Annotated in this window: 49 protein-coding genes and 2 tRNA genes (1 of these 51 running past the window's edge); 29 read left to right on the top strand and 22 right to left on the bottom strand. The window is 44.2% G+C overall.

Going from position 1 to position 57,671, the window contains the following annotated elements; all coding sequences use genetic code 11:
• Positions 1–158: 158 nt before the first annotated feature.
• Positions 159–791, bottom strand: coding sequence for a hydrolase (locus DF182_RS05180; protein WP_113614598.1), 633 nt, complete (start codon positions 789–791; stop codon positions 159–161).
• A gap of 47 nt (positions 792–838) precedes the next feature.
• Entirely contained in the window at positions 839–1,585 is a 747-nt protein-coding gene (locus DF182_RS05175) for a M17 family peptidase N-terminal domain-containing protein (protein WP_113616779.1), read from the bottom strand.
• A gap of 390 nt (positions 1,586–1,975) precedes the next feature.
• Here DF182_RS05175 and DF182_RS05170 point away from each other — a divergent pair, with 390 nt between their 5' ends.
• The 3 genes from DF182_RS05170 (at position 1,976) to DF182_RS05160 (ending at position 4,381) form a co-directional block, all read left to right on the top strand.
• Complete coding sequence (locus DF182_RS05170) at positions 1,976–2,185, top strand: hypothetical protein (RefSeq protein ID WP_113614597.1); 210 nt, start codon at positions 1,976–1,978, stop codon at positions 2,183–2,185.
• Between the two features lie 398 nt (positions 2,186–2,583).
• Positions 2,584–3,879: a hypothetical protein gene (locus tag DF182_RS05165; RefSeq protein WP_113614596.1), complete on the top strand. Its 1,296-nt coding sequence runs from the start codon at positions 2,584–2,586 to the stop codon at positions 3,877–3,879.
• Positions 3,880–3,916: 37 nt separating this feature from the next.
• Entirely contained in the window at positions 3,917–4,381 is a 465-nt protein-coding gene (locus DF182_RS05160) for a hypothetical protein (protein WP_113614595.1), read from the top strand.
• Positions 4,382–4,643: 262 nt separating this feature from the next.
• On the opposite strand, the gene DF182_RS05155 is transcribed toward DF182_RS05160, so the two are convergent.
• The 3 genes from DF182_RS05155 to DF182_RS05150 form a co-directional block, all read right to left on the bottom strand.
• Positions 4,644–5,378: a hypothetical protein gene (locus tag DF182_RS05155; protein ID WP_113614594.1), complete on the bottom strand. Its 735-nt coding sequence runs from the start codon at positions 5,376–5,378 to the stop codon at positions 4,644–4,646.
• Between the two features lie 70 nt (positions 5,379–5,448).
• A complete protein-coding gene (locus DF182_RS32100) occupies positions 5,449–5,766 on the bottom strand; it encodes a hypothetical protein (protein ID WP_147243349.1) in 318 nt (105 codons plus the stop codon).
• A gap of 105 nt (positions 5,767–5,871) precedes the next feature.
• The gene (locus tag DF182_RS05150) at positions 5,872–6,120 is read right to left on the bottom strand and encodes a winged helix-turn-helix transcriptional regulator (RefSeq protein ID WP_161964063.1); all 249 of its coding nucleotides are present in this window, start codon (positions 6,118–6,120) and stop codon (positions 5,872–5,874) included.
• A gap of 241 nt (positions 6,121–6,361) precedes the next feature.
• Here DF182_RS05150 and DF182_RS05145 point away from each other — a divergent pair, with 241 nt between their 5' ends.
• From DF182_RS05145 to DF182_RS05130, 4 genes are all read left to right on the top strand, one after another.
• A complete protein-coding gene (locus DF182_RS05145; RefSeq protein WP_113614592.1) occupies positions 6,362–6,664 on the top strand; it encodes a YybH family protein in 303 nt (100 codons plus the stop codon).
• Between the two features lie 715 nt (positions 6,665–7,379).
• Complete coding sequence (locus DF182_RS05140; protein WP_113614591.1) at positions 7,380–11,318, top strand: hypothetical protein; 3,939 nt, start codon at positions 7,380–7,382, stop codon at positions 11,316–11,318.
• Positions 11,319–11,349: 31 nt separating this feature from the next.
• Positions 11,350–15,942 (top strand): DUF6443 domain-containing protein, encoded by a 4,593-nt coding sequence (locus tag DF182_RS05135; RefSeq protein ID WP_161964062.1) that lies wholly within the window; start codon positions 11,350–11,352, stop codon positions 15,940–15,942.
• 11 nt (positions 15,943–15,953) lie between these two features.
• On the top strand, positions 15,954–16,367 hold the full coding sequence (locus DF182_RS05130; protein WP_113614589.1) for a hypothetical protein: 414 nt from the start codon (positions 15,954–15,956) through the stop codon (positions 16,365–16,367).
• A gap of 569 nt (positions 16,368–16,936) precedes the next feature.
• On the opposite strand, the gene DF182_RS05125 is transcribed toward DF182_RS05130, so the two are convergent.
• The 4 genes from DF182_RS05125 to DF182_RS05110 all read right to left on the bottom strand — a co-directional run bounded on the left by DF182_RS05125 (position 16,937) and on the right by DF182_RS05110 (position 20,484).
• Complete coding sequence (locus tag DF182_RS05125) at positions 16,937–17,206, bottom strand: hypothetical protein (protein WP_113614588.1); 270 nt, start codon at positions 17,204–17,206, stop codon at positions 16,937–16,939.
• 319 nt (positions 17,207–17,525) lie between these two features.
• A tRNA-Leu gene (locus DF182_RS05120) sits at positions 17,526–17,609 on the bottom strand.
• A 56-nt stretch (positions 17,610–17,665) separates the two neighbouring features.
• A complete protein-coding gene (locus tag DF182_RS05115) occupies positions 17,666–19,636 on the bottom strand; it encodes a M1 family aminopeptidase (RefSeq protein WP_113614587.1) in 1,971 nt (656 codons plus the stop codon).
• Between the two features lie 50 nt (positions 19,637–19,686).
• Positions 19,687–20,484, bottom strand: a complete 798-nt coding sequence (locus DF182_RS05110; protein ID WP_113614586.1) for a helix-turn-helix transcriptional regulator — start codon at positions 20,482–20,484, stop codon at positions 19,687–19,689.
• Between the two features lie 312 nt (positions 20,485–20,796).
• Between DF182_RS05110 and DF182_RS05105 the strand changes: the two genes are divergently transcribed.
• From DF182_RS05105 to DF182_RS05090, 4 genes are all read left to right on the top strand, one after another.
• Positions 20,797–22,038, top strand: coding sequence for a M57 family metalloprotease (locus DF182_RS05105; RefSeq protein WP_113614585.1), 1,242 nt, complete (start codon positions 20,797–20,799; stop codon positions 22,036–22,038).
• A 130-nt stretch (positions 22,039–22,168) separates the two neighbouring features.
• On the top strand, positions 22,169–23,185 hold the full coding sequence (locus tag DF182_RS05100; protein WP_161964061.1) for a phosphotransferase enzyme family protein: 1,017 nt from the start codon (positions 22,169–22,171) through the stop codon (positions 23,183–23,185).
• A 118-nt stretch (positions 23,186–23,303) separates the two neighbouring features.
• Complete coding sequence (locus DF182_RS05095) at positions 23,304–24,380, top strand: heparin lyase I family protein (protein WP_113614583.1); 1,077 nt, start codon at positions 23,304–23,306, stop codon at positions 24,378–24,380.
• Positions 24,381–24,818: 438 nt separating this feature from the next.
• Positions 24,819–25,877, top strand: coding sequence for an MFS transporter (locus DF182_RS05090; protein WP_113614582.1), 1,059 nt, complete (start codon positions 24,819–24,821; stop codon positions 25,875–25,877).
• Here the strand turns inward: DF182_RS05090 and DF182_RS05085 are convergent.
• Together DF182_RS05085 and DF182_RS05080 are read right to left on the bottom strand one after the other, a co-directional pair.
• Positions 25,874–26,278, bottom strand: a complete 405-nt coding sequence (locus DF182_RS05085) for a 5-fold beta-flower protein (RefSeq protein ID WP_113616778.1) — start codon at positions 26,276–26,278, stop codon at positions 25,874–25,876. The genes DF182_RS05090 and DF182_RS05085 overlap by 4 nt on opposite strands.
• A 128-nt stretch (positions 26,279–26,406) precedes the next feature.
• Positions 26,407–26,853: a GNAT family N-acetyltransferase gene (locus DF182_RS05080; RefSeq protein ID WP_113614581.1), complete on the bottom strand. Its 447-nt coding sequence runs from the start codon at positions 26,851–26,853 to the stop codon at positions 26,407–26,409.
• 91 nt (positions 26,854–26,944) lie between these two features.
• Here DF182_RS05080 and pdxR point away from each other — a divergent pair, with 91 nt between their 5' ends.
• Positions 26,945–28,393: a MocR-like pyridoxine biosynthesis transcription factor PdxR gene (pdxR, locus tag DF182_RS05075; RefSeq protein WP_113614580.1), complete on the top strand. Its 1,449-nt coding sequence runs from the start codon at positions 26,945–26,947 to the stop codon at positions 28,391–28,393.
• Positions 28,394–28,444: 51 nt separating this feature from the next.
• Here pdxR and DF182_RS05070 read toward each other — a convergent pair whose 3' ends face one another.
• Complete coding sequence (locus tag DF182_RS05070) at positions 28,445–29,221, bottom strand: sensor histidine kinase (RefSeq protein ID WP_161964060.1); 777 nt, start codon at positions 29,219–29,221, stop codon at positions 28,445–28,447.
• 619 nt (positions 29,222–29,840) lie between these two features.
• Here DF182_RS05070 and DF182_RS05065 point away from each other — a divergent pair.
• The 5 genes from DF182_RS05065 (at position 29,841) to DF182_RS05045 (ending at position 35,431) form a co-directional block, all read left to right on the top strand.
• Complete coding sequence (locus DF182_RS05065; RefSeq protein ID WP_147243348.1) at positions 29,841–30,050, top strand: hypothetical protein; 210 nt, start codon at positions 29,841–29,843, stop codon at positions 30,048–30,050.
• Positions 30,051–30,304: 254 nt separating this feature from the next.
• Positions 30,305–30,841 carry an RNA polymerase sigma-70 factor gene (locus tag DF182_RS05060; RefSeq protein ID WP_161964059.1) on the top strand — a complete coding sequence of 179 codons (537 nt, stop codon included), beginning with the start codon at positions 30,305–30,307 and terminating at the stop codon, positions 30,839–30,841.
• A gap of 55 nt (positions 30,842–30,896) precedes the next feature.
• Positions 30,897–31,892, top strand: a complete 996-nt coding sequence (locus DF182_RS05055) for a FecR family protein (RefSeq protein ID WP_113614576.1) — start codon at positions 30,897–30,899, stop codon at positions 31,890–31,892.
• Positions 31,893–31,936: 44 nt separating this feature from the next.
• Complete coding sequence (locus DF182_RS05050) at positions 31,937–34,507, top strand: TonB-dependent receptor (RefSeq protein WP_113614575.1); 2,571 nt, start codon at positions 31,937–31,939, stop codon at positions 34,505–34,507.
• A 171-nt stretch (positions 34,508–34,678) separates the two neighbouring features.
• A complete protein-coding gene (locus tag DF182_RS05045) occupies positions 34,679–35,431 on the top strand; it encodes a DUF4397 domain-containing protein (RefSeq protein WP_113614574.1) in 753 nt (250 codons plus the stop codon).
• Positions 35,432–35,531: 100 nt separating this feature from the next.
• On the opposite strand, the gene DF182_RS05040 is transcribed toward DF182_RS05045, so the two are convergent.
• A complete protein-coding gene (locus DF182_RS05040) occupies positions 35,532–36,650 on the bottom strand; it encodes a serine hydrolase domain-containing protein (RefSeq protein WP_113614573.1) in 1,119 nt (372 codons plus the stop codon).
• Between the two features lie 718 nt (positions 36,651–37,368).
• Between DF182_RS05040 and DF182_RS05035 the strand changes: the two genes are divergently transcribed.
• Complete coding sequence (locus DF182_RS05035; RefSeq protein ID WP_161964058.1) at positions 37,369–38,982, top strand: right-handed parallel beta-helix repeat-containing protein; 1,614 nt, start codon at positions 37,369–37,371, stop codon at positions 38,980–38,982.
• A 136-nt stretch (positions 38,983–39,118) separates the two neighbouring features.
• Here DF182_RS05035 and DF182_RS05030 read toward each other — a convergent pair whose 3' ends face one another.
• On the bottom strand, positions 39,119–39,484 hold the full coding sequence (locus tag DF182_RS05030) for a VOC family protein (protein ID WP_113614571.1): 366 nt from the start codon (positions 39,482–39,484) through the stop codon (positions 39,119–39,121).
• A 265-nt stretch (positions 39,485–39,749) separates the two neighbouring features.
• Between DF182_RS05030 and DF182_RS05025 the strand changes: the two genes are divergently transcribed.
• Complete coding sequence (locus DF182_RS05025) at positions 39,750–40,928, top strand: hypothetical protein (RefSeq protein WP_113614570.1); 1,179 nt, start codon at positions 39,750–39,752, stop codon at positions 40,926–40,928.
• A gap of 472 nt (positions 40,929–41,400) precedes the next feature.
• On the opposite strand, the gene DF182_RS05020 is transcribed toward DF182_RS05025, so the two are convergent.
• Positions 41,401–41,484 (bottom strand) — tRNA-Leu (locus DF182_RS05020).
• Between the two features lie 163 nt (positions 41,485–41,647).
• Between DF182_RS05020 and DF182_RS05015 the strand changes: the two genes are divergently transcribed.
• Genes DF182_RS05015 through DF182_RS05005 form a run of 3 tightly spaced genes read left to right on the top strand, consistent with a single transcriptional unit; the run spans position 41,648 to position 45,120 of the window.
• The gene (locus tag DF182_RS05015; RefSeq protein WP_113614569.1) at positions 41,648–42,202 is read left to right on the top strand and encodes a TetR/AcrR family transcriptional regulator; all 555 of its coding nucleotides are present in this window, start codon (positions 41,648–41,650) and stop codon (positions 42,200–42,202) included.
• Between the two features lie 12 nt (positions 42,203–42,214).
• A complete protein-coding gene (gene fabF, locus DF182_RS05010) occupies positions 42,215–43,456 on the top strand; it encodes a beta-ketoacyl-ACP synthase II (RefSeq protein ID WP_113614568.1) in 1,242 nt (413 codons plus the stop codon).
• 59 nt (positions 43,457–43,515) lie between these two features.
• Positions 43,516–45,120: a beta-N-acetylhexosaminidase gene (locus DF182_RS05005; protein WP_113614567.1), complete on the top strand. Its 1,605-nt coding sequence runs from the start codon at positions 43,516–43,518 to the stop codon at positions 45,118–45,120.
• A 1-nt stretch (position 45,121) separates the two neighbouring features.
• On the opposite strand, the gene DF182_RS05000 is transcribed toward DF182_RS05005, so the two are convergent.
• The 3 genes from DF182_RS05000 to DF182_RS04990 form a co-directional block, all read right to left on the bottom strand.
• Positions 45,122–45,754: a LysE family translocator gene (locus tag DF182_RS05000; RefSeq protein ID WP_245957375.1), complete on the bottom strand. Its 633-nt coding sequence runs from the start codon at positions 45,752–45,754 to the stop codon at positions 45,122–45,124.
• Positions 45,755–45,885: 131 nt separating this feature from the next.
• Entirely contained in the window at positions 45,886–46,341 is a 456-nt protein-coding gene (locus tag DF182_RS04995) for an SgcJ/EcaC family oxidoreductase (protein ID WP_113614565.1), read from the bottom strand.
• 121 nt (positions 46,342–46,462) lie between these two features.
• Positions 46,463–47,281: a DUF3108 domain-containing protein gene (locus tag DF182_RS04990; protein ID WP_113614564.1), complete on the bottom strand. Its 819-nt coding sequence runs from the start codon at positions 47,279–47,281 to the stop codon at positions 46,463–46,465.
• A gap of 259 nt (positions 47,282–47,540) precedes the next feature.
• On the opposite strand from DF182_RS04990, the gene DF182_RS04980 reads away from it, so the two are divergent.
• Both DF182_RS04980 and DF182_RS04975 read left to right on the top strand, forming a co-directional pair.
• Complete coding sequence (locus DF182_RS04980) at positions 47,541–48,548, top strand: sensor histidine kinase (protein ID WP_211327054.1); 1,008 nt, start codon at positions 47,541–47,543, stop codon at positions 48,546–48,548.
• Positions 48,545–49,255, top strand: coding sequence for a LytR/AlgR family response regulator transcription factor (locus DF182_RS04975; RefSeq protein WP_113614561.1), 711 nt, complete (start codon positions 48,545–48,547; stop codon positions 49,253–49,255). The genes DF182_RS04980 and DF182_RS04975 overlap by 4 nt, the downstream gene beginning before the upstream one ends.
• Here DF182_RS04975 and DF182_RS04970 read toward each other — a convergent pair.
• The 3 genes from DF182_RS04970 to DF182_RS04960 all read right to left on the bottom strand — a co-directional run bounded on the left by DF182_RS04970 (position 49,250) and on the right by DF182_RS04960 (position 52,822).
• Positions 49,250–50,200: a bifunctional helix-turn-helix transcriptional regulator/GNAT family N-acetyltransferase gene (locus tag DF182_RS04970; protein WP_113614560.1), complete on the bottom strand. Its 951-nt coding sequence runs from the start codon at positions 50,198–50,200 to the stop codon at positions 49,250–49,252. The genes DF182_RS04975 and DF182_RS04970 overlap by 6 nt on opposite strands.
• A 347-nt stretch (positions 50,201–50,547) precedes the next feature.
• Positions 50,548–50,967 (bottom strand): SRPBCC domain-containing protein, encoded by a 420-nt coding sequence (locus DF182_RS04965; protein WP_113614559.1) that lies wholly within the window; start codon positions 50,965–50,967, stop codon positions 50,548–50,550.
• 310 nt (positions 50,968–51,277) lie between these two features.
• Positions 51,278–52,822, bottom strand: a complete 1,545-nt coding sequence (locus tag DF182_RS04960) for an MFS transporter (RefSeq protein ID WP_113614558.1) — start codon at positions 52,820–52,822, stop codon at positions 51,278–51,280.
• Between the two features lie 147 nt (positions 52,823–52,969).
• Here DF182_RS04960 and DF182_RS32510 point away from each other — a divergent pair, with 147 nt between their 5' ends.
• The 5 genes from DF182_RS32510 to DF182_RS04935 all read left to right on the top strand — a co-directional run bounded on the left by DF182_RS32510 (position 52,970) and on the right by DF182_RS04935 (position 57,177).
• Positions 52,970–53,437 carry a hypothetical protein gene (locus DF182_RS32510; protein ID WP_113614557.1) on the top strand — a complete coding sequence of 156 codons (468 nt, stop codon included), beginning with the start codon at positions 52,970–52,972 and terminating at the stop codon, positions 53,435–53,437.
• A gap of 25 nt (positions 53,438–53,462) precedes the next feature.
• A complete protein-coding gene (locus DF182_RS04950; RefSeq protein WP_113614556.1) occupies positions 53,463–54,059 on the top strand; it encodes a penicillin-binding protein activator LpoB in 597 nt (198 codons plus the stop codon).
• 136 nt (positions 54,060–54,195) lie between these two features.
• Positions 54,196–55,557 carry a COG3014 family protein gene (locus DF182_RS04945; protein ID WP_113614555.1) on the top strand — a complete coding sequence of 454 codons (1,362 nt, stop codon included), beginning with the start codon at positions 54,196–54,198 and terminating at the stop codon, positions 55,555–55,557.
• 42 nt (positions 55,558–55,599) lie between these two features.
• Positions 55,600–56,586 (top strand): SUMF1/EgtB/PvdO family nonheme iron enzyme, encoded by a 987-nt coding sequence (locus DF182_RS04940; RefSeq protein ID WP_113614554.1) that lies wholly within the window; start codon positions 55,600–55,602, stop codon positions 56,584–56,586.
• A 15-nt stretch (positions 56,587–56,601) separates the two neighbouring features.
• The gene (locus tag DF182_RS04935) at positions 56,602–57,177 is read left to right on the top strand and encodes a hypothetical protein (RefSeq protein WP_113614553.1); all 576 of its coding nucleotides are present in this window, start codon (positions 56,602–56,604) and stop codon (positions 57,175–57,177) included.
• Here the strand turns inward: DF182_RS04935 and DF182_RS04930 are convergent.
• Positions 57,170–57,671, bottom strand: partial view of a hypothetical protein gene (locus tag DF182_RS04930; RefSeq protein WP_113614552.1) — the 3' portion only. It continues 200 nt past the right edge of the window; only the last 502 of its 702 coding nucleotides appear in the window; its start codon lies beyond the right edge, outside the window; it ends in the stop codon at positions 57,170–57,172. The two genes, DF182_RS04935 and DF182_RS04930, sit on opposite strands and share 8 nt — an antisense overlap.

Below are 57,671 nucleotides of genomic sequence, written 5' to 3'. Positions count from 1 at the left end.
GGGTTTATATAAAAATAAAAGGGACAATAATTTAGACAATCGGTTATTTTTCGGCCCCGGCTCTCAAAAAAAGAAATGAGCCGTCACTGCCTCCAGGTGAATATGATACATCCGTTTCCCCTTTATCGACCTGCAATTTATGAAATTCCAGTATCGAGCTACCACCGCAGCGTCTCTACAAAAAACGATCCGTTTTCCATTAGCGCCTCAAAGAATACGGGTTTGGTATTCAGTCTGTTCCAATCTCTTTGCAGTTCGCATATATACTGTGTAACGGAAGATAACTGTACACCGGCTTGTTCCATTCTTCTCAGTGCTGTTTCATGTGCGATCTTCGAGGTACCGCCAACCGCATCTACAATTGTATATACCTCGTATCCCTCCTTTAGAAGATCCAGTGAAGGGAAACTTAAACAAACTTCCGTCCACAACGCGCAAATGACAAGCTTCTTTTTTCCAAGCGCTTTTACAGCATCCTGAAAATCTTTGTCTTCCCATGAGTTTATAGTCGTTCTATCGATTTCTTGTACATCCGGTAAAACCGTTTTAATATGCTTGATAGTGGGTTTATTGATTCCACTTTCTACATTAACAGTGGAAAGAATGGTGGGAACATTGAATCCTTTGGCGACTTTAACAACAGTTACAATATTCCTGACCAGTTCCTCATGATCCATAGATTTTATGGAATTTACCTGTAATGGCTGATAGTCAATAAGGATAAGCGCTGAATTCTCCGGGGAAATCAGATGGTCTGTTTTAGGATCTCTAATGGGGGTGATGCTGCTCATTTTTGATTAATTTTAATAAATTAATTACATGATGCTTTTTATCGTAATCAATGACTAAAAGAGGCTATTGCTTCCTTTATCCCTTCGCCGGCAACTTCAAAAAATGCCGGGCCTGCCAGCAGATAAACTTCTTTTAAAGGCTTGAATTTTGTAAGACCGCGTGATTTTAAAAGGTTTTGCAGCTTGTATTCGTTCACAATTCCTTTCACAACATTTCCTGCAACCAATGCTGTTCCGGAGGCTATCCCTGCATCTTTCAGGTCGCTGGCAAAGGCGAAGTTTCCCACGCCCAATTTCAATGCTTCGCGGGTGGCAATCCTGCCAACAGCCGTCATAATGTCTTCATTAAAATTATCTCTGTTTCCTAAACCAATCAATAGTAATTTTTTTCCAGGAATTGTCCCTTTCGGAAGGTCCAGGTAAAAAGTTTCCAGAAAATGTCCGTCAAACTCCCGGTTCTTTCTGAGTTCGGTTAACCGCCCCTTCAAAGCTTCATCTAAATGTACTAACCCGTTCGATGCAGCGGGTAACGCCGGAGGAGATTTAAAAATATCATCTTCTGTATATTCAAACACACAGGCGACCTGCAAATCAGCAACGGCGGAAGATGGCCCATATACCAAACCGGTGAATTTTACGCCGTCAACCGTTCCCCATGTTTTTGAGGTTCCTATTGCGATTGTATGCTCATTAGCTGTCGTTGTGGTTTGCTGTGCAAGCCCATTGCTTGCTGAAAGTGTGAGTGATAAAGCAAGTATTCCCTTTGTGAAGAACTGGAGTTGTTTAATTGTCATCGTTATAAAATTAGAGACTAAATTAAAATACCCAACATCAGCTGCTAAAAAATCCACTGCGTTTATAGTACAGTGTATACCTAAAATTAAAAAATTGGAGCCATAAAACCTCTATTTTTATTTATACAGTTTTTGAGTCATCCCCAAAACAAAACTGGCCAAACAGTGTTTAAACCGATTGGCCAGTGAAGTGCCCCTGGTGGAAGGGTGTCGAACCAATTTTTATTGATATTTACACAGCATCAAACCTCCGACTCAGGAGGAACGACAATTTAGAAATATAAACAATGATGGAAAACAGAACCTTCTTGCCTGGCATCATATAGTTTGGGGTGCCTGCTCTCAAAAGTATGGGAAACGTTTTTTCAATAGCCTTTTAAAACCAAATCTTTGAAAAAGATTAAAATCGTTTTTGCGGCGCTTTTCGCTGTTGTTGGTATTGGTGGTATTTATGCAACTATTCATGAGAGATCTGCTAACAGAATGGGTACCCTATTTAACTGGTATACCTGCAACGGTTATCGTACACTGCCGATTTTTACTTTCATGGCAACTAGTGATGCTCAAAAGTATAGCGGCTGTCTGCATGAAGGAAATTAAGTTATAGGCTATTCATCTCCCTTTTTCTACTCTCTTTATTAACAGGACAATTTAATTCTTTTCAAGGCACCTTGTTTTTAAAAAAAACAAGGTCTTTGTTATCAAACATCCAAAGATTCAAATATGCTGACTGACAAGATAAAGATTGTCGACCAAAGTCATGATTTCCATATAAAATATTCGGACATGCTGTGTGTTTTCAGGAATCGGGAATATGATCGATTGTTGGGTATTATACGCGACAGCGTGAAAATATAACTTTCAGATCATTGTCCATTGATTGTTTCTTTATATCTTCATCTTCCCACCACTTAATACAATTTCAATACAATTAACTCTGTATTTTATTTAGCAGCTTACGAACTATTTATTTCTATTCCTCACCCAAAAGCAAAACTATGTCTCGTAAATTGTCGGCCTGGCCGCTGGTTGTCGTAATTATTATTACGTTCTTCTCATGCCAGAAAGGAGCTCAAGTACCATCAGAGCCTGAAAACCCAATAGAGGTCGCTAAAAGCTATTTTGAAAGTAATGTAGTAAACCTAAAAAGAGATCAGCTCAACCAAAGCAATAAATTTGGCTTTGATGTAAACCCAATCTGGGAACGAGCAAAAGTAAAAAAGATTCAATCCTATGAAACAGTAATAGTTCCACTGGTTTATACTTCCAGGATTTCAACCTCAAGTAATGGTGGACAAACTAAGCGCATTTTCAGATCTTATCCCTTTTTGTCAATCTTCAGGAATAAATCGGGTAAAATGACAGCTGAAGTTGTCTACGAAATTCTGTCTGATAACAACCCTAAAGAGGTATTTGACGGAAATATTGTTGTCACGGACTGGGAAGGCAATATTAAACGAAGCTTTCTCTATAATAACGGTAAAGTCAGCAGAACACAGGTTTCTAAGTCTGACAGGTCTGTTATAAATGAAACAGTTACATGTACTGTTACAGATTACTATCAGGATGTCTATATCGGTGGGGTATATCAGGGCACTACCTATTTATACACCAAAACAATGTGCATTGATGATGGTGGTGGTGCTCCTGGTGGAGGTGGCCCCGTTGGTGGTGGTGATCCTGATTATGGAGGAGGAAGCTCTCCTGATGATTCCAATATAGCGCCCGTCGTAGATGCTCCTCCTGGTGATAAAATTGTAAATATTAAAGACTATATCAAATGCTTTAATTCAAGCAGTGGCGCTAAAGTCACCATATATGTGGAACAACCTAAGCCAGGTACGAGAGCAACCCATAATTGGATGAATCCCGGGCATACATTTGTCTCTATAGAACAAACTGTAAATGGACAAGTCATCAGGCGCAGCCTGGGATTTTATCCCGGACAGTCTGTAGATCCATTTGCCAATCCATCTACGGCAAGCGCTTTAGTGGATAATTCAACACATGAATACAATGTGAATATTAGTGTAAATGCAACTCCGACACAATTACAAAATGTATTGTCTATCATCAGTAATTTCAGAGCGGTGTATAATCTCAATACTTATAATTGTACAAATTTTGGTATCGACATTGCGAATGCTATTGGGCTGAATGTACCTTCCACAAAAGGATCATGGCCTAATGGTGGTGGCTGTAATCCCGGGGATTTTGGTGAAGACATAAGAAAATTACCGGGAGCATCAGGAATAAGTGCTAACGCCCCGCTTAATACGGGATCATGCAATTAGATACTTATAAAATCATATAATTGAAAAACTTTCATCTATGAAAATTATTCTCAGGGCTCTCATGATTTTGGGTATAGTGCCTACACTTACGTCGGCCAATAGTCAATCTCTTCCACCATCTGAAGTCATAAAAGGCTTTCTTGCAAATCTTCAGTCCAATAATTGGACAGTTGATACTATCATTGCAAAATATGTCATTTTTAAACCTGTAAATAATAAGAATATTTCAACAGACGAAAGAAAGAGAATCTTAAAGGATGCATTGGAGTATGTAAGTGCCGAGTTGAAAAATAAAGAAATTAATGTAAATGATTTAGTAATTGAAAGATATAATGATGCCGATCCGTCATTGAAGAGAATGATAATACCACCGGATGAGGCCTTGCAAACCTACATTGCAATTGACAAGAAAAAGGGCTATGTCAGGTATTTTCTTATTGAAGGGAAGGAAATTAAGTCGTTTACAACTTTCAAAGAAGGCAAGGTATTTATAGTGCTTTAGTATGAATGAATGTGAGCGTCTTTTTTGAGTATCAGAAGAAATGCCATTTTTGACACTCACAGAAAATAAAATAGGGTTGTAGATTATATCTACAACCCTATTACGTATCCCTTAGTGGAAGATTATCGAACCAAATAGTATTGATACTAAAGAAGTCGTCTGATTTTGGACATTTATTAACAGTATTGTACGACTAAAATAATCAGTAAAGCCTAAAAAAGGAACTTCGCCTGGCTACAGGTCCGGATTTTATCTACATATTTTATCGGAGATAGGTAAAATTCAGTGAATCCATCAATGAATTAGTCCCCTCGAAAACGGAGTACACTTCGGCACTTACCGGATAATTACGTTCATTGTACTTATATCTGGAAATTTGATGTGGGGAATATCCTCCATTAGGATCTTCTGATTTTTCATCTATTATATTATTGCCAGACAGATATTTCGCTGGATCTTCCCATTTCTTGGTTCCTACGGGTATATCGCGTAGTGGGTTAATTTTATCATCATACTGGTAGTTCTTGACATAAAACAACTTACCATCTTTATTATAGCAGTCTATTCTGATCAGATTCATGCCATCCCAGGTTAGTTTATCGACTCCGGAATACACCTTATCGCTACCCAGGTATATGCGTGATTCAATCATCCTGTGCTGGTCATCATATACATTCTTAGTGTCAACAAAACTGAGATTTCCTGCAGAATCGTAGCTGGCATCGAACTTTACACCCCCAAATGTTAAGGATGCAAGTTTTGCATTATCATATGCGTACAGCGCATCCCAATTTAAGTATGGTCCGATAATAGTAAAGTTGGCAGTTCGTTTAATGGTCATATCAGCATTATATTCCATGATGGTACTATCATAATTACCTTTTAATAAAGCCAGATACATCTTATTCTGAGAAGGCTTTGGGGGGGTATCGGAAGATTTAGAGCAGGATACAGCCACAGCTGAAACAATGGCCACGGCCAATAATATTCCTTTCATAGGTCAAATTATTTGTTGCGGCGCAAAGCTAATAGCATTTCGATCAATTATATCTTATTGAGTATAAATCTTATACAGAAAATAGGACATGAATACTTTGATGCAGAAAGGTGATATTTGCGTATATCTGAGCAAATGCAAAAGATGTGGTAAACCCATTACAGGCATAGTTGCCATTATTTTCTTTTATCAGGACTCCGTGGCCGGCTTTGAGAAAGCCATCGGTTATTTTCAGTCCACCATTCACTTGTAATGCTGTTGTGCGATCGTCAACAGCATTGTTGATTAAAAAGCGGGTACAGTTACAAAGTGTTTGTCCTTTAGCGTGATAACAAGACAAGATTGTAGTGAGTAAAACAGGGATCGTTTTCAGGGATACTTTTTTCATATTATAGGTATTAAGTTTTAAAAGTTTATATAGGATTCACCATTATGCTTCTTGTCCCAATCTTCCATTTCAAGGATTATTTTTTAAGCGTCCTTCCGTAAGGCCTTATGAAATATTCAATATAACAGGTGTCCCATCATACACTGTACGGTTTACCAGTTGGTTCATTTCAAGCCGGCGTAGTTCCTTGGTAAGCATTTTAGGAGTAACCCTGTGGATATGATTTTGTAAATCTTTAAATCTTCTTTTTTCAAACATCAGTAGCATGATAATTTGCAGCTTCAATTTGCCACTTAAAATATCCAGCACATCCCTGATAGGAAGGATTGAAAGGGCACATTCTTCTATTGACACCTTCTTCATTTATTTAAGCTTTAGTTGTAAAAGTCACTATACTTTGGGGACTACTATCTTTTGTAAAGTAAGTGTAGATAGTTTTGAAGTGTTGATGAATCAGAGATTTATTTTCAACAAGAACACAAATCTATTCACAAATAGCAAAAATAAAAATGACAGAGGAAGCGCCAAAAGTAACAACTTCGCATAAAACAACGGAGGTATTCATCTATTACTTCAACCAGGGTAATTTGACAACTTGATAGATGCATATTATGAGAAAAATGCTGTTATTGCTGAGAGTCCGGGTAAGACTGCTCAGGGAGCAACATTAAAGAGTGCGTTGGAACCGTATTTTGCTTTGAATGGAAAAATATCAGGAGCAACAAGGCACACATTGATAAATGAAGATATAGCATTGTTTATTCTTGACTGGGCAGTTGACTATACAGATGAGAAGGGAAATCCTGCGAAATATTCCGGAACATCAACAGATGTGGTTCGTAAAGGTGCAGATGGAATATGGTGTTGTATGATTGACAACCCACACAATATAAAATAGACAACAAATGCTCCCGGCTCAGGAAATGGACTATTCTGGGATTTGCACTGTGACCCTGATAAATCCATAGCCTCAAATGAAGAAACCATTTTAAACGTCATCATCCGGGAGGAATTTGCCCAAAGCCGGATTGATATGTAGTATATATAACAGACCTGGTATCATACTGGGCCTGTTCCTGAAAGTTGCCCACCAGTTTCGGTTTGCCAACCAAATAGCTGAGTGAAAAAGCAGATATCAACAGATCAAGCATTATTTTTCATTTTGTCTCGCCAGTTTTTTTTTATTTCTTCGCATGGAATAGTGGATGTTGAACCCACCCTATACAACTAGCCATGCGTCTGAATTATTTGAACGGAAATACCCTTGCCTCAGCCAAAGGCAGCAAATTACCCATAGCAGAAGTGAAAAGAACAGTACTTCGATACCTATTGAACAAACAAACAATAGTTAGCCTGTTTAATGTGCCCAGCATATTGAAGACCCTTTTACTATGGCCACATGGTTATGTTTCTTTTAGTTATTTACAGGGCATCATTTCCTTTTCTGAATAGATTCCGGACTAAGGAGTTTAGTCGCAGAATTTTTTACCTGGTTAATGAATACAGGTAAAGAGACTGTTTTAGCGGTAGAACAAAAGAACATGCACTATCTTCTTTTACGGGAAAGAGGATAGTGTTGATAAGAATTTTGTCCCGAATTACAACCGTAACTTATGAGAGCATTTACAAGGCTGTTTCTTGCCTGTCTTATTTTCTATGTGCCACTTATAGCTACCGCCCAGGATGCCACGCCGTCTGGGACGGCGGACGGAGGGGGAACCCTGGCGCAGAAAAGGGGAGTTAGTATTCCCGTTGATCTTTTTACAGGGATACCAAAAATCAGTGTGCCGATTTTTACGTATAAAAAAGGCTCCCTGAATGTGGATGTCGGTCTGAATTATTTTTCTGGAGGCGTCCAGGTACAGGAAAGCGCCAATGAGGCTGGCTTAAGCTGGAACCTGGTGGCAGGTGGCGCTGTTACGAGATCTGTAAGAGGTGTGCCGGATGATTATCCGCAATTTGGTTATATAGATATGCCAGCTATCCCGGCTACCATGGCAGATAGTATCCGGCTAAAGTATTTTAACCGGGAGCAGGATGGCCAGGCAGACGCATATACTTATAGCTGTAATGGTATTGCCGGAAAATTCATGATAGGAAAGGACCGGAAGGTTAGGATGGCGGAGCAGAAGAACATACAGATTATTCCTGAATTTACACAAGGTAATCCTGCATACACATTGACTGGATTTACCATTATCACTGCAGACGGGACCTCTTACGAATTCAGGGATATGAGTATGGATAAAATACTTGTAGTCCACGGAACGGAGGTATTTAATAACCAGTATTATCCGACTGCCTGGAATCTTACAAGAATAATAACACCGTTTAATGAAGATACGGTTACTTTTAAATATAAATGGTATGATTCCGATAAGAATGATGCCTACTCAGAAACCCTGACGCTGGAGCCTACGTTGCTTACTTATACACATTCTGGCGGTAGAAACCAGAGTTATACACGTCATTATGCAAAATTGCAGGAAATCGCTATGCCGGATGGTCAGGTGCTTTCTATAGAACGTGGCCAGCGGCCGGATGATGGGGAAGAAGCACTGAAATTTATTAAGGTTTATAACAATGGACGCCTTGCCGACAGTTACCGGTTTGATTATGTCACTTATGACGTCCGGCAGAAGACCTGGATCAATTTCTATAACTTTGATCCAAGTTCCGGTACCTATATTTCCTTTTTAAGGCGTATTGTAAAATTGTCACCCCTGGGCCAGTTACCACAGTACACATTCTCTTATAACACCGACTATCTTCTACCTGGCAACGTAGGGATGCTTTTCAATAATTTTTATCTGTTGACACCTGAGATAGGTAGAAATTCAAGGGACCATTGGGGGTTTTATAATGGAAAGGCCAACAGAACGGCTATTCCGGCGCTAACAGGAGTCGATGGGGGAGACAGAGAACCCTCTGCCACTTATGTACTGGCCGGGAGTTTGAAAAAGATGATTTATCCCAGTGGAATGGTCCGTGAGTTTGATTTTGAATCACATGACAGAGCCAGCGTAATTCCGTCAGCAGAAGCGGTATATGTTAGTGCAAATGCGCCCGGAACTTATACCCTTGGTCTGAACCAATATTATACTAGTAAACACAGCTTAAATATTCGTTTCGACCCCGGCGCCGACTTGTCTGAAGCTCCCCCGCTAAACTGTAGCTGGTCATTTGCATTGAAGAACAGTAGTGGTCAGCTGATAGAAAGCAGGACTTATAGCTATCAAGCGTTGTATAATGGAGGGAGCGCGGTATGGGAATTGAATGTTCCGTCTGGTGATTATAGGCTGACGGTGCAGAAATCCGGCGCATGCACTTTGCCGATGGAGTCATCAGTGGTGGTAAGCTGGAATAACAACGTGACAAACGGCCAGAAGCTAATAGGCGGAGGCATTAGAATAAAAAAGGTAACAGATTTTCCTGCCAATAGCAGCGCGCCTCCTGTAGTGACGAATTACAGATATGTTGCCGCAGATGGCGTTACTTCGTCCGGATATATGGCGGAATATCCCAACTATGAATACCATCGCCCGATCGTTTACTCTGATGGGAAGATGCGTGACGTAAGGATCGTTTCATCAGATCCGGTGAACAATCTCAGTTATGCCTCCGGTAATCCTATCGGATATAACAGGGTGGAGGTCTTTCAGGGAAAATCACCATCCGACAACGGAAAAACCGTGTACGAATTCAGTGATTTTCGTGACATCAACTTTAACCCGGTAAAGAATTCTTACCCTTATCTGCCGATAGATAAGGCAGATTGGGGATTAGGATTGCTGAAAAAAGTAAGTGTTTACGATTACATGGGTTCCTTAAAGAAAGAGACGGTTAATACTTTTAATATTATTCAAAGCCAGCTTAAAGAGGCTAATACTACATCTGCGCTGATTTCTCATACAAGCAGCGGGTATATTACCTATGAAACCAAAAATCTCCAGACGGGCCTTTATTACCCGGTTACTGGCAGAACAGAACTGACTAAAACAACCGAAACCAGTTATCCTACGGGATATACGGTTAAGGGGGTGACGAACAGCATTTCCTATACCTATAGCCCCGTGCATTTTGGTATCACCAAAATGGTACAGGACCTGGATAATGAAAAAGGTCTGAGTATCGAAAAAAGACTATATTATAATACAGATTACACGATTTCAACAGGTACGTTCCCTGTCTTCAAAACAAAAGGGATTACTCAACTGATATCCACGGAAGAATGGATCGTTGGTGACAATAATCCGCGTATGACGGGTGGCAATATCACGGAATTCCAGTCTTTCCATAATATTCTGCGCCCTTACCGGAACTACGAGTTTGCCGCCAATGCCCCTGTGCCATTATCCGTAGCTGGAGTCTTTGATCCTGCTACGCTGGTAAGAGGTACCAATCTCTATAGCCTAAACAGCATATTATCTCAATACGATGAAAAAGGCTTTTTACAGACCATGCAAAAGGATGGTGTGGTCACCTCAATGATGTTAAGCACGGATAAACAAATGCCGGTAGTGAAAGCGGAGAATGCCGCTTATAACGGTATTGCCTATACTGGTTTCGAAAGTGCGGAGAAAGGAAGTTTCTCTTATGCCGGCGTTCCGGAGAAGGATATTACCGCTGTAACCGGAGATTACATATACAATCTGGCCACTGGTGCCATTACCAGGAGCAATATTTCTCAGGCTGTGCCCTACATCATGAGTTTCTGGTATAAAGGACCTGAACCAGTTGTGTCTGGCGCCACTAAAACCGTTTCCTCAGCAAATAGTCAGACAGGATGGGTTTTTAATGAATATAAAATCACACAGTCAGCCATCAATATTTCAGGTGTTGCAAAACTGGACGAAGTAAGATTGTTACCTGCAAATGCCAGCATGGAAACAAGAACTTATGACCCGCTGGTTGGGATTACATCTGAATGCGCCCCGGACAACAAAGTGAGATATTATACTTATGATTCCCTGAAGAGGCTCATCCTGGTGAGGAATGAGAACCGTGAAATTATTCAGAAAAAAGAGTATACCATGAACGGGCTGCTTAATACGAATCCTGTTTGGGATACTACAGGGGAATTCCGTTGTCAGACCGATGCTGATGGTATCACCGGATATCAGGAAGTACAGCTCACGGATATCAATACAAACAGTGCCTCCTGGGGCGCCCTTAAATGGGTGGTAACGGGAAAAATAGGCTGTACGCCACAGCCCAGATATGAGTACACCGGCCGCAAACGCTGTGTCACCAGTTTTGGTGTTAATATAGGCACTTTTGAAAAGGAGAGAAAGGATGTTAACCCCCATTCCGCTACTTATGGCATGTACAGCTGGGAATACGGAGGCGCCGATGAAACCTTATGTCCTGTTCCTGTGGTTTGTGAGGGAGAAGGTAAGAAAATGATTAACGGGAAATGTGAAACCGGAAGGAGGGTAATCATTGAATCAGAACCCGAAAAGACCGGCTGGCGCTGCGTTTATCGATATGAGTTTTCGGATGGCAGCGTTTCAGATTTATATGATATGTATTCTCCATCACCCTGTATGTAAACCTGTACGTTCATTAAGCGGATCTTCTTCTATGAAATCAATATTTATTCCTGTTGCGATTACCCTTTTGTCAACAACCACATTCGTTCGTGGGCAGAATAAACCAAATGGTGTAACGACACCTGCTGCTGCGACACCTGATACATTGCCGCGGAGTTTTGACAACACCACTGCAGTGAGCCTTGAACGTATCTATACGCCTGTAAAGCCCATTACCAGCCCCGTGGCGATTACGATGCAAAGCAGTGTCAATGATGTGAGGATTGCAACGACCTATACAGACGGTATGGGACGGCCACTGCAGACAATATTAAATAAGCTCTCCCCGGGTCAGAAAGATCTGGTGTATATGAATACGTACGACGCTATGGGAAGGGAATCACAAAAATTTCTGCCGTATGCCGCCTCCGGTGATGACGGGCTGTTTAAACAAAACGTTTACCAGGAAGCCAAACAGGCCAATGAGACGTTGTTCCCCGGTGAACAGGTGCACTACGGTAAAAGTTACTACGACCGGTCTCCCCTGGAGATGGTTATGAAAGCTACTGCTCCTGGCAATTCCTGGGAAGGTAGTCAACGCGGTACTTTCATCACACAACGGACCAACACGGTAGCTGACTCTGTTCGCCGATGGGCCATTACTTCGCCCGATATCAGCGCCATACCCATATCTTCCGGAATTTATGGGGCCGACCAGTTGCTGGTACAAACAGAAACAAACGAACAGAATCAGGTAACCGTCAAATACATAGATCAGAAAGGCCGCGTGATCCTTTTTCGCAGAAAAGTAACTGCTACGGCAGGCCCGGGCCATATTGGCTGGCAGTCGACTTACATGATATACGATGAAGTGAACAACCTGCGCTTTACCATCAGTCCCAAAGCGGTAGTACAGATCATGGGGAATTGGCTGCTGGATAGTGATACCTTGCGCAACGAGCTGTGTTTTCAGTATCAGCTGGACGATAAAAAGAGAATAGTAGCGATGGTCACCCCTGGTGCCGGGCTGACAGAAATGGTATATGATAGCAGAGGCCGTATTGTTTATAGCCGTAAAGCTAATTTAAAAGATAAGGGTTGGCAGGTAAACTATTATGATGGACTCGACAGACAAATAAAAACCGGGTTTTATAACCAGGCCAAAACCCGTGCCCAGCTGCAACAGGCAATGGATGATCTGGGCGGCTCCGCATTGCAGGAAAATAAGGTGTTGTCACAGACGGATGACATGACGGTGTCCAGTCGGGACATCAGCATTAATACCTATAAAGCGGGCAAGTCAATTACCTTTGTAGATGGTTTTGAGACATCTCCAGGTGATAATATGGATGCATTTATTGATCCTGAAAGTACCAATGGGACCTACTCGGATATTGTGGTGAAAAACCCTGCTCCTCCTGAAGATAATGTGGAATGGTTGTCTTATGCTTTTTATGATGATTACAGCTGGTCAGGCGCTTCCTCGTTTCAGGGAAGTTATACATCCCGGCTGACAGATGGTGGAAATCCCAATGCAGATATGGATTTTAATGCTGCTGCCGTTCGCGGAAAAATGACTGGAACAAAAACACGGGTGTTGGGTACGGACCAATGGCTGACAACTACGGTATATTATAATGCCAGAGGAAGGGCTATACAAACAATTGCTGACAACGTGACCGGCGGTAAGGATATTTCCACCAATCTGTATGATTTCAATGGAAAAATGCTCAGCAATTACCTGGCGCACAGTAATCCGCGCAGTGTGCTCACTCCAACTACTTCCATGTTGTCTGTTGTTAAATATGACCATGCAGGAAGGATAATGGAGATCAGAAAAAGACCCAACGACAATGCCGCCATGGAACGGGTGATCGTACAGCAGGAATATAACAGTATGGGGATGCTGAGGAAGAAGACACTGGGGATTCAATCGGATGGCAGCACATTGGACAGTCTGGTGTATGACTATAATATCCGTGGCTGGCTGACAGGGATCAACAAAAATTACGTGAATACCGATAATAGCGGGATGAACAAATTTGGGGAGATATTGAGTTATGATATCGGGTTCGATGTTCCTCAATACGGTGGCAACATTGCAGGTATCCGGTGGAAAGGATGGAATGATAAGGTCGCGAGGGCATATGGATATACCTATGACAACCTTAATCAACTGGTAAACGCTGATTTTAATCAACAGAATACCCCCGGTGCTGCCTGGACAAAAGATAAAGCGGATTTTACGGTGAGCGGCCTGGAATATGATCCCAATGGTAATATTACCGCGATGTCCCAACTGGGCTTAAAAGGTAATACGATTGCTCCTGTAGATAAACTGACTTATTCCTATACGGCAACGTCCAATAAGTTACAGGGGGTAATAGATGCTGCAAATGATGTTAATTCAGCATTGGGGGATTTTAAAGATGCCAATGGCACAAACCCGATTGATTACGATTACGACGCCAGCGGTAACATGACGAAAGACCTCAATAAGAACATTACCAGCATTACCTATAATATTCTTAACAGGCCCGAATTGATTACGGTGGCAGGGAAAGGTACCGTACGGTATTTTTACGATGCTTCCGGTCAGAAGGTAAGGAAAACGGTAACGGATAATAGTAAATCAGTACCGGTAATTACGACAACAGATTATGCCGGGGGGATCATTTACAAGAACGATAGTTTGCAATTTATCGGTAATGAAGAAGGCCGGATCAGAGCGATCTATAAATCAGGCACTCCTGTTTCCCTTGTCTATGATTATTTTGAGCGGGACCATCAGGGGAATGTACGGATTGTCATGACCGAACAAACCGATGTTCAGTTGTATGCTGCTACGATGGAAACCTCTGCAGCACCTGTTGAAAATGCGCTGTTCAGCAATATCGACGCAAGCCGCGTAGCAAAACCCGCTGGTTATCCGGAAGATAATACAACGGCCAAAAATGCTTTTGTAGCAAGATTAAATGGCCGCTCCGGAGGGCAAAAGGTAGGGCCGTCGCTTGTATTGAAGGTAACAGCCGGCGATACTGTCCAGATTATGACCAAGGCGTTTTATAAGTCAGGCGGGCCCCAGCAACAGAAAGCCGGTGCCATGCCGGAAGAAATGTTAACGGCTTTGGTGAATAACTTCAATGGACCGGGCGGAACGCCGGATATACATACCGGAACGGAAAGCAGCAACTCGCCATTCGGTTCAAAATTCACATCTAAAGATTATGAACGGCTGGTAAACGAAGCCCCTGGCAAAGATCCTGATGCAGCAAACAGACCCCGGGCATACTTGAATTACGTGCTTTTCGATGACCAGTTTAATATGGTAGATGCGAACAGCGGTGTTAAACAGGTAAAGGAAGAGGCAGACCAGCTGCAAACCCTGGGAACTGATAAAATGCCGATTACTAAGAGTGGTTTCCTGTACGTATATACCAGCAACGAAAGTCAGCAGGATGTTTATTTTGATAATTTAATGCTTGGTGTATCTTTAGGCCCCGTAATAGAGGAAACGCATTATTACCCATTTGGTGTGCAAATGGCGGGTATTTCCAGTGATGCGTCCTCCCCTGCACTGAAAAATAGTTTCAGGTACGACGGCGGCGCCGAATGGGAAAGCGAGTTGGATGTGAATCAGTATAGCACCTTCTATAGGAAATATGATCCGCAGATAGGCAGGTTCCTGGGAGTAGATATATTAGCTGGTTCAGTTAGTGATTTTTCCCCTTATAACTATGCATTGAACAATCCGGTTCTCCTGAATGATCCATTGGGAGATGAGGTCACTGTACGCCAGATCATTGACAATATGCTTGATAATCCAGGATTTTCACATGGTGGGTCCTGGACGCCAACCGGTGGCTATGAAGCATTCGGTAATGAAACCACCGAGTTTACCCAGGGCGCTATGTTAATTTCGCAGTTTAACTTATGGGGCAGTTACGGATTTGCTTCCAACTATACACAGGCTGCGATAGGCTTCAACCAAGGACAGGCTGACAAAGGCAGTAATGAGCGGGTAAGTACAAGTGTGTATTTCCTTGCAGGGATAAAGGTCGTGCTAGGCAATAACGCTTCTTATTATGTAGCAGGGATACAGGTAGGATGGGAAATGTCAAAGGCGATGACGATGATTAACATAAACCAAATGCTAATGGTCCAAGGGTGGGCGAATACGGCAGGAGGTTGGGGGCAAAATGGAGCGTATACGGCAGAGACATTTCTCGGTTCTTCAGGAGGGGATAAAGCTAATAAAGTAGCAGGATCTACTGCTACAGCGCTGGGTATTCAGGAGTCCATGATGAAACTGGCTGCGACGACAAGCGGATTAGAAGAAGCCGAATTCTTTGGAAAAAGAGGCTTCCCAATGTACAAGGGGCTTGGTTTTGTTGGAAGAGGAGCATTCGTACTTCAATTAGGGGTCAGTGTAGTGCAAATACGTCAGCAATTGAAACGAACTGATGTTGATGCTACGACAGGAGACAAGACGTGGCATATCAGTAAGGCTGCACTAGATGCTGCTGTATGTGCTGCAACAATCTGGGGCGGGCCTGTTGGTATTGGTATTGGAGCTGTTTACTTCGTAGTGGACCAGGCTGGCGGTTTTAACTGGGCGCACGATAAAATAATGGGAAAGCATTAAGAATAACAGTTATGAAGAGATTTTATAGATACATTATTTACAGACTTTACGAAAAGGCTTTAAAGAAGCGGTCTTCTGTACCGGTAATGGATACCATTACGCCTCTGGCAGGATTACATATGTTAATGTTCTTTGTGCTTGCTGAGCTGTTCTACACGTTTGTGATGCATGCAACCTCGCCTTTAATGGAACATATGAGTTTGCTGATAGTTTTTGTAATTATTGACCTGTGGGTGCATTACAAGTTATTCTACGATAAGAATAAATGGAACAACATTATGGAGGAGTTTAAGAACGAAAGCCCGGAGGAAAGGAGAAAAGGAGGATGGTGTGTGGCCGGGTATCTTATTGGTGGTTCCCTGTTGTGTTTGGGGTTGTTTATCATTATCGTGTCGATAGGTACTAAGCTACATTTGACACCTTAAAATAAGAGATTTCTTTCGTAAGAATTTACTTTTGATTTTTTAGTTTATAAAGATGCTGTCTCCGTTGCTGGTAAAAGCAGGGAGACAGCATCTTTCTTTTAGCTGTATGAATCATTCGGGAGCACAATAAAATAATGAGAAAGCATAAAGAATAATAGTTATGAAGAGATTTGTAGATACATTATTTACAGCCTTTACGACAAGGCTTTAAAGAAGCCTCCTTTTACTCCGGTGATGGATACCATTACACCGTTGGCAATATTGCATATATTTATGTTCTTTGTGGTTGCTGAGCTGTTCTGTACGTTTGTGCTGCATGCTTCTTCGCCTATATTGGAATCGGTGGTTGTCTGTTGTTTTTTGTGTTGTTTGTCATTATTGTGTTTGTGGGCGTTGAGTTACATTTGAGACCTTAAGATAAGAGGTCTCTTTCGTAAGAATTTACTTTTGATTTTTAGTTTATAAAGATGCTGTTATATCCACTGGAGAAATGAATTTCGTATCCAGAAACAACCTGAACTGATTCAGGCTATTATGTAGATACCTATTGCCATCCCGTCTATGGATATTTACGTATTCCTCGTAGTAATCAAGAAAGTTCTCCTTAAACTTATGGGGGGAATGTAGGCGGTGCCTACAGATTGTTGCTCAATGATAGCCTGGCTTTTCTTTACTTCCAGTAACGCTAAAGCCTGTTTGTTGTGATTCTTTTGTGTCTGATCTTTGGGCATCGTATATACGAAGATACCTGTTGCAGGGCGCTGACCTTTGCCACGTCCAAAGTCATAATAGTAATAGGTTTTATCTCCTTTTGTGTTCTTTCGCTTCAATAGATTCATACTGCACGATGTTTAAAGGTGAAACCATTGGCACTAATAGTATGCCGTGTCAGTAAGGATTTGAAGCCATTTGCAAAATGGTGGGAAAGCGGGCCAAAGTGAAAGAAAGAATTTTTTTCGTACACAGGCAGCCGTTGTGTCATGCTGCCCAAACGTAGGACTGGCTGGCAGCTTAGGAAAGAGGAAATAATTTTCGTGTGTCATGTCGTGTGTCAATTATGTGTCGCCAATAGTGGGCAAAAGCGGATAAAAGCGTACAAAAACGACATTGACACAAAAAAAAATAGGTTGTAAGTCAAATACTTACAACCTTTTCTAGTGCCCAGAACTGGATTCGAACCAGCACACCCTTGCAGGCGCTGCGACCTGAACACAGTGCGTCTACCAATTTCGCCATCTGGGCAACTGATTTTGTGTTTCAGGGCTGCAAAGATAAGCAGCTGTTTCAAATTTCAAAATTTATTTTTTGAGCAGCATCGTTTTTGCTTCCATACCATCTGCTTTCTGATTGGCTTCATCGGCGGTAATAGCATTGTTGCAGGCCCATTGTAACAGGGCGGTATCATTCTTTGCTGCTGCCAGCTGCGCGATGCGATAGTAGGTATAAGCCAGTAATTCCGGCGCACGGGAGGCACTTTGCAGTGCATGCTGATAGTAGGCGAGTGCTTCGTCTGGTTTGTTTTGTGCGGCGGTGATACGGCCCAGCTGATAATACAGGGAGAACTCCACTCCGTAGTGATCTCCGGGAATACCTGCTTGCAGGTAGGATTTGGCCAGTGCCATGGCTTCGTCCGGTTTTTGTTGTATCCGCAGATTTAATACCTGTATTACTTTGGACTGGGCGATGGCGATAGGTGTTAAGGAATCGTCCCAGTGGAGGACTTTAAAGTAGGGGTCTATCTGTACTGCTGTTACAGGGCCGTTTACGGGCAGTTGTAATTGAGTGGTGCGTTCCTGGATAGTGATATGTTGCAGCGTGGTGGCACCATTGTTATAGGTGATCAATACTTCCAGCGGCAACCGATAAACACTGTCTTTTTGGGTGAGTGTGAGTTGCAGCGTATTGTTTTGCTGTTGCCAGCTGCTTTGCCATGCAGGGGCTCCGGTACGCTCAAACCATTGCTGGTAGAACCATTCCAGGCTGCTGCCGTAGGCGGCGGATATCTCCTGCAAAAAATTCTTCCAGGTAAGACCATCATGATTATACTTGTCTCCAATATTTCGCAGGGCTTTATGAAATACCTGTTTGCCTGTGATATTGGATAATAACTCCAGTGCCAGAAAACCTTTGCTGTCTCCAAGGATATGGCCATTACTGCCGGTGAGGGCAACCAGCGGTTCATCATTGCCGGCAGCTGCATTTTTGAGGTAACCAAGTCCGCTCTGGTCCCGGAGGTAACCGGGATAGCCTGTCTTCCGGTAGTCTATCGCATGTGTACTGTCAAAATGTTGTACTACCTGTAAAGAACCATACTGGGCCATGCCTTCAGAGAGGAGGTCGGCTCCTGCGTTGCCTTTGGAAAGGATTTTATTTCCCCACCACTGGTGGCCTATTTCATGGCCAAAGAGTGCATAGTTAAATTCCCGGAGTGCTCCGGTAGGCATCACTACGCCACCCAGGATACTGGCGCCGCCGATACCGGTTAGCTCAGATACCTTTTCCGGAAATTCAATAATAGAGAAATTGGGAATGGCAAGTGGTCCAAATTCGGAAGTGAGGTAATCCAGTACGGATGCGGCTTTGCGGGAGATGTCACTGCCATTGATTGTTTTACTCAGACAATAAGTATAGAAGGGGAGCCGGCCCTGATATTCTTGCCGGGTATAATTTCCGATGTAGAGGGAGAAGATATCAGGTTGGGCATAATGGAATTCGAAGCTTTGTGTAAGGGGAGCTGTTGTTGTTTTAAATGTGCTGGCGGCCATGACAGGCATCAGATGGCGTGGGGTGGTTACACGGAACGTGCCGGTGCCACGGGTATAATTATCCGTACCATCTTCTGCACGGGACATCACCTGTGGGTACCATGCGGAGCCATAACCCCCGGCCATACAGAAACTACTGTCGAGATAGAACTGAAAGGAGGGGGCATCGCCCCGGTCATAAGCATAGCTGAAATATAATGAGGTGCCGGTACGCAGCGGATGTTTAAACCGCCAATGATAGGCGATATCGCCGGAAGCGTTAGTGCTGGTATACATAGTGGCGGGAATATCGCGCAGCTGCAACTGTGTGGTGCCTTTTCCTTTGCTGATAACAATGGTAACAGAATCGGCGGAAGCAGCATTGGTTTCAAAGGTAAGACTCCCTTGTACGGCAAAGCTCTTTTTCTCCGGATCTACCTGTACCTGCAGCTGATAGTCGAGCTTTTGCTGAGCAGCAAGTAATCCCGATGAAAGCAGGCATACAAGGATAATAAGTCGGCGCATACTTTTTTTTACAAAGTAACAGCGGTGCATCTGAAAAAAATAGTATCAGATTAACTATTCATCTGCCGCCTGAATTGATGAGGGGTGCAATGGTAATAATGCCGGAATGCCCTGATCAGATGGGATGTATCGGAGAAGCCCGAAGACAGGGCAATATCCGTTACCGGCAACCGGGTAGTAAAAAGCATGGCTATCGCTTTTCTTACCCTCATTTTCAACTGATAACCACCAACGGTCATCCCTTCTTTTTCCTTGAAGGCCCGCGCCAGATAGATGGGATGTACGAATACCCTGTCTGCAATGGATTTGATACTATGATGCGTGTCGAATTCATTTTCCAGAATAGTTTTGGCCTGAGAGAGCCAGGGTAAACGAGAAGGTATTTTAATCTCCATCACCTCCGACAGCCAGCTCAGGATATATTCTTCCGGTAAAGTGGTGGAGGGATCATGTAAAAAAGCATATAACAACCGGTACAGATAATTAAAAGTACCAGCTTTGTAAATCATCAGTGTTGAGGGAAGACTGCCTTTCAGCATTAGTTCCTGTAATCCTGGTTGCTTAAATTCCACGTTAAGGCACCTGCCGGGCTGTTCCCGGAAATGGTTGGCATGGGTGTATCCGGAAGGTCTGAATAATATCTCTCCGGGGAGGATGGCATTTTCTGTATGCCTGCTCACTTCATTATAACCTCCATTGATCAGCAGGCTGAGATAGGCATTTTCGTGATAATGTGCATGGATAAGCGTATTCGGCTGATAGGCCGTAATATTCATTTTGAAGAAGGCATTCTCATTATACTGTTGTTCCTTACCAAAGTAATGACCAGGTGAAAGGATGATACTCATAAGTGTGCCGGTATAATAACAACCGGGGAATAAATTTACTTTTTATAGCAGAGATGACCAATAGGGAAGTTTTGTCTGTGTTTTATCGCTATAAGATCTTTAAATATTATGCTGAAAAATATGTTTGTTAAGATGGATATATTTAGAAAGAAGAGAATATTTTAATGATGGAAGAGATTATATTCGTTTTCCCGATTATTGAAGTATTGACCTATAGTTTTGTAGTCCCGAAAAATAGCATCATGCCAGTTTATCTAAGAATGTAATCCCTGACTCAGGTTAAATTTTAACCCTCAAAATTATTTATCATCCATGAAAATTAAATGGCAAAATCTATTGCAGGTAGCCCTGTGTACTATTAGCATGCTGGTGGCTGTATCCTGTAAAAAAGAGAGCAATGAACCCCCCGTAACACCAAATACAGATTATCTGTCGGTGATTAAACAGATGGGGTTTAACACGAATGGAGTTATCCGTACTAAAGACGGTTATATTGTAGAAGGAGATATCTTTATTGCTGATTCACTTTTGTCCGGAAATGGTTCCCCTGTTCTTCCCGGCAAACCCAAAACAGAGCAATACCGTACGACTTCTGTACTTAGCATTAATGGCACCCGCACCGTAACAATTTCTGTGTCTGGCCTATCTTATTTCTATGTGGCAGGAGTGGACGAGGCTATCAGCCGTTATAATGCGTTAGGGCTGAAATTAAATTTCCAACGGATCAGTAGCGGTGGGGAAATCGTGGTGTCCGGTGGTACACTTCCAGCCAATGTTTATGCCCGAACGCCTTTTTTTCCCAGTGCTGCAGGCGATCCGGGGAATTCAATCATTGTTGACGAAGCTAACTTCATTACTAACGGTGTCGGTCCTACGCAGGAAGCCATCACCAGCATTATTGCCCATGAGATAGGGCATGCGATAGGTTTCCGGCATACGGATTATTATGATAGAAATTACAGCTGTGGCTACAGCACCTACGAGCCAGGCGCCGATAATATCCCAGGCACACCCACCTATGCCACTGCCGATAGCTGGATGCTGGCCTGTATAGGTAACCAGACAAACAGACCGTTTACGCCTACCGATAAAGCGGCTTTAAATTCACTGTATGGTAATAATTTTTTTAATGGCCGCTATATTATCCGGAATGTAAACAGTTATCAATTCCTGGCAATAGGAGGAGCCGCTACTTACAATGGCGCAGGTGCTTGTCAGTGGCCTTATACAGCAGGGCAGGAGCAAAAATGGCATATTGTGGGTCTCGGAGGTAATGTATATCATGTGATCAATGTGAACAGCCAGCAGTACCTGGCGGTACGCGCAGGGTCACAGACACCGGGAGCGGATGTGTTACAGTGGCCGGCAACAAATGGAGCAGAACAGGAATGGACCATCACACAAAATACAGATGGCAGTTATAATATCATCAACCGGAACAGCGGCCAGGCCCTGGCCATAGGAGGGGGGTCAATGTCTAACGGAGCGACTGCCTGTCAATGGTGGGCTGTAGGTACCGCTGAGCAGCGCTGGGAGATATTTGGCACTTTCTGATCCGGCACTTCATTATTGCTGATTAAGCTGGCATGATGCAATCGGGAAAAATACTAAGTATCTGATGCCACAACTAATCGTGATAATTAAAGGCTTGTCTATCCATGTAGGATTATATTACCTTTATCACATGAAAACTGTTTTCCCTGCAACTTATTCTACGCTCTGTCCTATTGCACTCTCCTCGCTCATCTCAGAAAAATACGAACTGGGAACAGTTCAATGTAAATTCCTGGTCCGGGGTGTAGGTGATACTTATCTGGTTGAAACCTCCGGGGTCCGTTATATATTGCGGGCGTACCGTTCTTCCCATCGGAATATCCCACAAATAAAAGAAGAAGTAGATTTGCTGCTGGCATTGAAGCAGGCCCATGTTTCGGTGTCCTATCCGATTCCAGCTGTTTCAGGAGAAACAATCCTGAAGATTGATGCCGCTGAAGGAGAGAGATACCTGGTGTTGTTCAGCTATGCGCCGGGACAAGTAGTCAGATCACTGAATGAAAACCAGCTTAGGGTCCTGGGCCATGAAATGGGACGCTTTCATCAGGTAGGATCAACGATCACGCCGGGAAAAGAAAGGTGGAGCTTTGATCTGGAGACAACCCTTTTCAAGCCACTGGAAAAGCTGAGACCTGCCTTTTCGGAGGATCCTGAAGGATACGCCTGGCTGGAACAAACAGCCAGACAGGTAGAGGAAAAATTATCGCAGTTAAATACAGCCGGATTCTCAAAAGGTTGTTGCCATTTCGACTTCCTCCCCAAAAACTTTCATTTTAAAGATGATGCAGTAACCTTTTTTGACTTTGATTTTATGGGTTATGGCTGGCAGGTAAATGATATCATGACCTTTTGGCTACACCTTATCCTGGATGTATATCACGGAAGGATGACGCAGAAAGCGGCAGATGAAGACTATGCCATTTTTTTGAATGCATATCGTGAATATCGTCCTATCACTGAGCAGGAGCTGGCTGTAGTACCTTATCTTTCCATCGGGTTCTGGCTTTTTTATATGGGCTTCCATACTACCCATGATCAATTCTATACTTTTAGTCAACCATCAATTTTGAAATCATATACTGGCCTATTAAGGCATATTGTAGCAACTTATTGGGAGAAGGAGGAGAATTTGCAGGATTTGATGTAAGGGCCACATGTAAAGTTTGGATGAATCCAGTACCTGTTTCTGCGAAGATGCTATCTGTTTGGTCATGACCGGAATTGTATATTAGGTATATCTAAATAACCTCTAATAAATTCCCCACATGAAAACACCTCAGGCAATTGCCACCCTCTTCTTTGCCAGCAGTACACTGTTCACCCTCACCCATTGTACAAAAAACATGAATGCCCTTCCCGGTAAAAGTACCGTTACCACAAACGGTGCTACTACTGCGACTGTAAATGTGCAGTCCCTTCTATTTGATGGCGACGCAGCGTTGGGCTCCTCTAACGTATGGAAAGTGCTTAATATTGAAGGAACAGGCACTATCTCCGTAGATACAGATCCCGTTTACGGACAGGTATGGAAATTTTACAAACCCGCCGGCAGCCACCGTACAGAAGGCCACGGCGCCAAAAACTACCAGGCAGCGGAAGGCGACGATATCTACATCGGATGGCGATCTAAACTGGACATACCAGCCACACAGAACACCAATGCGGTATTCCAGTGGAAAGCATATGGCTCCACACAGCCTATGACACAAAATTTTCCGATCGTAGTAAGTACTTCCAGCAGCGGCACCCTTCATCTTATGCATTACGCACCTGGTAAAATAGGTACCGAAGTATGGGTGACACCACTGTTCCGCAATACCTGGAATACCATGGTACTGCACCTGAAAGTATCCAGAGATGCCAGCATCGGGTTCATAGAATTTTGGTACAATGGTGTTAAACAAACACTCGTTAACGGTACCCAGCGTTATCCGGCCCGTACACTGGATGCCGATTATTGTGATCCCAAATTCGGCGTGTATGGCGGCGATCCCAGTGATATCACCAACTATGTACATGGTATCAAAATAGCTTCCACCTATGCAGAAGCTGCACCAACCGGCGGCAACAATAATCTGCTGACAACCATGTACCAGAACTGCAGCTATACCGGATGGTCTGCTTCTTTCGGTATTGGCAGCTATACAACAGCTGATATTACCGCCAAAGGCGGTATCGACAACGATGCTTCCTCACTTAAAATACCCGCAGGATTAAAAGTAACCCTGTATGACGGCGACAACTTCACCGGTGACTCACTGGTACTCACAGCCGATGGTAGCTGCCTGAAGAACAATAACTTTAATGATAAAGTGTCTTCTATGAAAGTAGAAGCAAACTGATATTATAAGAGAGCAGTCGTTTCCAGGAATGGAAACGACTGCTCTCTTATCCTTTTCTTTTTCTGAAAAACCGGCCAATGCTGTAGGCCAGGCTCATCGTGATACACAAAGGACATACCCCGAACCTAAAAAATAAGGCAGCAACCTTTCTATACCAGGGCAGGTTTGCCGGGATAACCGGACAGCTTACCCCATCCTTTTCAAACGATTCCATATTAAATCGGGTTTTGTTATCCCAAAAAATAATAGAGACATAAGGCTGTCAATACTACCGAGATGCTGCAAAGAATAAGTTTTGTTCTTCCTGACATGATCCATTGTTTAAAGGGTGAATTTGAATATTAATACCAGCCGGTAAAAATTATCACCCATTAAAAAGAAACGAATTTCAAAATCGTGCTAACTTAGCAGCGTAAAAAATCCCTTCCCTGCATTCCTATGAAACAACTGTCTTCTTTGGTCGAATATGGATTTCGGCGTGTCTGTATAACGTTTGCTGCTATTATCTGCATTGTACTGTCGGTAATGAATTATTCAGTCGTCAATCCGGCGTTTTCTGAGATGAAAGCGAATCTGGGCATATCTTCTGACCAGCTAATCTGGGTAGTGGCAGCTTATTCTTTTGGTAACTTAGTTATTATGGCGCTTAGTAACTGGCTTTCCGGGCTGTTGGGCAGAAGGGATTATCTTGTTATAACGATTATACTTTTTACGGTTGGTTCTTTTTTCTGTGGGAATGCCACTGATATCCGGGAGCTGGCAATTTTCCGTTTTCTGCAGGGACTCGGTGGCGGCGGTATGCTGGTGTTGTCTCATACTATGATTACCGAAAGCTGGCCTGTCGAAAAACGGGCGACCTCACAGGTGTTTGTGATGCTTGGTATGCTTGCTGGTGGAGCGTTGGCGCAACCTTTCGGAGGTTACACAGCAGACAATTACTCCTGGCCGTATATCTTTTTTGCCAATATTCCGGTGGGTATAATTGCAGGTGTGCTGGTATTAATTTTTGTGAGAAACGGATCGTATGAAAAGAGAACAACAGGAATGTTGCAACATTCCCATGTACGTACTGGTCTTGTATTATCTTTCATTACAGCCTTGGGTGTAGCCGGGTCCTCTGTTACCATGGCATCATTAGCTGGTGCACCAGCGTCCGCAAATCCGCTGTGGTCCATTATCGCGCTCCCGATTGTGGTGCTTCCTGCAACTGCATTCCTGATAGAAAAGGCCCAGGGGCTGAAGTACATGATGATAATAATAGGTCTGCTACTGTTGACTGTCTGCTGTTTTATATCATACCGACATATATCCGTAGATACGTTCCCGTTATGGCTGGTCCGTGGCGTGGCTGTTGCCGCTTTATCCTTGTCAGTATGCACTTTGACGCTTTCAAAACTGGAAGGTAAACAGGTAGGGCAGGGCGTATTACTTTATAACATTACACAACAGCTCGGCGGAACTATTGGCATTGCACTATTTTCTATCCTGGTAGCTTAGAAATCGAAAAAGAAGAAAATTAATGCAGCCCACTCTTTTTTGATACCGGTGGCAGATCCCAGGTTGCTGTGGTTCCTGTCCTGGACGGTGCCATCTTTTTTGATGTACCCTATTATACTGTAATTGCGATCTTGTATGGTGCCGTCTTTTTTTACATAACCAATGGTAGAATAGTTGGCATCTTCTATTTGTTCATCTCTTATATACCCGATGTTTGTGTACTTGGCATTCTCTATGGTGCCATTGCTTTTAATATAAGCCACCGTATTGGAAAGCCTGTCTTTAATGACACCATCACTGCTTACCGTAAACCGGGTAGTGCCAGTGGTGGATTTAACAGTTTGTGCTTTTACGAGTCCGCCGCAAAGCAGGAGGCCAATTGCGATGATTAACTTTTTCATGTGCATAGGGATTAATGATAGTTACACTGCCAAGGTAGGGTATTTTATGAGTTGTTACACCAGGATAACTATACAGGCTATATCCAGCGTAACTAAAAGTTACACTGGATATGAATAGCACCGCTCTTTTATTTCCACCAATGATAATAGTTATGTAGCCCATCGTATTCAAATCCACAACGAGGATACAGCTTGTTACCGATGGTATTTGTTTTTTCTGTTTCCAGCATCAGACCACAAGCACCTGTTTCTTCACACCATTGTTTGCTGCGGTCAATTAGTGCTACAGATAGTCCAGTCCCTCTGTAGTCAGGATGAACGAACAAATCACTCAGCAGCCATTGCTTTTGTAATTTAGTATAGTGGAATAATTTGTAGAGCTGTACAAAACCAACAGCCTTCCCATTTACAATAGCCAGGAAGATATCCGATTCGCTGTTTAAAAACCGCTCTTTCAGGAAAGCTTTTCCTTTTTCTACGTCTGATTCCTGACGATAAAATACGCGGTAGAGATTGAATAACTCAGCTGTCTCGTCCAGGTCTTCCAGGCTTGCTTTTTTAATCTTGTAGTCCATGTGTAAATATTACTTTTGGTTTGTTTACGCAAAAATACCGCGGAGATGGACTACCTTTATGATCCAGATTTTAATTGTTAGGTAGTCCAGAATGTTGCCATTTGAACATATTATCATAATTGACAAAGAAAATAAAGTCCCTGTTTATAAGCAGATCGCTTTTTCGATTACGAAGGCCATTCAGAACGGCACATTAAAGGCCGGTGCTCATCTGCCTGGCAGTCGCGAATTAGCGAAATCTCTTGGTGTCCATCGTAAAACAGTGATGGCGGCCTATGATGAATTGAGCGCACAGGACTGGATCGTGATTATCCCCAGGAAATATATTTCTGTAGCTGAACGAATTCCCGTGCTTAAACCTCAGAAGTGGAGTGCGGCACCCTCCGCGTTGCCATACCAGCACGACTTTCGTATTGGGTTCAGGACAGTAGACAATGGCGTTGAGAAAACAAACACCACATCGAAGCCGGAGATAATAATTGATGATGGTTGCCCGGATGTTAGGCTGTCGCCAATCGATGCTTTGTTGAGAACCTACCGCTCCTATACTTCTTTCAAGTATGCTATTAAAGATGCAAATACCAGTACAGAACAGGGGACTGTTAAACTAAGGGAAGAGCTGGCCCATTATCTTTCTGAAACAAGAGGGCTGAATATTGCTGCCAGCAATCTTTTGATAACACATGGTGCACAGATGGGGATTTTTGTTGCTGCCCGGCTTCTTTTGGGGCCTGGTTCCAATGTTGTGGTTGGTAAACCCAATTACCCTTCTGCCAGTAGCGCATTTGAAGAAACAGGCGCTCAACTCATAGCAGTAAGCATCGATGAACATGGGATTGATGTAGACGAAATTGAAGCGGTTTGTAAGAAAAAAAAGGTTACTGCCGTATATGTAATTCCGCACCATCATTATCCGACGACTGTAACACTTAGCGCAGAAAGAAGGGTGAAATTATTAAAACTCTCCATCCAATTTTCATTTGCCATCATTGAAGATGATTATGACTATGATTATCATTATACGGCATCTCCCTATTTGCCCTTGGCTAGCTGCGAACATGATGGAAATGTAATTTATATAGGTTCTTTTTCCAAGATGCTGGAGCCCTCACTACGTATAGGCTTTATGGTGGCCCCGGAGAATTTTATTATGCAGTGTGTTGCGTTGAGAAAAATAATTGATGTTGGAGGCGATGGTTATATGCAAAATGCGTTGGCTGCTCTGATCAAAAGCGGAGAACTAAAACGCCATGTAAAAAAAGCGAAAAAATGTTATCGTCAACGCCGGGATTCTCTGGATGCTTTATTGAGAGATAAGTTAGGCAAATATATCTCGTATACATTACCGTCAGGTGGGATGGCAATTTGGGTGAAATTAAATCCGGAATTTTCAGTAACTCGATTGGTGTCACATCCTAAGCTGAAAATTTACCGGGTTGATATTGAACATAATGCTTTTCGCTTTGGATTTGCTTCAATGAATGAAAAAGAGCTGGAGCAGGCAGTGGCATTTTTGTATGAGATGTTTTCCGGGTTTTAATTTTTTATCAGCCGCTGAAGATCTTCCGCATTTAATGATTCATGGGTAGTATCATTTCTCTTCAAAATTTAATAATGGTACTATTACCTTAAATGTTTTTCCATCGATTTCGATTCTGGGCTCCCTATCAGACAATAGTTTGTACCGGTTTTTGATGTTGATTAGCCCGGTGCGGGAGGACCATACGTTTTTTTCCAACGGAATGATGTTATTCTCTACAATCAGCTCATTTTTATTATTTCCATAAATCCTGATCATCAGCGGATGGGTCTTTAGCATTTTGTTCTGTTTTTGAGCATTTTCAATCAGCAGCTGCAAAGTCATGGGTGGAACTTTTTGTGGTAACAGCTGTTTGTTGATATCTATGTCAAAGGAAATTCCCGAGCCTGCCCGATATGTAATAAGAAATATATAAGCATGGAGAAATTTTAGCTCTTCTTCCAGTTTGATCACGTCTTTGCTGGAATTGATCAGCGAATACCGGTATACTTTCGAAAAACTTGCAACATATTCATACCCCAGTTGCTGGTCTTTTAAAATAAGCTCAGACAAAGCACTCATGCTGTTCAATATAAAATGAGGATCAATTTGTAACTGCAGTATTTTTAGCGCTGCTTCAGCAGCAGCCTGCTTATGTTGAGCGTCGCTTATTCCGAGTGCAGCTGCGTCTCCCGTATTTTTTTTAAAGGTTATAATGAAATCGTTCATTGTATTCATGACGATAATAATGAGGGAGAACGTTGTATCTGCGATAATATGCCGGATAATAGTGCTATACTCTTTTTCGTAATAAACGCTGTATGGCCGGTAACCGATCAGATCAGACATATATTTGAAAATATGGATCAGCAAAAGGTTAAAAAGGAGAATGACTACAATTTGAACAATAGTTTGAATAAACAGCCTTTTGACAAGTGTTGCTGTCCACTTCATTCTTCTATTAAAATACCGGTCGATAAACAGCGCAATTTCAACCACTATCCACCAGATTATAAGGTGCATTGATAATTCAATCAGAATGGTATAGAAGGGATTGGGATAATACTTTATCCAGTTTCCGATATCGGGTATTAACAGGATAAAAAACAGGTTTGATAGTAAAGTCAGTGTTACTACCAGTATTGCCTTCTTATGTTTTTGGAGACTTGCCAGTACCAGATTGTTTCCCCCCATTTACAACTTGATTGTTTCGGATTTAAGAATTAGCAAAATTACTTTCGGGATGATGGGTAATGAGACTTTTTAAACTGAAGCTGCTATAATGGGGGCTGAAACGTTGAATTACGGATACCAAAACAAAACCCCACAGATTTGCGCAGGCCTTTAACAGAAGTTTAACAGCTCTATGCAAAAAACAGATAGGAAGATGCTTCAAACATATGTTTTACAGTCATACAACGGCGGTTATTTCCGCTGGATATTCACTCACTTGACTAAAAAAGTTTTTATGAAGTACAGGGTATTTTTTGCAGCCGTACTGGCAACAGCAGTGACAATGATTACAGCATCCGGAGCTATGGCACAGCATGCACCGTCAAAAGAACAACGTAAACAGGCCGTTGATACCACCCGGAAAGATGGCAGGCATTCGGTGGTTTCCACAGGGAAAAGCGGACCTAAAGCAGATACAGTTCGCAAGCCGGTCAAAAAGCACTAGTGTGACATCTGTATAAAAATAACCCGATATGGTTTTTGCACCACATGGTCTCCCGCAACAGCAGGAGGCCTTTTGTGCCTGGCAGATACGAGCGCTGCCAGAGATATTAAAAAATTAATGAAGAAACAGTAGGGGGATACCTATTGAATGACGTTTTTAGTGTACAAGAAACGGAGACCGCCGGGAACCTGCCAAGGTTAGCCCGATAAGTCACGTCAGAGGTACTGTATTATATTCTGAAAAATTTATTGCTTGTGCGTGAAGATGGTCTCTATAAACAGTTTCGGCTTGGATTCGAAAAATTTTATAACCCGCTTTGCATGTATGCTAACAGTTTCGTGAAGGAACGGAGCATATGTGAAGATATTGTACAGGAAGTGTTTGTCAGGATATGGGAGACACGAAAGGACCTGGTACAGTCCGATAGCCTGAGATTTTATCTTTTCACGGCTGTACGTAATAACTGTCTTACACATCTTAGCAGGGAACAAAGAATGACAGTATACAGCCTTTCCGAAATAGATCTGGAAGATGATGATACCGCCGATATTACACCTCCGGTTGATGAAACACTGAATTACCAGGCCTTATTGGGGCTGGGGATAGAACAACTTCCTCCTAAATGCAAAGAGGTATTTCTCCTGAGTCGTATGGGGGAGTTGAGTAATCAGCAGGTAGCGGATAGTCTGGGTATTTCCGTTAAAACGGTAAACAATCAGCTATGGAAAGCGCTGAAAATGCTCAGGACTTTTGTTAGAAATACGAGTATGGGACTATTATTTTTTTTATGAATGACATAGGAAGATAGAAGCGGATTTTGTTTTGTTAAGTAGGAGAGGAGAAAATATGATGGTAATACCTGATAACATAAAAGCAATTATTGTAAACAGGCTCCGGGGAAACATCTCACCGGAAGAGAGGAAAGCATTGGAAGATTGGCAGTGCCAACAATCTGTCGGAGATGAAGAGCTGGCCGAATATGACAAGGTATGGGAGGAAAGCGGCAACCTATTAAGCCAGCCACATTTTGATATAGCCAAAGCCTGGCAGTGTGTGGACCAGCAGCTGAAAGAAGCCAGGGTTGATGAAAATGCCGGAGGCCGCGTTGTCAGAATTCGGCGCTATTGGAGAGGGGCCGCTGCAGCAGCAGCCATTATCCTTGTAGCAGCTGGGTCCTGGTTGTTCTTCCATCAAACCGGCCGGCAGCAGGTAACATTGACCAAAGTTACCGCCGACGCCACCAATAAGTATTTCCGACTGCCTGACAGTTCGCTGGTGCTGCTCCGCAAGGGGGCTACCATCACTTATTCAGCTGCTTTTGGTCATAGCGACAGACTGCTTACGCTCTCCGGGGACGCCTTCTTCGATGTCGCTCCATATGAAAAAATCCCGTTCCGGATACAGACGGAAAGGGCTGTGATAAAGGTATTGGGCACTTCCTTTGTCGTGAACAACTCCGTCAATACTGACCGTGTAGTGGTAGTAACCGGAAAGATCATGTTCACAGACAAAATCAAGCCGGAAAACAAATGTATTGTTTCAGCAAAAGAGGAAATATCTATTACCGGCCATACGCTGGAAAAGAAGAATGTAAGCGACTCTAATTATCTGGCATGGCAAACCGGTATACTCCGGTTTACCAATACTCCCCTGAAAGTAGTGGTGAAAGAGCTTTCCTCCTATTACGGTAAAACTATCAAACTGAATGATACATTAAAAACAGGATCAGTAACATTAACGGCTAGTTTCGGTAAACAACCGTTGAAAGAAGTGCTGGAAGAAATTGCCGTCATCACCGGGCTGCAATACCGTCATCAGGAAGATAGTGTAACAATATATTGATCCTTTTGTAAATAGATTGTAATAGTAATTAAAGTAAATGATAAATGGTGGTATCCGCCCCGCTACGATACCCTAAAACAGGACTGAAACTACTACTGATACTGATTATCCTTGCCGGCAACATCAACGTCAATGCACAGACGGGGTTGCTCGGCAGAAGATTTGCATGCCATAAAACCCGCGGCACAATTACTTCTTTACTTGAAAAAATCAGCAACTATAGTGGAACTGTTATCGAATATTCCGGCGGATATCTTGACCAGGGAGGAGAAATGAGGCTCCGGGAGGAGGAAACATCTTTGGGTGCAGTTTTGAATGAACTATTGGCAGGCAAACAGGTGAAGATAGCAGAAAGGAACGGAAAGGTGATCCTGATTCCTTCGACGACCATACTGACAGCTGATAGTGTGGAAAATGAGTATACGTTGTTTGGTTATGTTACGGAAGAGAATAGTCTGGAGCCGATACCTTATGCCATGATAAAGGACCAGGAGTCCGGGCGTGTATGCCAGTCCAACAGGTTCGGGTATTACAGCCTGCGGCTGAAAGGTGGTCTTCATCACATCAAAGTAATATATGCCGGTTATCCTCCGGTAGTATCATCAGTATCTGTTAACAGTACCATCAGACGTAATCTTACCATGCGTGCAGCAGTGTTGCCGGAAGTGAAGGTGACACCAGGTTGTATGTTGCAGAAAGACGGAGGCTCCAGCCCGGAAAAGTATCTTTCTTCTGCCTATAATAATTTTCTGGGAGAGAGTGATCCGGTAAGGTCATTATACTTGTTGCCTGGAAATGTTGAGTCGCAGGAAACCACCGGTAAATTGATGGTACGTGGCGGAGATCCGGATCAGAATGCTTTTCTGCTCGACGGGAACCAGGTATTCAACCCTACTCACTTACTGGGGGAGTTGTCCATCGTCAGTGAAGGAGTGATGAAATCGATCCGGCAGTTTAAGAATGATTTCCCCAGCAGATTTGATGGTGCGTTGTCTTCCGTAACGGAAGTTAATACCAAAGACGGCAGTATGGATACCTGGAGCGGACAGGTAAATGCAGGGCTATTGGCAGGTGCGCTGGCGGTAGACGGGCCGCTGATAAAGGGACGTACCGCCATCGTGGCTTCCGTCAGAAAAAGCTGGTCAGACCCGTTGTTGAATGTACTCGACAGTAACTACCGGTTACGGTTCTACGATATTCATTTCAAAATCACGCATCTGCTGGATAGCAATAATAAAATAATGCTCAGCGGGTATATGGGTAAAGACCGGCTGGAGCTGAAACAGAACGATTATCAGAATCTGCAGGTATGGGGCAACAGGCTCGCTACGCTCAACTGGAACCACGTGCTCGGCGCCCGTTCTTTTGTGAACACCACCCTGAATGTAAGTAACTATCATAATCTGGCCGGTATGAAACTCATCCTCACCGATGATTCAACTGGGGAGGTGCTGGAAACAAAAGCGTATAACAATTACGCATCAGTAGAGCGCTATGAGGCCAGAACACAGTTTGAGATGAATGCATCTCCCAATCTGCAGTTCCGTTTTGGCGGCAAGGTACTACACACCGTCATTCATCCTTTCGGAACAAATATTTCAACGGAGCTGGGAGAAATGGAAGAGCGGTCCAAGCCCATGAAACCGCTGCCATTTACAGAAGCTTCCTGCTACTACGAAAATGAATTCAGGCTGGGCTCCCGCCTGTTGTTAAGACCGGGAGCGCTTTTCAGTGCTTACCGGTTCAGAGATTACCACTACAACTCATTGCAGCCACGATTATTTGCCAGCTACCGGATAGGGAAAAATCAGCAGCTGACTTTTTCCTTCGCAAGGATGGCCCAATACATGCACCAGGTATCAAGCCCCTTCCTCGGCATCAACAGCGAGTTATGGGTACCCAGTACCGCCATACTAAGGCCAGCCGAAAGTGATATGTTCAACCTCGGTTATAGTTTCAATGATAATAAAGGCAAGCTGTTATCTGCCGATATCTATTACCGGAAAATTAACAACGTCACCAATTTTGCAGAGAAAGGAAATATCTTTTACGATGAAGACACCTGGGAACGGGATATTGTTACCGGAAAAGGATGGAGCTATGGAGCAGAATTGCTGGCCGGAAAACGGTGGCGGAAGTGGCAGCTCCAGTTGTCGTATACCCTGGCTTGGAGCTGGCGGCAGTTTGAAGATGTGAATGATGATGAGAAATTTCCCTTCCGTTTCGATAGGCGCCATCATCTGAATATAGCGGCCAATTTCCGGCCCGATAAACACTGGGATATCGGTGCGGTGTGGTACTTCAGTTCAGGCGACTGGATGCTGCGGCCGATAGGTACGCTGCCCGGTGAAGAAAGTGAACCGTTCAGGTATGAAGGTACTTCCTACTATGATAAACGTGGTCCCAATTATCAGCGCCTTAATTGTAATGTGAACTATCGGTTTGTCACCGGGAAGCTGAATCACAAGGTTTCAACCGGTGTATATAATGCCTATCGCACTAAAGGATTGTATTCAACAGATAGCTTCAATACACACGACAATGGTAATGTTACTTTATCCGGCAGCAGGCTATTTAATCTAACCTACTATCTTTCCTATACATTGAATTTTTGAACGTTACCCTATCTTTTTTAAAAAAAATAAATCCCCGCGTAGGAAGTTATACTGATCTGCTGTTTTAACAGTAGAGAATCATGATCGTATTGTATGACATATTATCTGCAGCAGAAAACCAGCATTACACAATGCGCTGATCCGGAAAAATTCTAATAAATCAAAAAGTATATGAAACAAGTAAAAACTCAATCAGGGGCATCTCTGACAGGTATCTCCTGTGCACTGTTGGTAACGGTGGCTTTTATGTCCTGCAAAAAGAATAACGACCCCGTAACTCCGCCTGTTGCGAAAAACGCTGGTATACAGCTGGTACACACAGCCCCTAAAGTGGGCGACCTGATTGTGGAAATAGATGGGAAAAAACAACAGGAAAAATTACAGTTCCTGAATCAATCTAAAGCCTACATGAACCTGCCCTTTCAGAATGAAAGCATCCTGAAATTTATGCAGGATGGTAACAAAGTGATAGTGGACACAAAATACCGTCTCAACGATAAAGGAACCTATTCCTTGTTTCTATACGATACATTGCTGAATAATAAAATCAGGGCCGTATTGCTGAATGATAATCTCGCTAATCCTGGCAAAGGAAAGACCAGCATACGCTTCCTGCATCTGTCGCCCAATACCTCAGCTGTTGATATTGATATTTTCAAAGGCAGCGATAGTATCCGCCTGATCAATAATGTGGCCTATATCAGTGATAAACCGGATGTGGCAGCACTGTCTCCTTTTAAGTCAATCGCTTCCGGCGATTACAGGATGAAAGTGAAAACGAAAACCGGCACAACTAGTACAACCGTTCTCGATATCCCGTCTGTAAAACTGGTGGAAGGAAAAGTAGTAACGCTGTATCTCAGCGGATTGACCAAAGCCACAGGGGCCTTAGGGGTGGGGCTCCAGTTATGGCAGCACAGATAAACAACAGAGAACCATGTCCGGGGCTGTCCCATTATTGGGATGGCCTCTTTTAAGGTTCCCTGTTGTTTTCTTAATATTTTAACAAGAGTATTACTATCATCTACTCATACGCGGCTCTGGTAATATTGGCAGGGAATGCACCAGCCATCCCTTCAAAGCTCGTATTGGTTAAAGAAATTACGGTCAGCTCATTAACCGGATCAATGAACCAGTGATTACCATAAGCACCTCCCCACTGGATTGTTCCGTTTGCCTGTGGCGTCTGAGATGCTGTTCTATCCTGAAGAATTGCCCATCCATAACCAAATCCCCATCCAGGCCCCTGGATATCGTCCCTGGTACCTGTCTTGTCTGTCATCATTGTTTTCACAGTATCCTCATGGAGGAGAGGGGCTCCGCCTTTACGAATCGCTTCAAAGAATTTCAATAAGTCGGATGCTGTTCCGGTAAGGCCCGAGCCACCAGAGGGGTAGGATTTTTCATTGAAAACCCGGCTTGGGGCAAACCGGGTGACTCCCCCCTGGAATGGTACTTCAATACCATCGAACATTTTTACCGGTTCAGGTGTGCCATCCGCATAAGGAGTAACCAGCCGCTCTATGTCCATCACCCTGAATGAAGTATCATGCATCTGTAATGGCGTGGTAATAAATGCTGATACCAGCTCCGGTAAAGATTTTCCGGACACGATTTCCAGAATGTTTCCAAGGATATCAATGGCTAATGAATATGCCCAGTTGGTTCCTGGTTCAAATCCTAAAGGTGCTTTTACAAGACGGCTGAGGTTTTCTTCTATTGACAAGCCTGGCTGATCAATACCATCTGAGATTTTTAGTTGGTCATAAATACCGCCTATTGGTTCCAGACTACTATAACTAAGACCAGCGGTATGAGTCAGCAGTTGGTGGATGGTGATTTCGGGGGTACTACCGGTTTTTGTTTTGGGTTTAAAATCAGGGAGGTAAGTGGAAACAACATCCTGCAGTGTGATTTTACCGTCTTCTACAAACTTCATGACAACCGTGGATACTATCGGCTTTGTAATAGAAGCCAAGCGGAAGATGCTGTTTTCTTTCATGGGTAGATTTTTCTCCCTGTCTGCCAACCCCTCGGCCCGGTGGTAGACCAATCTGCCTTCTTTTGCCACTATCACTTCCGTACCTACTATTGTTTTTTTTTCGATCGCTTTTTCTATTACCTGATCAATTTGACTTTTCATTGGGTTTTAAATATTGGATTAAACGATTAACTAAAAATGGTATTGTAAAATGGTCAGCATAAAGATATTTATTTGGTCTATGGGTTGTATTTTAAATGTTGATTTATAATGCACTTGATAAGTACAGATTCAGGTTGCTTCTCAATATAGAGAAGTACAGGAATCAGGCTTTGGATTTTAGTTGTATTGATTTCTTTATCATAAAATCTTCAACCGATTTCGCTATGATAGCAGAGCCCTGAATATGTAATTAATATCTCCTTAAAAAAAGATCTTCCTGCTTAAGTCTTTCATTTTATTTGTACCTTACTCCCCGGTAATAATAACGGAACCAGTCTGAAGAACCGTGACTACAGAAAACTACCAATAAGCCCTGCTGTACTGAAAGGAAAGATACCTATCCATCAGGGAAATATTTCACGTGAGAAGAAAGGAAAATTCAGGCCCATGGTGCATTGTCAATCACTTGTTGAACACTAAAGTATTTAACCTGGCCAAATCCATATCATTTATGAATGCCTTATTTGAATCACCAGCAAACAATTTAATGTCTTTGCAAATGCAATAAGCGTTTTAAATGCCTTGTAGTTGAGACGAACAGTGTCGACTGTTGTCGCAGTGCCTTGTACAAAGCTGACTAATTATTTTATATAGTAAGCCACTTATTGCTGATGCAATAAGTGGGATGGAAACCTTTTGTTTATCAAATTCAACTCCTATGAGAAAACCTTATTTACCATTAAAAAAGATCTGTGGATCTTTACTTCTGTTGTGCATCCTCTATATCACGGGATGTCATAAGTCTGATGCTCCTGGCTCCCAAAAGGATTCCGGAGGTCCGGGTGATGCGGAGGCCGGTGCCTGGCCATTGTCGCCGCCTGCTGAAATCTGTGGTAATACACAATTACTGACAGGGCCTGCTGTTGCGCCGGCGGGTGCTATTTCTGTGCCGGCAGGTAATAACAGCGGTTTTGACTTTAAACGCGAAGGAGCTACTTTTTATCTGGAGTCTGGTGTGCATACAATAGGCGGTGATGCATTAAGCCAGATTATACCGGCTGACAATACCACGTTTATTGGCGCTCCTGGCGCCATCCTGGATGGTCAGCATGTCAATCAATATGCGTTTACACAACGGGCTGTCAATGTAACGATCCGTTATCTTACTATCCGCAACTTCATGGCGCCGCGCGACGAAGGTGTTGTAAACCATGATGCCGGCGATAAATGGACCATTGAGTATAATACCATCGCTAATAACAAAGGCGCAGGCCTGATGGTAGGGCCCAATAATATTTACCGTTATAATTGTATAAAAGATAATGGTCAATATGGTATTAACTCCTGTTGCGGAACTGAAACCAACGAGGTGGTAAATTTTGTATTGGACCATAATGAAATTGCGGGTAACAATACCGATGATTGGGAGAGCAAAATCGATGGATGTGGTTGTACTGGTGGCGTAAAGTTCTGGATCAACAAGAATACCACAGTGACTAATAATTGGGTGCATAATAATAAAGGGGTAGGCTTATGGCTGGATAATAATAATCGGGGTTTCGTGATTGAAAATAATTATATCAATGATAATGATGGAAATGGATTAATGATAGAAGCCGGTTATGATGCCAGGGTACGTTTCAATAATTTTAAGAAGAATGCAATCGTTGCTGGTAAAGAGAGTGCGAGAAAAGGCGATTATTTCCCTGTTCCTGCAATATATATTTCCGAAGCCGGCAGTCCGCGTGGATTTAATCTGAAAACTTCCCCCATGCTAATCAGCAACAATAATTTTGAGAACAACTGGGGTGGTGTAGTGTTGTGGGAAAATGCAAACAGGTATAGTGGCTCCAGCGCTAACACTCATAAGGCGGGCACAATAAAGATTAGAAACCTGTATGATGATTCTCCCTGCAAATCCGGTTTGCCGGATGTTATTCCTGGTAGCGTTGTAGATAAGTTTGTTTGTCGCTGGTCAACAGAAAATGTGGTGGTAGAGAATAATGAATTCAGAATAGATAAAGCGCTGCTGGGATGTACAGGAGGAAATTACTGCGGTATCAATGGAATATTTTCTGAGTACGGCACATTTCCTGAATTCAGTGGTTACCAGATTCCCTGGCGGATCACCTTTCAGCAGGATAATATCTTCCGTAATAATCACTATTACGGCGACTGGCAATTTGCCGGATTTGAAGTAACTACACCTGATGGCTCCCGTGTATCATGGAAAAACTGGACAGCCCCTGCACCACCCGTACCTGATAAGCCCTCAATAGATAACCGCCCTGGAACATTTGGGCAGGATAAGGGTAGTACTTATGTGAAATAGTCGGGTGGAAATGTAATTAATTTAAGGTGGAGGAGTCGCCATCCATAATTTTACGGGCAGGGATATTGTTCCGACAGGGCCGGAACAATATCCCTGCCCGTTTACAATGCAAGCCAAAGACTTGCAGCCTTTTCTATTATTCTACAGTCCAAACCGCCAGTTCATAACCGTCGGGGTCTGCAAAGTGAAAACGTCTGCCACCAGGGAATTTGAAGACATCTTTCACAATGGTGCCTCCTGCTGCAATGACCTTGTCTTTGGTTGCATCAAGGTCTTTGGAATAAAGCACGACAAGCATAGTGCCATTCACTGGTTTCCCCGGCATGAATCCACCATCCACGTGATCTCCTCCAAATGCCATATAGTCGGGACCGTAGTTCGTGAATTCCCAGCCAAAACTGCTGGAATAAAATTTCCTGGCACGATCGAGGTCTTCGGAAAGAAACTCGATATATTGTACCTGCTCGTGTTTGTATTTACTCTCTGATAGAGTGTTTGACATAAAAAAGTGGTTTCTGTGAAGATATTAAATTTAACCTATTAGTTGGGTCGAAGAGAACGACAAAATCGGCAAATACTATCTTTTCTAATTGCTGGAAATCAGATGTGGGATTGGTGATAATAATAATTGTGGCATACAACACATTAAAGCAATAAGTTTTGATATTTTGTAAGGCCGAATAAAGTAACATACTCGTGAAGCTTAGTGCTGTGTTTTTAAAGGCTTGCTGGTAAATTATAGAAAACGAATAATTCATTGTACTTAAATGCAAAAGGATAAAAATATTCCCGTAGTAGCTATCTGGAATGAAAAAAATAACCAATGGGAATCGGGCGAAAAAAATGCTGCAGAGAAAACAATCGGTATATGGAATTGCTGGCATGTAAAAGGACACCTGTGTGCTACTATTGATTATGGTGATGGTAATCCTCCATTTATGGTAAAACGTTTTCACCCCGATGGTACATTGGCGCAGGAAGGTAATTGGTATGGCGGGCAGATATGGTTGGGTACCTTTCGCTGGATAAAGAGTGAATATCCAACCAGTGAATATTTCCCCGCAGGTAGTGGCGACAACAATTCCATTGTATGGGTGACAGAGTTTGATTATATAGAGGGGGGTATCTATAATGCACAACGTTATTTTGATAAGCAAAACAGACCGGTTAGTATGACTGGCGACCGTGCGCCCCGGCGGCCGGCAGCTGTTCCGGCACGGGCGCACTATGTAAGCCAGACTTCTTCAAACAATGGGAAACCTGGTTGGGTAATGGGAGAAGTGGATGCCCAAACAGGAAAGTATATAGGTAATTATGTTGAATGGAACCTGCATGGTCATCTCACGGTAGAGCGGATTTATAGCCGGGAAACCTACGATCTGCAGGAAGAGCATATATATGAAAACAACGCCCGCTGGTGTTCTAAACTGTATCTGCCCAATGGGAAATCAACCCAAAGTTTTTATCATAAGAATATTGATCCACCCGTAGTTTCTGGTACCACGCTGTATAGTAATCTTTCACAAGACTGTACGAAAACTTATTTCAACAAGGAAGGCAGGGAGTTGTATGCTGTACGTTGGGAAGAAGTGAACGAATTACATGTAAGAAGGTATTATAACGGCGTATTAGTATTTGAAAGCATCCAGAGAGCAGACATCCATAAAGCGCCGGTTAGCGTAACCTACTTTTATGCCAATGGCGCTACATTGATAGACTATGCTTCCAATGGGGATGGGACAGGATGGTGGCATATGTATGATGAATCCGGTCAGGAATTAGGAAAACTGCAGGAATTGGAAGAAAAAGAAAGAAATGAAAATAATAGTTGGGGAAAGTTGTTTTTGCCTTTTTGGCGTTCTTATAAATGGAACACCGCTAAAACCGATTGGGAGGCGATAATTGAGAATTTTAATGCGATACAGCAAGATTGTAATACAGAATAGAAAAGAATAAATTAATTAATGTGATTCGTTTAACTGTTTACTATTGTACGAGCCAACAATCGCAGCAGCTTGTAAATCGTCCTACAAAAACTTATAAGATCATTTGAAGAGACGGAATACCTGCAGGGTTACAGTATCCATGCTTATCCCAAAGGAAAGAAATTTTTTGGTCCTTACTCGACTTCCCAGAAACGCTGCAATCATCCCTGACCTAACTAAGTCATGAATTAGTTTGTCCATCGCATTTGAAGTCATTTGCAAAATGGTGAGAAAGTGGGCCAAAGTGAAAGAAAGAATTACAACAGTCGTTGTGTCGTGCTGCTCAAACGTAAGACTGGCTGACAGTTTAGGAAAGAGGAAATAATTTTTCGTGTGTCAATTATGCGTCGTTAATAGTGGGCAAAAGTGGATAAAAGCGTACATTGACATAAATAAAAAAAGGTTGTAAGTTAATAACTTACAACCTTTCTAGTGCCCAGAACTGGATTCGAACCAGCACACCCTTGCAGGCGCTGCGACCTGAACACAGTGCGTCTACCAATTTCGCCATCTGGGCAACTGATATTGTGATCAGGGGAGTGCAAAGGTAAGCATTGATTTTAATTCACCAAATTTTTTTTGAAATAATGTCTAACTGACCCTTTTTCAAGGAGATAAAATAATCTTTTGTTTACTTACTAGTTAGTAAGTATCTTGCGCTTGATTTTTAACCTATCCACATGTCAGAGACAAAAGACAAGATAGTATCCCTCGCGGACAAACTCATCCGCGTAAAAGGTTTCAACGCCTTCAGCTACAAGGATATCTCCGATCCGCTGGAAATGAAGAATGCTGCCATCCACTACCATTTCCCGTCTAAAGCAGACCTGGGCATCGCCGTAGTAGATGATGAGATGGAACGTTTTTCCAGAAACACCACCGGCTGGAGCAAACTGCCGGAAGACAAACAACTGGCGAATTTATTCGATGTATTCCGTCGTCATTGCCATGCCGGCAATGTATGCCTGATGGGCTCTCTGGCACCGGACTACGAAACACTGACACCAGCCATGCAAACAAAAATACAGGCTATGGCAGATGCTATCGTAGAATGGGTAAGCCACCTCCTGGAACAAGGCCGGAAAAACAAACGCTTTCATTTTAAAGGCACAGCACGTGACAGAGCGCTGCTGGTGATTTCCAATCTTCAATCTTCTTTATTGCTATCAAGGGTCATGGGACCGGAAACATTCGACCGGATCAGCCACCAGCTGCTCGAAGACCTTTGTGCTTAAAAACTACCTATCATGAAAAGAGTTGTTATTACGGGGATGGGAGCCATTACCCCGCTTGGAAATAACGTAGCTGCCTTCTGGAACAATCTGGTGGCCGGCACCAGCGGTGCCGCCACTATCACCCGTTTCGATGCGGCCCGCTTCCGGACAAAATTTGCGTGTGAGCTGAAAGGTTATGATCCTGCTGCAACACTTGACAAAGCAGAGATCCGTAAAACAGATCCCTTCACACAATACGCCCTCTCCGCCGCCGCAGAAGCCATCAGCGATGCCGGCCTGGACTTCAGCACCATGAATCCTTTTGACACTGGCGTAATCTGGGGCTCCGGACAAGGAGGCATGCAAACCTTCGAAGAACAGGTGACCGAATATGTTACTGGTGACTATAATCCCCGCTTCAGTCCTTATTTTGTTCCCCGCCTCATCGGCAATATGGCGTCGGGCATGATCTCCATTAAATACGGACTGATGGGCATCAATTACACCACCGTGTCTGCCTGCGCCACTTCCAACACGGCTATCATGGACGCACTTAACTACATCCGTTGGGGTAAGGCTAAAGTGATGGTTACCGGTGGCTCGGAAGCACCTATCACGCCAGCCTCTGTGGGCGGTTTCTGTGCGATGAAAGCCATGTCTGCCAGAAACAACGACCCAGCCGTAGCTTCCCGTCCTTTTGATACAGACCGGGATGGTTTTGTAATGGGAGAAGGGGCCGCTGCGCTTATTCTGGAAGAATACGAACATGCCAAAGCGAGAGGAGCCCATATTTATGCAGAAGTAGCCGGAGCAGCCATGACAGCCGATGCATACCATATGACCGCCACCCACCCGGAAGGACTAGGTGCCTACCAGGCTATGAAAGGAGCCCTCGAAGATGCGGGCCTCAACCATAAGGAGGTAGACTATCTCAATGCGCACGCTACCTCCACACCGGTAGGTGATCTGAGCGAAATCGCGGCCATCACCCGCCTGTTCGGGACACAGCCCGACAGACTGCATATCAGCGCTACCAAGTCAATGACAGGCCATCTGCTGGGGGCCGCCGGCGCCATCGAAGCAATCGCCTGTGTGAAAAGCATTACCGACAGCATCATCCCGCCTACTATCAATACCACCACACTGGACCCGAAAATACCGGCAGGCCTGCAAATAGTATTGCAGAAAGCCGTGGAAAAAGAAGTGAAAGTAGCCATCAGCAATACTTTCGGATTCGGTGGACACAACGGGATTGTGGTATTCAAAAAAGTATAGACTTTCAAAGATCCAGCATGTATCTTGTGGGTTGATTATTCCAAATCATCAACCGAACAATGAAAACTATCTTTTTATCAATGCTGATTTTTGCCTGTTGCCTGCAGCTGTCAGCGCAACAGGCATGCCCGGTGATTCCTTTGCCTGTACAATACACCCGGGCACAAGGTGAGCTGGTGCTCAACGATAATATCAGGATCGAGGCAAAAGACCCTTCCCTGCAGCCTTTGGCCACCTACCTGCGAAATGAGTTACAGCGTACATTCAATATCGTTAGTCCCGGCAAGGGTACTGCCAAATCACCAGTGATCATCCTGCAACGCATTAAGAAGAATGATAACGTAGACGCATATACGCTGAAGATAACTTCATCTGCTGTGGTGATCGCCGCTTCGGGCAACGAAGGGGTCTTCAACGGTATCACCACCTTCCTGCAGCTGGCAGCTACTGCCGGCACTGCAACTCCTCGCCGTGTTGGCTGCTGGAACATCAGCGATGCACCCCATTACGCCTGGCGTGGTTTCATGCTCGACGAATCCCGCTTCTTCTTCGGAAAAGAAAAAGTAAAGTCTATCCTCGACTGGATGGCCTTCTACAAACTGAACCGCTTCCACTGGCATCTGACCGACGCTCCCGGCTGGCGCCTGGAAATCAAAAAGTATCCGCTGCTGACAACAGTAGGCGGTATCGGCAATCATACTGATCCTAAAGCACCAGCCACCTTCTATACACAGGATGATATCCGGGAAATTGTAGCCTATGCACAGGAACGGTTTATCCAGGTGATTCCGGAGATCGATATGCCAGGACATGCCAGTGCTGCCAACAGGGCCTATCCTGCCTTTGATGGCGGTGGCACTGAAAAATATCCATCCTTCACCTTTAATCCGGGGAAAGAAGGTACCTATCAATACCTCGCTGATATCCTGAAAGAAACGGCAACCCTGTTTCCTGCTGGTATGATCCACCTGGGCGGCGATGAAGTGTCTTTCGGCAACAAAGCCTGGGATGCAGACAGCGGTGTGGCCCACCTCATGAAAACAAAAGGATTCAACAACCGCAAACAGGTAGAAGATTATTTCTTCCAGCGTATGGCCGATACCGTTTTTAATCTGCATAACAAGGTGATGGCCTGGGATGAAGTGGCTACTGCTACTTTGCCGGTCAACAAAAGCATCGTTTGCTGGTGGAGACATGATAAACCCGAAAACCTGCGCCTGGCGCTGGAGAAAGGCTATGCAGTGGTGATGTGTCCGCGGCTGCCGCTTTACTTCGATTTCATACAGGACAGCACACACAAAATAGGCCGCAGATGGAGAGTGGGAGAGTTTAATACACTGAAATCAGTATATGATTTTTCAACAGGCAATGTGCCGGCTGCCAGCGGACATGAACAGCAGATACTGGGCATACAGGCCTGCCTCTGGTCTGAAACGATCTCCAACCCTAAAAGACTCGATTTCCTGCTGTTTCCACGCATCTCTGCCCTGGCGGAAGCCGCCTGGACACAACCAGCCTCCAGGAACTTTGAACAATACATCGAAAGGCTGAAACCACAGATGAAACTGTATGAACAGGATAAACTATATTTCTACGATTACTTCCAGCCTTCCCGGCATGTGGAAACAGGTAAACCTACTGATCAGAAAAGTTTTATCGATTAAGCTATTTGCCTTTGTCTAACGCCATCTTCAGCGCCAGTCCGGCAAAAACGCTGCCCATAAACCATTTCTGGGCACGCACCCACTTCGGGTTGGCGCTGAACCAGCGCGTTACTTTTGCAGCAGAAAAAATGATCATACTGTTGATCGTAAAACTCATCAGTATCTGAATAAAACCCAAGGTAAAACTCTGTACCAGAATAGAACCATATTCCGGTTTGATAAACTGAGGAAAGAAAGACATGTAAAACACCGCAATCTTGGGATTCAGCATACTGGTAAACAAACCCATGCTAAACAGTTTCACCGGTTTATCATATTTGAGGGCGCCGGCATTTTCGAAAACAGGTCTGCCGCCGGGTTTTATGGCCTGCCAGGCCAGGTACAGCAGATATATCACCCCGATAGTTTTGAGGATCGTATAGGCGTAAGGTATAGCCATCAGGATGGTAGTCAAACCAAAAGATACCAGCGTAATATGAAACAATAATCCACACGCCACCCCGCCCAACGAAATCATGGCTGCTTTTCTTCCTTGTGTCACTGATCTGGAAACCAGATAAATCATATTCGGCCCCGGTGTCAACACCATGACAAGGGCGGCCAATGCGAAGAGCAATAGTTGATGTGCCGGCAAAGGTGATGGTTTACAATGTTACTGATGCGCCTGATAAGCGGAGAACACAACGAAGGTAATATCTTCTGTTTTATCTTTTTTTTCTCTTTTTGATTCTTTTGTTCCTTCTTCGTTATGATCTCCACTTCAGGTCATCCCCTAATTATGCTGGCCATCTTAGTGATCCATTTTATGAACAGGCTTGGTTTCTTAATTCTGCAGTTATGGAAAGCTGCCATCTGCCAGCGGTCTTCTGTGTTTTTGATCCACAGGGTAGTGTTGATAGACTGACGGCTTTGTGGCGCTTTTTTCTGCCAGCGGAAACGGATGGCTCCATGTGCGATCATGACCGCCGTCCGGTCGTTCAGAAAACGCATCTGGTCTATCTCACCTTCCAGTTTGGCGCCCCTGAACATAAAATTATTCATGAGTTGTTCATGCGATTCGATATAAGCTGCTTTTCCTTTCAGGTGTGTTCCGTCAAAAGTAATATAGTCGCAATCCTCCGTGAGATGGACGGCAGAGCTTCTGAAATCCTGAGCTTCAAACGACCGGAAGATCTCTTCGGTGGCCTGTCTGATAGCTTTTATTTCCACTACTTTGTTCATAGTACACCTGTTTTTGGATTGATGCTACAAAACTAATAACCATCATAGGCCAGGGACAGCGCTTTTCAGTTGAATGCATACATACCTCGGTAAAAACAGGATTTGAGTCGGTGAAAATTTTTCAGGGTTGCCGGGTGAGGGCGTTACGAAGAGCTTCCGCGGGGTTGGGTGCCAGTCCTGGCAGTTTCACCTTGTAGCGGAACATACCATTAAAACTGTCTTCTTCCTTCAGCAATTCATGTCCGTTTTTACTGATCCAGAATGTCTGCGTGTATTTGCCACGAGGAGAATCGCCTTCGGTATGCAGTTTCCAGCAGTCCACTTTTTTATTGTCGAGTGTGGTCAGCATTTCACTGCCGGTAACGGTATAATTGACATAGGCTGGTGGTTCCAGGCCGGCATCATAAAAGCGGATGGCAAATGTTTTGCCGGCGGCCAGTGGCAGCATTTCAAATGTCTCGATGTCCAGGTTCCAGTTGTAATTAGGGCCGTTGAAATCAAGGGTGTAACCGGCAGCTGTATTATTGGCTACGGTATCTGCACCTTTGATACCGCCGGCAGACCAGTTGTAAGCCTTCAGTTTAGGGCCGGTAGTTTCTGTGTGGTAGAGCGGGGAAAAGTCGGAGGCACTGTTAACGGAATAGACACTGCGGTAATGGTTACTGTCAGTGCTATACCAGGTTTGCCGGATCTCAAATACCGGAAGGCCTCCACGGCGGGACTGGCTGATATCCCTGGTCCAGAGCGAGAAAGCCATGATTTTAGGCTGACTGGGAAACTGGTAATACACCAGATACTGCCGTAGTCCGGGTTGCAGCAGACGGGTATTCAACGGCTGATGACGCTGGTCAATCGTATCGGCTTGGGCAAAGGCTGTTTGCAGCGACAACAGGAAAATAAATACAACGAATACAGGACGGAAGGATGAGGTAATTGTCATTGCTGAATGGTCTGTTTTGTTTCATGGCAAATGTTCATCTTCCGGAACAACAGATCAACTGTTTTCAATCATCTCCCCGGAATTTTAAATCAATGGCAGGTATCTCCCGGATGATTATCATCATTGAAAAAGAACCGGTGATGGTTGAAATGCCGGTAATAATGGTTGAAAATACACGGAAAGAAGCATCGTGATATGGTACTTTTGACTTAACTGTTTTAAAACCTTTGTATTTTCAGCCATGCAAATTTTTAAAGAGATGTCTACTGCGGTACGGGTGCAATGGTTGATATGGCTGATGGTATTACTATTGCTGTTTTTTACGTTGCTGCCGGAGGACAGCCTGGGCCAGTCGGTAACCTATGCTTTGCTGAATACTTCCTTCTATGCGATGGTGGTGTACGGTAATATCAGTTTTTTATATCCCCGCTTGTTCCTGAAAAACAGGAAGGTGCTGTATATCATTGCTGCCATTCTTTTTTTGTTGAGCTTGAGCATCACCAGGGCCTATCTGATGATGTGGCTGTACAACCTGTTGTTTAATCCTAAGCCTGATGCCACTATCATGCTGAGTACCATGCAGCTGCTCCGTAATGTGTTTGGTATGCTCACGATTTTTCTGCTGGGTTTTGTGTTGAGGATGGCCATTGCTTATTTTATTTTGAAGCGGGAAACGGAGGAGATACTGCTACAACATGCACAAACAGAATTGAATCTGTTGAAGTCGCAGGTGCAGCCGCATTTCCTGTTTAATACGCTCAACAACATCTATTATGAGGCTTTCCGCGAAGCGCCCCGCACGGCTTTGCTGATAGAAAGGTTGTCGGAGATCATGCGTTATTTTGTAGATGAAAGCCCGAAGGATAAAGTCAAATTATCTACAGAAATAAATTTTCTGGAAAATTATATTGCCCTCGAAAAGATCCGAATCCGGCATGAAATTGGTCTGAATTTTATCAAAGATGCCAGTGATGACTGCCAGTTGCCTCCTATGCTGCTGATGACTTTTGTGGAGAATATTTTTAAGCATGGGATTGATAAAACCAGCACCCGTAATGATATTGAGATATCGCTGGTACGGCAACACAATCGTCTTGTTTTCAGTACCTGCAATGAAATACCCCGGCAGCCTGTCAGTAGCAGCGGGCGCGGATCAGGGATAGAAAATCTGCGAAAACGCCTGGTGTTGTTGTATGGAGATAATTTTGAGCTGAAGACAGAGAAATCAAATAACCATTTTATAGCCTCCTTAACCGTCCCTTTATGAGTTTGAACTGCCTTATTGTAGATGATGAGCCCAACGCGGTTAAACTGCTGGAACTGCATATCCAGCAAACAACCAACTGGCAACTCATAGGTAAATGTTACAACGCGCTGGAAGCACTGGAATGCCTGAAACAGCATAAAGCTGATGTGGTGTTTCTGGATATCAATATGCCGCGGCTGAACGGCATGGAACTGGCAGGGCTGCTGCCCAGCAATATGAAGATCGTATTTACAACAGCACATTCTGAATTTGCAGCTGACAGTTACAACTACCAAACGCTGGATTATCTGTTAAAACCCATCACCCTTACCCGCTTTCTGGCAGCCCGGCAGAAGATAGAAGCCTGTTTCCGCCAGGGTATCACACTGGACAAAATAGAAGAGCAGCCCGAACCGGACTACTTTTTTGTGAAGTCGGGCAAAACACTGCTACGCATCCGTTTGTCTGAACTGCTATACTTTGAAGGAGAGAAGGAATACGTACGAGTGGTTACCATCCGGGAAGAAGTGCTGGTGTACAAACGTTTGAAAGAGATCGCTGAACAACTGGGAGCTCCCTTTATCCGCGTACATAATTCCTATATCGTTAATACCAGCCAGATAGAGAAGATACTGGACAATCATATTCATATTGCTGACAAACGGATTCCGTTGAGTGAGAAGTTCCGCCCCGATTTTATGGCACTGATACAACAACGTTTTCTATAACACCAGCTCCATCTGGATATTGCACCGTTCATAAGGTGTACTTCTGCCGGTCACTTTCTGAAATCCCAGTTTATGATACAGATTGATGGCTGGTTTGAGGATGGTATTGCTTTCGAGGTATATCTTTGACGCACCTAGTGAACGGGTTTTCTGAACACAGGCATCGCCCAGCAGCCAGCCGATGTTTTTGCCTTGTACGCGGGGAGAAACCGCCATCTTGGCCAGTTCGTAATCGTAGTCGGGGTCCTGCATACGGATCAGGGCACAAACACCTACGGGCTCGTCGTTGTAAAGCGCTACCAGTATATGGCCGCCTTTACGAAGGATATAACCTTCCGGGTCATCGAGTGCTTTGTAATCCGCAGGCTCCATTTTAAACCAGGTGGATATCCATTCTTCGTTGAGATCTCTGAAAGCCTTGCGGTATGCGGGTTTGTATGGAACGATTTTCACCTGGAGGCTTTCCCGTTGTTTCCGCTGTGCCTGAACACGGCGTAGCAGCGATTTCTGTTCCAGCAGAAACTCCCATTCCTCAACGGCTTTCCACAGGTCATGTTGCGCCTGTGCCGACAGCTCTTCGATGGCATTGTTTACATCTGTGTACTGATCGGCGATCCGGGTATTCATGTCCATGCCTTTGGCGGATAAACTGATTATGGTCCTGCGTCCGTCGGCTTTGTCTTTTTTCTCTTTTACCAGTCTTTTACCGGCCATTTCCCGGACAATTTTACTAACCGATACATGCGAATGCCCTATTTCCCTGGCTATTTCGGTGATGGTTTTTTGTTCGCCCCGGGAGAGCACATAAAATACGGGAAACCATTTAGGCTGCATATCTACGGCATAGGTGTCGTATATCCGGGCGGCGTCTTCGGTGATCTTGTCTGTCAACAGCCGGAGTCTGCTGCCGATCGCCATTTTACCTACGGTATCAAAAAAATTCATTGTTATCAATTTTAAGTAATCAATTCCGTAACTGGTTACGTAAATATAAAATCGTTTCCACAAAACACAAAAAATAAATGGCCGGTACTTTTATGACAGTAATACCGGCAACAGATACTATTCCATGATGGTGTTAGGTTGGGCTGAGGTGATATTTTCTGAAGTAAAAACGAAGAAGTATTACCGGACTGGGCATCAACCATAACAGCAAAACAGATAATCGTTAACAAGTGCCGTATATAATCTGATGTTAGGTGAGTTGTAGCTTCATCTATTTAGCCCAGGACTTCAGTCCTGAGAGAGCTGACGAAAATACAATCTGTTGCCCGGCCCGGTAATAATTTTACCTACATGGATGCTTTAGTGATAGGTGTTCCGGCGAGGTATAGCCTGAAAGGTTCCCAGTACATTTTTTTCCAGCCGGCGTCGATGTCATCGTAGGCATTGTCCGGCACATTAGCATGAACAGCATGCAGCATGACATCGGAGCCTATTGGCTCAAGGTAGATGATAAAGGTAGAGTCTATATCACCGGCATCCCAGCTCTGTGCTCTCCACGACTGTACGATCAGCCGGTCCGGGATCAGCTGAAGGTTTTTTCCCGTGATATAACCGCTGTGGGCGGAATAGCTGCTACCCTCAGTGGGACTGATTTCGGCCGGAGCGCCAGTAGCGATGCTATGTTTTTTTCCGTCCGTGTAAATGTCATAGAGCTCCCTGGGTGTAGTATTCTTAAATAATACATCCTGAATGATTGTTTTAGACATAATAATTGGGTTTTAGCTATATAATGTCCCAGGACTAAAGTCCTGGGCTAAATTGGAGGTGTAAAGACGGTGGTTTAGTCATTTTTTTATTTCCAATTTTATCACCGTTTTCATTTCTCGTTATCTTATCGTTGCGCTTCATTCTCTATATTTTCTCACCGTTTTCATTTCTCGTTATCTTATCGTTGTGCTTCATTCTCTATATTTTATCACCACGTTTCATTCTTTTATCTTATCACTATGTTTCACCGCTCTTTTTATCTCTGGGCTCCATCTCTTAGTAAAGCTCCGTGCTCCATCCCCCACAAATTTAGCCCAGGGCTTTAGCCCTGGGAGACTTGATGAATATCAGCGCCATTACGCTTCCGAGCCAGCCCAGTAGTCCGGAGGTGCCCATTACTCTGGCGTAGGTTTGGATAAAGTGTTGATGATAGATGTGGATGATGGTGGCTTTGTTGTCCGGAGGAATATTTCCGGGGACGGTGGCATTGCCTAGGTTGGCTGTCTGGGCTATGATGGCTTGTTTTTGTGCGGCGTTGAGTGGTAGCTGGGAGAGCGAGTGTTGTACGCTGTCAGAGAAATACAGGACGGCCAGGGCGCCAAATACGGCTATGGCGAATACGCCGGCGATTCTGGTGATGGCATTGTTGACGCCGGAGGCGGTACCTGAGAGGTGGCTGCTTACGGAGCCCATAACGGTGGCGGTTAATGGGGCTACTGTCAGCGACATGCCCAGACCCAGTACTACGATGCCGGGGAGGAAGGTGGTCCAGAAACTGGCCGGGCCGCTGGTCTGGCCTACGGATGCGAGTAGTAGCATACCGGTGCCGGCGGTAAAGGGGCCAATGACGAGGAACCATCGTGGACCGTATTTATCTGCCAGGCTTCCGGCGAGGCGGGCGAGGAATACCATGAGGATGGTAAAGGGCAGAAATGACAGTCCTGATTCCAGTTGTGTATAGCCTTGTATCTGTACCATGTTGAGCGAGAGGAAGAGCATGGCGGCGCTTAGTCCTGCATATAGAAAGAAGGTCAGGAGGTTGGTGCCGCTGAAGATTTTGTTGTTGAATAGATAGAGGGGTAGCATGGGGCAGGGGCTGCGGCGTTCTACCATGACGAAGGCTATGAGTAGTAGCAGGCCGCCGGCGATGCTGCCATATACGGGCAGGCTGCTGAATCCGGATAGCGGCATCCGCAGAAAGCCGAAGGTGAGCAGGGCCAGCCCCAGTACGATGAGTACGGCGCCGGCGAAGTCCTGTTTACCTGGGCCGCCCTGTTCCTGTTGTTCGGCTACTTTCCATGCCAGCAGGAGCAGGGTAATAACGCCAATGGGTATATTAATAAAGAAGATATAGCGCCACAGGCCGGCGTCGGCGAGGGCGCCGCCGAGGATGGGGCCGCCGATGGTTACCAGTGTGGTGGCGGATGACCAGGTACCGATGGCTTTTCCTCTTTCTGCTTCGTCGATGGAAGAGGAGATGAGAGACAGGCTGCCGGGTATCATCAGGGCGCCGCCGATGCCTTGCAGCATTCTGAAGATAATCAGCCAGGTAACGGTGCCAGCCAGGCCACAGGCGGCGGAGCCGATGATGAAGATAAAGATGCCTGTCATAAAAATTCTGCGGCGGCCCAGTCTGTCGCCCAGTGTACCGCCCAGTAATATCAGAGAGGCCAGCATCAGCATATAGGCGTTTAATACCCAGAAGAGGTCGGCTCCGGTGGCGTGCAGGCTGCGCTGTAGGGCAGGCAGTGCTACATTGAGCGCGGTGCCGTCTATAAAAGCCATGGCAGAAGCCAGAATGGAGGATATTACTACCCATCTGCCAGCAGCGCTCTGAAGTGATACGGTTGCCATAATTGCCCTGGTTTTGCATTGCATAACGCGGAGAACCTTTAAAATGTTTGGGCAGAGCCCCTTAACGCATTTTTAACAGTTCCGGAATTAGGGGGAATCTTTTCGAGCTGCGTCACTATATTGTAGCATCATTTAAGCAGCCATTTTATGAGATACTCTAAAATCTATCACCGTTTCTATGCAGGCATCATCACCTGTTTGCTGATGGGCGCCCTGCCGGCATCAGCGCAGCTGCTGCCCGATCAGAATCCGCGTTACCGCGAAAGCATGAATGAATACCTGCTCAAAGAAGACTCCCTGACTATGCAGGAGGGCGTGACCGTTCAAAAAACCTACAAAGCTTACCAGTATTTTGAAGCCAGACAGGAGAAAAGGGAACAGCGCAGACAGGACCGCCGCGAACGCCAACGCCTATACGCCGCTTCTTCCTGGGGATGGGGTTATCCTTCCTATTCCTACGGTTATGGCTACCCTTCCTATTCTTACGGTTACGGCTATCCCGGATACGGACACCATCGTAACAACTACAATTACGGCTGTTCATCTTCCTTTCAATGGTATGACCTGGCTACGGTAACGGCTCTCGCCATGGGAACTTATATGCTTTTCAGATAAATATCATCTATATAAAATCAGAACGATGTCTAAAATTAATGCATTAGCATTTTCAGGGATACTTATGTCCGCTATTTTCATGCAGGGATGTGCTCCCCGCAAAGTTACCAGGGTAGATGAAAAGCAACAGATAGATATCAGCGGCCGCTGGAATAATACCGATTCACGCCTCACTGCTGAAGAAATGATCAACAGCGCACTGAGTGAAAACTGGCTCCCCGAATTTGCTCAGGAACATGCAGGCAAAAAGCCCGTTGTCATCGTAGGCATGGTAGCCAACAAAAGCCATGAACACATTGATGCCGAAACCTTCATCAAGGATATGGAAAGATCTTTTGTGACCACCCAGAAAGTAAGGCTGGTACAAGGTGGCGCTAAAAGAGAAGAACTCCGCGGAGAACGTGCCGATCAGCAAAAAAATGCTTCCGTGTCTACCATGAAAAAATGGGGCCTGGAAGTAGGAGCAGACTATATACTCCAGGGAAGCATCAACTCCATCGTCGACTCACATAAAAAACAAATGGTGGTATACTATCAGGTAGATCTGGAACTGACCGACCTACAAAGCAACGAAGTAAAATGGATCGGAAATAAGAAAATCGCGAAATACGTTAAGAATTAATGCCTACTTCTAGTTACCACTGCGTGTAACCGTGCGCCGGTTTTTTCTGTGTGCCGGCGCACATTTTTTACTCTAACAACGAGCCATGTGTAATTCTGTTAGTCGATGGAGGTGGTGGCTGCCGCTATCATTGATCATGCCTTCTTTTTTTTCGTGCCATACTTACAACAAAGCCATCAGCCCTTACTATGAAGCTGTCGCCCATGGCCGGTTTGATGAAGCAGCCAATAAACTGGATAAGACAAAGTTTTTCAAATACGGCCGCAACAAGCTGCTGTTTAATATGGAGAAGGGTAAGACGGCTTTCCTGCAGGGACGTTATGAAGAAAGCAATCTGTATTTTAATGCAGCCGATTCCATACTCGTAAGTGGTGGCCGCAACAAAGCCCTGGACCAGGCCCTCGGACTGATCACAAACCCTGCTATGCAGGTATACAAGGGAGAAGATTTTGAAAGACTGCTCATTCACTATTATAAATCCATCAACTACCTGCAACTGAATAAAACAGAAGATGCTACGGTAGAAGCACGCCGAATCACACTGGGCACCTATGCCCTCAACGACCGCAAAAACAACAACGAAAACAAATACAGCAAAGACGCTTTTTCCCTGATTGTACAGGGCATCATATACGAAAGCGGCGGAGATGTGAACAATGCTTTTATTTCCTACCGCAACGCGGCAGACATCTTCCTGAAAAAAGAAGATAAAAGTTACTACGGTGTAGCCATGCCGGCACAACTGCAGCAAGACTTGTTACGCACCGCTTATCAGCTGGGCTTTAACGAGGAAGTGCAGTACTACGAAAAACAATTTGGGCTTACCTATAAGCCTGCACCGGATACTGACGGGGGCGAAGTGCTGGTGTTCTGGGAGAACGGACTGGCGCCCGTAAAAGAAGAGACTAATTTTTTCTTTACGCTGACAGAAAGAGGACCAGGTAATTTTGTTTTTACAGACCCCAATAACACCATTTTTATTCCCTTTGATTTTGCGCTGTTTTCGCGTGACTCCTGTCATCGCCTGAGACGCAACTTTGAAGCCTTCCGGGTGGCCTTCCCCAGTTATGTGGAACAGCCCTTGTACTATACAGCGGGCAGTATACAAAGAGACAGTACCTTCTCTGCCTCACTCGAAAAAGTGGAAGATGTCAACCAGCTGGCCTTCCGCACGCTGCAGGAGCGCTTTTTAAAAGAGATGGGGCTGGCGCTGACAAGACTGGCCATCAAAAAACTGGCTGAATACCAGATCAAAAAAGAAGATCAGGTATTGGGAGAAGCATTTAATCTGTTAAGTATACTCACTGAAAAAGCAGATACGCGCAACTGGCAAAGTCTCCCGCATTCTATCTACTACTCCCGTATTCCGCTGAAAAAAGGAGATAACAGGATCACCCTCACACTCAAGGGAAAAGGGAATCCTCAGACAGTTGTGTTTAATGTAGTAGGGAATGGCAGGTTACAGACCTTACATTATGCATCGTTACAGAAATCATGAAAGTTTATTTAAATTAGCAAGCAGATTTAATGTTGAATTTTCATGAATGTAACCCAGATATATGACCGTAAGGCGTGGAACGCGCTTCCCCATACGGCCGCAGAAGCCATCCTTCAATACCTGATAGAAACAAAGTTTCCGGAGTTTACCATCAAACATTTTGAGCAGTTCGATAAATTTAATCAGCGTACTTACACGGCTGTATTGGATTACCAGGGAACGGAGTTCGTTTTTGTACCAGGAGACACCGTGCTGCTGGGGCTGGATCAATGGAACATGCCGGAAGAGAACAAGATAAATATGGTGGACATGTTCGAAAATAATGAAGAGGAGATGGATAACTATATCAGGGAACGCTTGTCGCCGGTACGCACTGTGACCATTCCTCCCATGATCGTGGAACGTCAGGTAAGAGAGACAGGTTATTTTCCGGTGGATATTGATGATGAGCGCCTGGTATCGGATGATTATTTCCACAAAACCCTGAAGGACCTGAAAGCTTCTCCCAGAGAACAACATACCTGGATCGTCAACAGTAGTTTCCGGCTGGAAAAGAATGGAACAGATGTCCGTGCATTCCTGTATGAACCTGCTTCCTATGATGAGCTGACGGAGCAAATTGCAGACAGTGGTTTCAGGCTACCCACCGAAGATGAATGGGAATACCTTTGTGGTGGCGGATCACGGACACTGTATCCCTGGGGTGATGGTATTGACTATGATAAAAAATACCATCATTTTGTAGCTGAAGATGATGATGGTAAGGGCTTTTACCTCGATACACCCAATCACTTTGGTATCGTCATTGCCAATGATCCCTATCATTACGAAGTGATGATGGACAGTGAATGGTTCATTAAAAGTGGTGATGGTGGCTGTAACCTGTGTGGTGGCGGCGGCTGGGATATGGGCTATCTGAGCATCGGTACCTACTTCAGGGACCCTTTTATCTTTGATGAGGAGATGGCTTATAAAGATGAGATCACCGGTGATTATTCTTTTGTGAGAAGATTGAAGCGGGTTGAATAAATAAACACTTCCATAATGGCCAGCAAAGCTATACTCAGCAGCCGGGGTTTTAAGATAGCAGAGTATTTTATACCCCCTTTTGTATTAAATGAGGGAGAGATTGTCATACTGAAACCATTTAACAGGCCTGACTGGTATGAGTTGGAAATGAGTCTGGTGGATACTCTTACGGGTAAAGTGCCGGAGGAAAATGTAGTAATAACCGTCCCGCTGACTTTTGTACCACGTTTCAGTGTGTCCTGGTTTAGACGCAGATTTTATCCCGTAACTGTCAGGGAATATCTGAAGAAGAATGCAGATCTGTCCAGTCAGTATGCGGACCGGATTTATGAAGACAGCTATATTACTCCTCGTACAGACATCAATACGCTTGCAGGTAATCCCTGGAAGCTGTTGACGATTTACGCTGCACTGTCCCGTTTCGATCATATCCTGTTTGATTTAGCAGGCGTGGATCCTATGGGAGGAAAAGAAGTATTCGGTATTGTGAAAGAGCATGTAAAAAAGGGAGGCGCCGCTATTTTATTGGATCATTGGGCTGAGTTCAGGGGGGACTGTGACCGGTTGGTGGAAATCGAGAGGTTTACCTGAGTAACAGCCCTATTTTCATCGCTATATACGCATTGTCCTGTTGCGCTTGTACCAGTGAAGTAAGTACATCTGAAGCAATACCTTGTCTTTCTGCAACACGTAGTAATGTAATACAGGTGGCTACTGTTTCGGGTTCTATGGGAGTGATGGTGCCTTCCAGTTTGCGCCACCGGGCAGTATCTTTACTTAACAGGCGGGGGCGTGTATGCATCCGGGTGAGTAATGGTTTCCATACTTTCGGTAGTTGTGCTGCTTCCTGGTCTATAGTGTCTGTGAGGGTATCTGCGTATAGCCGGAAGGGTATTTGCAGGCGTCCTACAGGTTCCTGCCAGGCGGTGGTGTCAACAGTTGCTCCTGTAAATGCTCCGTTCAACAGCTGGTAAAACTGTATGTCCGGTGTTGTCTCCGTTGTAATAGATAAATCAGGACAATCTTGATAGGAGCAGATGCCGGCAATCAGTCCGTATGGATCACTGATCTGTGTAAAGCGGGCG

This window comes from Chitinophaga flava (genome assembly GCF_003308995.1).
Lineage (GTDB): Bacteria > Bacteroidota > Bacteroidia > Chitinophagales > Chitinophagaceae > Chitinophaga > Chitinophaga flava.
Note: the sequence above shows the minus strand (reverse complement) of the source record. Positions and strands in the feature narration are given on the sequence as shown.

Excerpts from the sequence above, each read along its gene's own strand:
- DF182_RS05180 (WP_113614598.1), bottom strand. The coding sequence starts at position 791 with ATGAGCAGCATCACCCCCATTAGAGATCCTAAAACAGACCATCTGATT.
- DF182_RS05175 (WP_113616779.1), bottom strand. The coding sequence starts at position 1,585 with ATGACAATTAAACAACTCCAGTTCTTCACAAAGGGAATACTTGCTTTA.
- DF182_RS05165 (WP_113614596.1), top strand. The coding sequence starts at position 2,584 with ATGTCTCGTAAATTGTCGGCCTGGCCGCTGGTTGTCGTAATTATTATT.
- DF182_RS05160 (WP_113614595.1), top strand. The coding sequence starts at position 3,917 with ATGAAAATTATTCTCAGGGCTCTCATGATTTTGGGTATAGTGCCTACA.
- DF182_RS05155 (WP_113614594.1), bottom strand. The coding sequence starts at position 5,378 with ATGAAAGGAATATTATTGGCCGTGGCCATTGTTTCAGCTGTGGCTGTA.
- DF182_RS32100 (WP_147243349.1), bottom strand. The coding sequence starts at position 5,766 with ATGAAAAAAGTATCCCTGAAAACGATCCCTGTTTTACTCACTACAATC.
- DF182_RS05140 (WP_113614591.1), top strand. The coding sequence starts at position 7,380 with ATGAGAGCATTTACAAGGCTGTTTCTTGCCTGTCTTATTTTCTATGTG.
- DF182_RS05135 (WP_161964062.1), top strand. The coding sequence starts at position 11,350 with ATGAAATCAATATTTATTCCTGTTGCGATTACCCTTTTGTCAACAACC.
- DF182_RS05130 (WP_113614589.1), top strand. The coding sequence starts at position 15,954 with ATGAAGAGATTTTATAGATACATTATTTACAGACTTTACGAAAAGGCT.
- DF182_RS05125 (WP_113614588.1), bottom strand. The coding sequence starts at position 17,206 with ATGAATCTATTGAAGCGAAAGAACACAAAAGGAGATAAAACCTATTAC.
- DF182_RS05115 (WP_113614587.1), bottom strand. The coding sequence starts at position 19,636 with ATGCGCCGACTTATTATCCTTGTATGCCTGCTTTCATCGGGATTACTT.
- DF182_RS05110 (WP_113614586.1), bottom strand. The coding sequence starts at position 20,484 with ATGAGTATCATCCTTTCACCTGGTCATTACTTTGGTAAGGAACAACAG.
- DF182_RS05105 (WP_113614585.1), top strand. The coding sequence starts at position 20,797 with ATGAAAATTAAATGGCAAAATCTATTGCAGGTAGCCCTGTGTACTATT.
- DF182_RS05100 (WP_161964061.1), top strand. The coding sequence starts at position 22,169 with ATGAAAACTGTTTTCCCTGCAACTTATTCTACGCTCTGTCCTATTGCA.
- DF182_RS05095 (WP_113614583.1), top strand. The coding sequence starts at position 23,304 with ATGAAAACACCTCAGGCAATTGCCACCCTCTTCTTTGCCAGCAGTACA.
- DF182_RS05090 (WP_113614582.1), top strand. The coding sequence starts at position 24,819 with ATGAAACAACTGTCTTCTTTGGTCGAATATGGATTTCGGCGTGTCTGT.
- DF182_RS05085 (WP_113616778.1), bottom strand. The coding sequence starts at position 26,278 with ATGAAAAAGTTAATCATCGCAATTGGCCTCCTGCTTTGCGGCGGACTC.
- DF182_RS05080 (WP_113614581.1), bottom strand. The coding sequence starts at position 26,853 with ATGGACTACAAGATTAAAAAAGCAAGCCTGGAAGACCTGGACGAGACA.
- pdxR (WP_113614580.1), top strand. The coding sequence starts at position 26,945 with ATGTTGCCATTTGAACATATTATCATAATTGACAAAGAAAATAAAGTC.
- DF182_RS05070 (WP_161964060.1), bottom strand. The coding sequence starts at position 29,221 with ATGTCTGATCTGATCGGTTACCGGCCATACAGCGTTTATTACGAAAAA.
- DF182_RS05065 (WP_147243348.1), top strand. The coding sequence starts at position 29,841 with ATGAAGTACAGGGTATTTTTTGCAGCCGTACTGGCAACAGCAGTGACA.
- DF182_RS05055 (WP_113614576.1), top strand. The coding sequence starts at position 30,897 with ATGATGGTAATACCTGATAACATAAAAGCAATTATTGTAAACAGGCTC.
- DF182_RS05050 (WP_113614575.1), top strand. The coding sequence starts at position 31,937 with ATGGTGGTATCCGCCCCGCTACGATACCCTAAAACAGGACTGAAACTA.
- DF182_RS05045 (WP_113614574.1), top strand. The coding sequence starts at position 34,679 with ATGAAACAAGTAAAAACTCAATCAGGGGCATCTCTGACAGGTATCTCC.
- DF182_RS05040 (WP_113614573.1), bottom strand. The coding sequence starts at position 36,650 with ATGAAAAGTCAAATTGATCAGGTAATAGAAAAAGCGATCGAAAAAAAA.
- DF182_RS05035 (WP_161964058.1), top strand. The coding sequence starts at position 37,369 with ATGAGAAAACCTTATTTACCATTAAAAAAGATCTGTGGATCTTTACTT.
- DF182_RS05030 (WP_113614571.1), bottom strand. The coding sequence starts at position 39,484 with ATGTCAAACACTCTATCAGAGAGTAAATACAAACACGAGCAGGTACAA.
- DF182_RS05025 (WP_113614570.1), top strand. The coding sequence starts at position 39,750 with ATGCAAAAGGATAAAAATATTCCCGTAGTAGCTATCTGGAATGAAAAA.
- DF182_RS05015 (WP_113614569.1), top strand. The coding sequence starts at position 41,648 with ATGTCAGAGACAAAAGACAAGATAGTATCCCTCGCGGACAAACTCATC.
- fabF (WP_113614568.1), top strand. The coding sequence starts at position 42,215 with ATGAAAAGAGTTGTTATTACGGGGATGGGAGCCATTACCCCGCTTGGA.
- DF182_RS05005 (WP_113614567.1), top strand. The coding sequence starts at position 43,516 with ATGAAAACTATCTTTTTATCAATGCTGATTTTTGCCTGTTGCCTGCAG.
- DF182_RS04995 (WP_113614565.1), bottom strand. The coding sequence starts at position 46,341 with ATGAACAAAGTAGTGGAAATAAAAGCTATCAGACAGGCCACCGAAGAG.
- DF182_RS04990 (WP_113614564.1), bottom strand. The coding sequence starts at position 47,281 with ATGACAATTACCTCATCCTTCCGTCCTGTATTCGTTGTATTTATTTTC.
- DF182_RS04980 (WP_211327054.1), top strand. The coding sequence starts at position 47,541 with ATGTCTACTGCGGTACGGGTGCAATGGTTGATATGGCTGATGGTATTA.
- DF182_RS04975 (WP_113614561.1), top strand. The coding sequence starts at position 48,545 with ATGAGTTTGAACTGCCTTATTGTAGATGATGAGCCCAACGCGGTTAAA.
- DF182_RS04970 (WP_113614560.1), bottom strand. The coding sequence starts at position 50,200 with ATGAATTTTTTTGATACCGTAGGTAAAATGGCGATCGGCAGCAGACTC.
- DF182_RS04965 (WP_113614559.1), bottom strand. The coding sequence starts at position 50,967 with ATGTCTAAAACAATCATTCAGGATGTATTATTTAAGAATACTACACCC.
- DF182_RS04960 (WP_113614558.1), bottom strand. The coding sequence starts at position 52,822 with ATGGCAACCGTATCACTTCAGAGCGCTGCTGGCAGATGGGTAGTAATA.
- DF182_RS32510 (WP_113614557.1), top strand. The coding sequence starts at position 52,970 with ATGAGATACTCTAAAATCTATCACCGTTTCTATGCAGGCATCATCACC.
- DF182_RS04950 (WP_113614556.1), top strand. The coding sequence starts at position 53,463 with ATGTCTAAAATTAATGCATTAGCATTTTCAGGGATACTTATGTCCGCT.
- DF182_RS04945 (WP_113614555.1), top strand. The coding sequence starts at position 54,196 with ATGCCTTCTTTTTTTTCGTGCCATACTTACAACAAAGCCATCAGCCCT.
- DF182_RS04940 (WP_113614554.1), top strand. The coding sequence starts at position 55,600 with ATGAATGTAACCCAGATATATGACCGTAAGGCGTGGAACGCGCTTCCC.
- DF182_RS04935 (WP_113614553.1), top strand. The coding sequence starts at position 56,602 with ATGGCCAGCAAAGCTATACTCAGCAGCCGGGGTTTTAAGATAGCAGAG.